The sequence below is a fragment of the Bacteroides sp. B1-V-101 genome (assembly GCF_023656585.1).
In the GTDB taxonomy this organism is placed as follows: domain Bacteria; phylum Bacteroidota; class Bacteroidia; order Bacteroidales; family Bacteroidaceae; genus Bacteroides; species Bacteroides thetaiotaomicron.
The window spans coordinates 57,672-115,342 of the sequence record NZ_JAMOKH010000001.1 but is presented as its reverse complement, the minus strand read 5'-3'; the positions used below and the strand labels follow the sequence as shown (position 1 = coordinate 115,342).

Genomic DNA, 57,671 nt, shown 5'->3' with positions numbered 1-57,671 from the left:
TTTTCCTTTAAAGTAATTTGTATTTCAAAAGCTTCTTTTTCTATTTGCAAATAAAATGCATCCTTTTTATTTAAATTTGGGTCATCTAATACCCCCATCAGTAAATGAATATGCGCATGAACGATACTTTCTTTACATTCTTCTTCTAAATGATGATCCGTAATTGATCTCAACAAAAAACTATTAAATAACTTCTCATACTCCCAAGTATTACGAAAACGATGCAAACAACTATCCGAGTACTGAATATAGTCATAAACATGTCTATCAATAATCCGTATTTTTTCGGATTTTATTGCCAATCTCACATTCATTATATAATCTTCACCTCTGCGAATTGTAGGTGGCAAATCCAATATAGAAGGATCAAACAAACTCTTCCGAAAAATTCTGCCCACAGGAGATAAAGGCACTTTATGTTCCAATAACGCTTTCAGATAATTCACAAAATCAAGACATCGTTCTTCTTGACAATTCCTTTGTAGAATTCTCCCATTTATATCTACTAAATGTATCCGTCCAATAACAATATCAACATCAGAAGTATGCCCATATAAATCACAAAAAGCATTTTGGGGTAAAATATCGTCACCATCAACAAAGCATATCCAATCACCTTTAGCTTCTTCTACTCCTCTCCGTCTTGCTGCTGTAACTCCCGCATTTATTTGATGAATAACTCGTATACATTTCTCCTTACCCGCATATTCATCACAAATAGCTGCGCTGCCATCTGTACTACCATCATCGATGATCAATAATTCAAAATCCGAAAATGATTGACACAAAAGACTTTCTATACATCTCCTCACATATGGAGCAATATTATATACCGGTACAATGACACTAAGACATACATTCATAACTATAATATTAATCTTCTACATAAAAGTTACCGTAACCATCTTTTCATTCTTTCAATAAAAGATAGAATTATTGCCGCCCCCCAATCCATAGAATGAAGCCAACACCAAATTATTATCTTATCATGAATTGGTAACACCGAATGACTAAAAACTAATGAATCAGCTTCTGAGTATAAATTTCGATATACATTACGTTGCTTACCTGAAGAGTACCTCAGTAAACAATATTTTGCCCGCAACTTCAGATATAGCAATTCTAAATTATACCTACCATTTTTGTTTTCTAAAAGGAATGACTCAATTACATTTACAACATCTATTACATTCTGCAAAGACTCTGTTTTCCAACATTTAGTATAAGCATTAATATTAATTTGAGAATAATGATAAAAAGCTTTATGTATAGATACTATATTTTCAGCATAAAATACCAACCGTGGCATTATGGACACATCCTCCCACATATCAACTCCCTCTTTATACCAAAAAGATAAATGTTGATATAACTCCCTTCTTACCAATTTATTCCACATACCATTATGTAAACAACCTTGTAATATTTTTATCAAATATTCTTCTTTTTCCCTGGGTTCTCTTTGAATATGATAAATCCGTTTATTAGAATATTCTGCATAATAATCACAAATGACGATATCCGCATTTTTTTCTAGTGCTTTTTCATACATTTCCTCATACATATCTAATTCCACCCAATCATCACTGTCACAATGTATAATATACTCCCCTTTAGCTATCAGCAAACCACTATTTCTCGCCATAGCTAAACCCCGGTTTTCTTCATGTTCTATTATTTGTATTTGTAAATAACGCCGAGGGTAGTCCTCAATTACTTGCCGTAAAATTTCTACACTTTTATCTGGCGTACAATCATTAACAAATATAAATTCCATATTTTCCAATGACTGCTCAAAAAGTGAACGAGCACATTTTTCAATATATGGTTCTACTCCATAAATTGGTACAATAACACTGACCAAAGGATTTTTATTCATGTCTAAAAATTAACCTTCTAATTTTTTCTTTTCCTCTAAAAATAAATCGAGACAACTTATATTTTTTTCGAGAAGCAAGCCAATATATTAAACAGATATCCCAACGTTGAGCAATCTTCCATATATCTTTGTCAAACTCTGGCCATAAACAATGAAAACGATTGTAATCCCTTACTTCTTCCCTCAAAACCAAATAAAACTTCACACCAAGTACCAGAGATATAAAGTGAAATTTAAATTTATCAAAACTATTATTTTGCACAAAAAAACTTTCAATATTTCGACAAGCATAAATCATGTCATCCATTTGTTTAGTTGTTACATCCCGTATTATTGAAGCAGAATTATACTGTACATAATGATAGAATGGTTGAGATACATATGCAATCTTACCAGCATAAAAACATAATGAAATAATAGCAACTATATCTTCCCACATATTGATACCATCAAAAAATCGCACATGACCTAATGAATATAGTTTTCTATTTATCAATTTATTACACATTGACCCATGCAATTTTCCTTCTAATAATTCAACAATGCACTGTATATTATCATTAGAAAAGTGTTGTCGATGTATAACTAAACGATCTACATAATCATAATAAAAATCGCATCCAACAATATCCGCCTTGTCATCAAAAGCCTTTTTGATCATCTTCTCGTACATTTCCCTCTCCACCCAATCATCACTGTCACAATATATAATATAACTACCACGTGCATTATCTAATCCTGTATTTCTCGCTGTTGCTGACCCCTTATTCTGATCATGCTCCACTATTCTTACTTGCCGTGCACGGTTGGGATATTCTTTTATTATCTCCCGCAAAATAACCATACTAGAATCAGGAGTACAATCATTGACAAATATAAACTCCATTTCTTCCAGAGTCTGCTCAAAAAGTGAGCGAGCACACTGTTGTATGAATTTTTCCGCTCTATAAACAGGAACAATCACACTTACCAAAGGAAGACTTTCCATTTTTCGCATTTTATCACCAGCTCTTTTCGTTAGTATCTTCTCAACATTTATACATCTTATCTTAAGGATGCTTTCAAAAATTCCAAGGCTCTGTCTCTCTCTCTTCGTAAAATTCTATTTACTTGGGTATAATCTATAGAAGTATATATCAGTTGGTCTGTTATATCATCAAAAGTATATACCAACCTGCTTTCCAAACCTAGCATTCTTAGCAAAGATGTAAATCTCCCTAATCCCCTTTCTTTATTAGCAATTACAATAAAAGGCTTATTAAAAATAATAGAAAAAACTGTTCCATGAAAAGAATCTGTCACAACATATTCAGCATCCATAAATCCTCGAAGCCATTTTGTAACAGGAGGAAAAATACAATTACTTATTTTTTTTGGACCAGTTTTCTCAAAAGCAAACTTAGGCATCACAACAATAGGAGTCAAACCTAATTTATAAGATAGCTCCTGAATTATTCTCTGTTTCTCTTCGGATTGGTCTAATACATATGTCATCAATTTACTGTCAAAAGCGGTTACCTGTTCCTTCTCTACCAAATAAACATAATCCTCTTTTCTCAACAATAATGTAGGATCTAATAAACAGACAGCATTCACTCCTAAATATTTGCTACATAATTCCACTCCAGAATCTTCTCGAACAGAAATTGCATCAAAACTTTTAGCCAAAGCAGCACATTGTTCCGTTTGTTCTGCAGTAAATTCCCATTCTGACGTACCAAACGAAGCAGCATAAGCAATTCGTTTAACTTTATCTCCCATTGTAAAATCTAAAAAATAATTAGGTAGATAATAAGAATAACAAGGTCTCCACACTTGATCGCTTCCTACAATATATGCATCAAAAGCATATCTTCTTAAAACTTCTTTTGTATTAGAAGTTACGGGATCAGTAATAGTTATATAATTACGAATAAAAAGTTCAGTATATTGGGAAATCACTTTATTTTGTTCATCTGTTCCATAATATATTCCCCTTATCGGAGCTAATATACGTTTAATAAACAGCTTGAACTTACTTATTAATGACAAAGAATTCTCTTTCCTATTTTCTGTCCAAACTTCATGTCCCATACGCTTCAAGACCACTTGTAGGGCATAAGTTTGAAGTAAACCACCATAATTTGTGCAAAGCGGTTGAGTTAAAATACAGATACGCATATTATATTGTAGTTCAAAAAAGTACTTTCACAATACATTTTTTTAATTAGTTCATTTATTATATTGAATACGACTCCTTATCCAAGAAAAAGCACGATGTATAAAATTAGGATTCATTTTTCCACAGATGCGCTCTATAGAGTCAAAACCTTCATGTTGAAAAGATAACCAAAATATATTTCGGAACTTAGGAATTGTAACACTTTTTTCAAGACAAGAATTAGCAGAAAGCGTATACTCATATGGAGTCTCAAATCCATCAACCATAAGCAAAGAATATATTTTCATACCATATGATGTATTAACACAAACCAAACTTACCCCTTTATCATCATCATATGTATGGTAGTAGTTTTCTACCCCCCAGTAATCACCAATAGTTATATCACTTCCACTTTTAAAATTCCTACAAGGACAATTATAGCAAGATGGTCGTAAATAAAGATTTTTAAGAAAGCCTTTCATAAACACATTATTCTTCAATGATTCTGTTAATAATATTGTTGGCACGTTTTTATTAATATTGGAATATCCCCATATAGTAAAACTAAAGTTTTTCCACCCTAAGCGCTTATCACGAAACTGTATATTTGATATTCGACTCTGATCTTTATTCAATATTTGATCCCGAAGATATTTTCTCCAAACACCTGGACTAGGGACTCCATGACAAACCAAATCTACAGTCAATAAGTTATCATATTTTTTTCTTAAATAATAATTCAATCCGGCAATTTGACAAGGAGTACCAGAAAATAGGACTTCTCTACTTTGTTTCAAAAAAAACTCTACTTTCTTATAACTATCCCCTATTTGACTTTGAACATATTTTGAACCTCTAAAAGCAGCTATGCCTTCCTTTACTTCCACATAGTCATGTATTACCTCCCATTTCTCATTAAAACGCGCACCAAACACCACCCCTCCTCTATCAATTATATACTCAGCCAACAATGAAAATACTCCGCCAGATGAACTTTGACTACGAATATCTTCTTTCTTATTTTTTGCCGCATAAGTCCGTAGTGTTTGATGAGGATTACCTTGATGAAGTACAGGACATACATTTTCACATAAATGACAATTTACACAAATATCTTTATTTATTTCAGGATAAAGAAATCCTTCGTTATCTTCATACATAGAAATACAACATTTGGGACAAATTTGTACACAAGCACTACAACCACAACAATCCTCTTTATTTATTATTTGCAGCATAAATATTTATATTTTAAGCTAGATAAGAACTGTTTTACTAAAAAATAGCCAGGAATCAGACAACACAAATAATCTAATTTTCTTGTTAATGATAAAGTCACCTGATAATCTTTTTCCAGTCTTTTTCTTATGATTCGAGCATCTTCTTTTCGATGATACTTTAGACAAACATTCAAACGTTCTAATAAATACTTCTTACGGATATCATATATATATTTTTCTCTTTCATCTAAAGAAAGAAACAACATATTATTTAAAGTACAAATTAACGTATTCTCATAAGATTGCAATTTATCACATACCCCTTCAAAGGTCTTATACTGTCCCCTTGAATGGGATTCTTCTCGTATTACAACATTATATAAATAGTCTCCAATCGTTATACACCTATATTGATATAATAAAGGAAGCATTAACTGCCAATTCTGCCCTGCATTCTTTTCTGTATATATCTCCCTATTTCTTATACATTTATCTAATATTGACATTTTAACCATATAATCGCCAGGAACAAACCAAAAATGTTTTTTTCCAAACAAGCAATCCTCAAATAAATATTCATTATATATTTCTATTACATTAGGCGTTTTATGATCAAGTGTCAAAGTTTCTTCATTTAAGTATATAGGTAAACATCTAACCATACTGACAGAATCATCACTTTTATCTAATATTGAAACCATTTTAGATATAGCAGAGGAATTAGCATAAAAATCATCACTATCAGGCCACACAAGATATTCACCTTTTATAGACTTCAATGCACGATTCACCGCAACAGATTGCCCTTCATTTTCTTGAAAAATATAGATTAAAGTGTACCCTCTTTTATCAAACTTTGTAATATAATTCTTTACTACTTCTTTAGTATTATCCACAGAACCATCATCTATCACATACATTTCGAGACATGGATAATCTTGTTCAAGAATCGTCTCTAATAATCTATGAATAAATTTACCAGAATTATAACAAGGAGTTATAACACTAACCAACTTACTATTCATTACTACAATAGTCTTAATTTTAATAGTTTTCTTTCCCGATTAGTCATCAAAATGAAATAAGTAGTAACCAAAAGAAGGATAGTCGAAAATAGTCCCACACAAATCAAACGTGTCCATCCAGCATCAAACAGTTTACTAAAAAAATAAGTTGCAAAGAAAGTTAAAGATCCTACACAAACTGTTCTACACAGAACAAGCCAAGCATACTGTTTAAAAGAAAAACGTGGAATATATAAATGTAAAGTCCAAACATTAGACAATAATCCAGCCAAAACAGCAAAGATATTATATATATAGGCTAATTGTGGTTGACTTCCTACATAAAAAGCTATGTATGCAAAAGGAATTACTGACAAATAAAACGTACCATTAATAAGACTAGGTCTCTTTATTTTTCCAGTAGCATGTATTGCACTAACGACTACGGATGATAAATTTGCAAATAAATTAAACAATAGAACATAACGACATAATATACCAGCATATATTGGTACTTCACTCAACCATAAAGTCAAAATGAAATCTGTTTCGATTAAAAGTGGTATCGTAAATAACAATAAAAGTATTGAGGTATACATCGAGGCTTTATATATTAAATTTATCATTCGATTATAATCCCCTACAGCATAACTCTTTATCATTTGGGGACGAACCACCGATAACACACTACCAGCAAAACTCATAACGGCAGTCTGAATCTGACTTGCTATTCCACTTGCAGCATTTAAAACAGCACCAAAAAACATATTCAGTAAAATGTTTACCCCTTGTGTTCTTGCTAGCACACTAGCGTTACCATATAGATCCCACCCAGAGAAAGTAAACATAGAATAGATCAGTTTTTTATCCCCGAATAAGCAAAAACGGCAACTGTCTATTTTCCTTATACAATATGTTCCATATATAACTGAAATCAACAAAGTACTAATTAAAAGGAGTAATCCATAGATAATAAGTTTATCAAATGTTATGTAAATCAACGATATAACAATAACTAATTTCAGCAAAACATTTATTATTTCAATACATGCGTAAACACTCATTCGTTCATAAGCCATAATCATAGCAACATAAGGAACCTGAATAATCGCTATCATACTGGTAAATATAGAAAACTGATAAATTATATTAGCAGCTAGTATTCGGTTCTCTGGAATAACCAATTTATTTTGCAAAAACCATAAACCTAAAGTCTCACTTAACAGCATAAGAAGCAGTGCTATTATCAAGTGTATAGTTAATGCCGACGAAAAAGTATTCTGTAAATGTTTCCAATTATTCGTTCCTATTTCGTAGGCAAAAAAACGTGATACAGCCCCACTCATTGAAGTATTCAAAAATGAGAACATAGATATTACCCCTGCAACTACATTATATATACCAAAATCTTCTACCCCCAAGGTATTTAACACAACTCTTGAAGTATATAAAGATATTACCATTGAAAACAACATGCGGATATACAAATAAAATGTATTTTTAGCAATACGTTTATTTTTATCATTATCCTCTATCATTCTTATATTTTTAATTATCCACTAATTAATTTGACAGAATCCATACTATTTCATTAATTGCAAATACCAACTTGTTATTCAACAAACAAAATAAGACACATAATTCAAATATTCTCAAAAAAACGAGTAAGTCAAATACTAATAATTAACATTCATTTCTTGTCTGTTTTTTCAACCAATCTAAAATATTTCTACCTAACAGTTCCCACCCTACTGTTATGAACAAAGAAAAAAATACAAATAGCAAAACATAAATTTTCACTCCTATACCTGAAGGTTTTAATGGTACGACAGGTGGCTCTACTACTGCAAACACTGGCTTTTCTTCTTGTACTTTTGCTCTGGCTATTTGCAACTGATTGATCACCTGACTATAAACTTGATATGCTAAACTCATATCATTCTGTAAACGTTCCTGCTCAGCACGTATACTTTGAAGAACCAAATTATCATGTGTATCTACATACTTAGCATATTTTTTTTGAGCTGCATAATATTCCTGTTTACGCTCTTCAAACAATTTTTCCAAATAAACACAATCTTCCTTCGCTTTTGAAGTACGATAATCTATAATATGCTCTTGCAAACGATGGACGACAGAATCTGCCACAATCGCAGTTATGCTAGGATTTTGCAAGGAAACACTAACATTAGTTATAGCCGTTTTTTTATCAATTGCAGCCGTTATATTCTTCTTCAACACATCAATCTGCCCCTTTACTTTCTTATTCAGAATAATTATCCCATCCTGAAATTTCTCTGAAGAGGACTTCCTTTCATTAATAAACAAGGATTGCACTCCAGCAATAATTCTACTAGGCGCTCCTATAATATAATTCCACCAAGGAAAAGATTCTGTATTGAGATAATCAGACAATCTTTTTACCTCTCCATTATCTACAACCTCCATATTCAACAATTCAAGCAGAAAAGGAGTAGATGCCACAATATCAGATGATAAAGAAGCATTTAATGCATCAGTACCACTACTAAAACTACTTCCCCCACCCAAAAAAGAGGCAGCCAGCCCACTAAGTCCATTACTTCCCTTATCACTACTCATCTCTGGAGAAAGCATTACAGTGACCGTATATTTTTTAGGAATACTTGCCCATACAATAATGCCAATCAACAAACCTATAATAGCTGCCTTATAAAGCTTTTTACGAATTGCTATAATCCTACTGAAGATATCCAACAAGTCAATCTTCATTTCTTCTGGTTCCCTTTCTACTGATTGTTCAGACATAATTATCTTAATTCTTTATCAAATTAGCAATAGAAGCAATCATCATTCCCAAAGAACTGAAGGAAGTAGCATAACCTAAAATATTAGCTATGTTCCCTTTCTTCTTAGCCTTACTAGGCACAATAATCTCACACCCCGGCTCAATCTGTTTCTTACCACTACCCTTAACCTTCGTCACCTGACCATTCATGTAAACAATGAACTTCTTACTCTTCCTTGCATTATCAGAACAGCCACCGGCCTGATTCAGGTAATAATCCACATCCTTTCCCTTCATATAAGAAACCGTATTCGGAACCATGACAGCACCATTGATAGTTACAGTATTAGTATTCTTAGGTATAAAGACCACATCACCTTCACGTAGGACAAGGTCGGCACTACCCTTAGGATTAGTCAAAGCCTTCTCCAGATCAATACCTACCGTAAAGGTATCCTCAACACCAATACCCAAAGAGTCAATCATGGCTTCACCCAATTGCCTGCTCATCAGGCGAATCACATCACCCATACGTTTCTTCTCACCCGCACTTGCCACACGGGTCAGCTTTGCACCACGAAGATAAGCAAGACTCGTAGGGCCACCTGCTTTATTCACCAGATCGGAAAGACGTTCCTCACGGTTGGTCATGGCATAATTTCCTCCGAAAAGGATTTCACCATCAATGACTACATTCTGTTGTGCCTGATAACCCGGACTGCGACGGACATAAACTTCGTCATAAGGCTGAAGGATAAAACCGGGCTGACCGTCAATGACAAAACCATCCTTTAAAGAGAAGGTATACATCTGACCGATAGTATCATTATCCGCGATACTACGGGGATTCTTGATTCGTCTCGACACATCAATGCGGACAGTGGAGGCGGCTTCTTTCAAGCCACCGGCCTGGATGATCAGATCCTCAAGTGTCATGTTATCAGCATAAGGATAGGAGTCAGGGTGCGCGACCTCACCGTGAACTGTGACATTGCCACGGTCTTCCAGATCGTGAATGCTCGGGATGTAGAGAATGTCATTCTTCATCAGGGCGAGGTTCGGGGAAGTACCGTCCATGATAGACCTGATGTCTATCTGAACAACTTCACTGGTCAAATCCTCACGCTGGCGATAAAGGACGGCACGATTCAGGAAAGCGTCACCAGTCAGGCCCTGGGCTTCATGGACAAGTTCGCGGATCGTATTCAGTTTACCGCTGAGCTGGTAGATGCCGGGACGATAGACAGCGCCACGGATTTCCAGTTTGTTTGTGAAGCGGTTAAGGATGGCTTCGGCTGTTACAACGTCGCCGTTACGCATTGTGTAGATGCTGTAGTCCATATCCTTGACCGTGTTGACCTCATATTCCTCACCATTCTGACGGACAACACGCAATGAACGGGTGTAGGCATCGGCTTCAAAGCCGCCGGCATATTTGATTAAAGTGGCAAGGTTCTCGTCTTTCTTCATTTCGAAACGCATAGGGCGTTTTACCTTGCCGCTGATCTTTACCAAGACATCGTAGGCGGGGACGATAACCACGTCACCTTCCTGAAGGCGGATGTCATCCTGCGTGTTGCCTTTCATGATAAATTCATAAACATCGATGGTGGCGATATTCTTTCCGTTGCGTACCAACTGAACGTTTCGGAGGCTGCCGATATCACTCACGCCGCCTGCACGGTAAAGCGCATGGAAGACGGTAGAGAAGGAAGAAAGGGCGTAGGTACCCGGCTGCACGACCTCTCCCATCACATTGATCTGGATAGTACGGATATTACCCAAAGTCAGACGGATGTCGGAAGTAGGGTCGGTAGTATTGTTCAGACCGTTATAGATCTTATTCAGGGCGCCCTTCAGATACTCGTTGGCGGCGGAGACTGTCATACCGCTAAGGTTGACAGGCCCGATCTTCTGAATATTGATGGTGCCTTCAGGAGAGATCTGCTGGCGGATCGTATTCTGGCTGGCACCCCAGATATCGATGATGACTTCATCACCGGGACCCAGACGGTAATTGGCAGGAGTGGCAAGGTTGACACTAGGCTCGAACGTCAGGTTGCGGGTATTGAAGATGTTGCGCCCGAAAACCTGGTCCTCACGGGCCAAATCTTCCGTAGTCGGATGATCCTCCAGCATGTCGGAAGTATTCTCCTTAGTCTCTTCACGAAGGCGGGACTCGTTGATATCCGTACCCGTGGATTGGGAGGTGTTTACATTGTTCTGCTGCTCATAGAGCTGCTTCACACGCATAGCCTGTTCCTTGGTCACACCTTTACGCGCAAGCTCGGAAGCAAGCTGCTTCTGTTCCTTGCCTTGCCGGATGCCGTCCTTTACATATTCCAGTACCTGTGAGTCACTCATGGACTGGGCCATAAGCGAGCCACTTCCCAGCATAGAACAAAAAAGTAGAATGCTAAAAAGTCGTTGTATTTTCATTGACAAATAAAAAAGTTAGTTGGTTTCACACAGTTCCTGTATACCGTGACAGACCGCAGACAACTGTTGTTTAAGAAGAGAAGGGGGAAGAACATCAAGGAGGGTCAGAGAACGCTGCAAGACAGACCGTTTTCTATCCTCGTCTTCCGGATTGGCGTACATCGACACATTATATCCCTGAAGGATGGCCAAACACAGGGTAGCATCCTGTTCCGGTGTCTCCCCCCGTTGTGAATATAAATCGTTTATCTGTTTGTGGATGGATCGTTGTAAGGCGGAAAGGTCATCCAGATACACGCAGCCTGCACTCCCCCCACCAGGAAGCAGCATGCGTACCAAATTTAATAAACCCTCTATGTTTTCCTGTAAAATAACAGCATCCATATCCCTCGCCTTAAACAGGCGCCATAATAGGCTCTACATAACCGACAGGCATATCCACACAGGCACATCCCAGCATATTCAGGCGAACGGCGATCTTACTCTTGCCATCCACATGAACCAGTTCGCCAACAAGACCCGTCAGGGGGCCTTTAATCACGCGGACCTTTTCGCCACGGGCCAAAGGGGCACTGTTCATGCTGATCGATTCTTCAGAATAATCAAGCATGAAACGGAAACGGGCCATCTGCTCGTCAGGAATTACGGCAGGACTACTCTCGCCGCGCATCACCATGTAACGGCTCACAGTAGAAAAACTCAGGACTTCCATGCGTTCCCTAGGGTCAACGTGTACGAAGACCATCATAGGAAGCAAGACGGAGGTGACCAGCTTGCGACGGTCGCTCCATTGGTGGAACTCCTGTTGAACGGGAACGAAATTCTCGATACCCATCTTGTCCAGATGCTCGGAAACCTTCTTTTCATGGTGCATCCGAACCAAAGCAACATACCAGCGTTTTGAGTGTGCTACGCCTTCCCCTGTCCCATAAATAGGCCCAGCATTGAGTGATTTCTTTTTTCTTAAAATCATGTTTTTTTACCCCATGTTTATCCGTTACTTCTTAGGTAACTCACAAACAAAGGACAAGCGAAACAGGGAACTTTTTTCAACGAAAACATCGGAAGAGGACTGGTATTCAGGAAATAAGGCAGAAGTGAAGGTGTCTTTCATAAATTGGAATAAAAAAAAGACATAACACGGATATTGTCATTTTCCGTCTGTTATGCCGACTTTTGATTCATTTTAAGAAATTAATTTCATTTTTGTTTGCGTATTTTCATAAATATGTCCATCTTTGCGCCATGAATCATTCCGTTACCTAAGAAGTAACACACACCAATAAACACTGTATATCAGGATTCTAAATCACACATACAGGCCAGAACCGCACCTCTTAACGTAAGACAAATTCATCCGGTTTACCTCCGTACGCTCTTTCAGCTCAAAGCCTTTCAGATAAATCTGCGTGGTCTTGATCGACTTATGCCCAAGCGACTCGCTGATCATCTCGATAGGGACACCACGGTACTTGGCGGTGGTAGCCCAAGAATGGCGCAGCGTGTAGGAAGTGACGGGGAAGTTGAGACGCAGCCGCTTTGCCAGGGATTTCAGGCAGTAGTTGAATCTCCGGAGAGCGGACTGGTATTCACGGTAAGCTTTCTCATCCTTCCTTTTCTTATCTCCCTGAAGGATGCCGAAAAGGTAGTCGGGACAGCCGGGACGGGGAGACCGCCGGTTACGGAGCTGCTCGAGCATCTCCTGTGCGCTGTCCAGAACCTCAACGCTCATGGGAGTCTTCGTCTTGACACGATTGTAGCGCAGCACGTTGCTATCAAGAGCGGATTTCTCCAAATGGCTCAGATCGGCGAAAGACATCCCGCAAAACTGGAACATCAGAGCGGCGATAGCCTGGGTACGGCGGAGACGGTCAGAATGGGGGTCTTCATAAAGAAGCCTGCGAAGAGCGACGACGGGAAGCGCCTTTTTCTGACGAACGTCCACTCCCGTATAGACCTCATGAAACAGGCGGTGGACATAAGGAGCGCTACCCGCCTCCACACCACGATTGTAGATACTACGAAGCATACGCATATACGTGGAAATCGTATTGGGCTTCAGACCACATGCGTAAAGATGCTGTTCATAACGGCGAAGGCGGTCACGGGTGACTTGACGGAAAGACACACTATGGACACCACAAAACTTGCTAAAAGAAAGAAGCGCGTTCTGATAGACATGCGCCGTAGAATAGCGGCCCTCCTCGCGCAAACGGCCGATATAAATATCGGCACAACGACTAAATCCATTTTTATTCATTATTTACATCACTAGTTTTATTACAACCTACAAAGTAAGATGAATAAACACGATATCTTAGTTTTATCTTGTTTGACTATATTAAAATTACTAAAAAAGGACTTCTGACATATTTTATGTCAGAAGCCCCTTTAAAATAAATTCTTTGAGAAAATTTAGTTTCTCAAACCCAATTATCCATTCACCTTTTTATAATCTTCCAAAAATTTCTTCAATCCCGAATCAGTCAGCGGATGATTCAACAACCCTTTGATAGCACTCAACGGACAGGTAGCCACATCTGCTCCCATCTCCACACACTCGATGATGTGCTTCGTATTGCGGATAGAAGCCGCCAATACCTGAGTCTTGTAATCATAGGTGCGATACATACGTACAATATCACCGATAAGCCCTACCCCGTTTTCGCAAATATCATCCAGGCGTCCGACAAAAGGCGAAACGTAAGTCGCTCCGGCCTTTGCAGCCAGCAATGCCTGCCCGACGGAAAAGACCAATGTACAATTGGTCCGGATTCCTTTTTCTGTAAAGTACTTGATAGCTTTGATACCATCAGCAATACAAGGCACCTTGACAACAATGTGCGGATTGAGTGCGGCAAGCTCTTCCCCTTCGCGGATCATCCCTTCATAATCCGTTGCTATTACTTCCGCACTTACATCAGCATTGACAATCTTACATATTTTAATGTAATGTTCACGCTGATTCTCCGTACCTTTAATGCCTTCTTTCGCCATCAGCGAAGGATTGGTAGTCACTCCGTCAAGTACTCCGAGGTCATACGCCTCCTGAATCTGCTCCAAATTGGCTGTGTCAATAAAAAACTTCATAATTCTATTTTTTAATGGTTAACTATCTGGTAATCAAAGATAAGAATTATTTCTCATCTTTCCTAGATCAGGCAATGGTTATTGCCGGATCGAGGTAGACATCCTGAATAGCGTTTAATAATTCGACACCCTTATTCATCGGCTTCTGGAAGGCTTTACGTCCGCTGATCAATCCCATACCACCGGCACGCTTATTGACAACTGCTGTAATGACCGCATCACGCAAATCGGAAGCCCCATGAGATTCTCCACCGGAATTGATTAATCCGACACGTCCCATATAACCATTTGCCACCTGATAACGACAGAGATCAATCGGGTGTTCCGATGTGAGTTCCGTGTACATGCGTTCATCTGTCTTTCCGAAACCAATCGCTTTGAAACCACCATTATTGGTAGGAAGTTTCTGCTTCACAATGTCCGCTTTGATGGTAACTCCCAAACGGTCAGCCTGTCCGGTAAGGTCGGCAGCAGCATGATAATCGATAGCTCCCTTCTTGAAATCGCTATTACGCAAATAACACCACAGAATGGTAGCCATACCAAGCTCGTGAGCATATTCGAAAGCCTCGGCAATCTCTACCAACTGGCGGCGACTCTGTTCCGAACCGAAATAAATGGTTGCTCCTACTGCTACGGCTCCCATATTCCAAGCTTCTTTCACCGTGCCGAACAATACCTGATCGTATGTATTCGGATAAGTCAGCAGCTCATTGTGATTCAACTTTACCACGAAAGGTATTTTGTGCGCATATTTACGTGCGACTGATCCTAGAATACCGAATGTGGAAGCTACTGCATTACAGCCTCCTTCGATAGCCAGCTTCACAATATTCTCCGGATCGAAATAAATGGGATTCGGTGCAAAGGATGCGCCGGCTGTATGCTCAATATCCTGATCGACAGGAAGAATGGACACATAACCCGTATTTGCCAAGCGTCCATGCCCTAAAAGGGTTTGCAGGCTATTCAATACTTTTATGTTTCGGTCCGAATCAATCCAGACTTTATCAATGGTATCCGGTGAGGGTATATAAATCAACGACTTATCAATGGTCTTACAGGTATGGTCCAGATAATAACTGGTCTTATCTCCTAATAAATCAACTACTTTACTCATAACTTTATTTTTTTAATGTATAACAATTTATATACAGGCGATGAAGCCTGCTATTTTTTCTTCCCCTGATTGGCTACCGCTTCCATCAGCTTACGAATTTCTTCCGGATTGCCCAGGAAGTAATCGTTGGCAACATTCAGGTTCTCGTCGAACTCGAATACATAAGGAACGGCAGTAGGAAGATTCAGTTTGATGATATCTTCATCAGAAATATGTTTCAAATGCTTGATGATACCTCGCAAACTATTGCCGTGCGCGACAACCAGCAAGGTATGTGCATCTCTTAAAGCCGGAAATATATCCGACTCCCAGTACGGCATAATACGGTCGATGGTATCTTTTAATGATTCGGTACGCGGCAGCTCCGCATCGGGTACTTCGTGATAGCGGAAATCGAAACGCGGATTTCTCAAATCGCTTTCGGAAAGCAGATTGGGAGCAATATCATAACTGCGGCGCCATATCAGCACTTGCTTTTCTCCGTATTTCTCAGCTGTTTCCGCCTTATTGAGTCCTTGCAGGTCGCCATAATGCTTCTCATTCAGACGCCAGCTCTTCTCGACAGGAATCCAGTCCAGATTCATTTTATCAAGCACGCAGTTCAAGGTTTTGACTGCCCTCTTCAGATAAGAAGTATAGGCTTTATCGAAGTTGAAGCCATATTCCCTCAACGTAACGCCCGCCTTTTCCGCTTCGGCAACTCCCTTTTCCGTCAGGTCTACATCCGTCCAACCTGTGAAACGGTTTTCTTTGTTCCAAGCACTTTCTCCATGACGAAGTAATACTATCTTTTTCATTCTTAATGATCTCCTTTCATCTTTTTATATATACAACATTTTGTTACTCTACAAAGTTCACGAAAGAATCAGCAGGTATCAATACCTAAAAGTGATGGTTTATTGAAAAGAATTCAATAAAAATGATTATTTTTACGGACTAAATGAATATTCAACCGCCAGTTAAAACAAGTCAGACATTGGAAACAAGCAAACAGAAAGAATACACATTCCTGCAAAAACTGCTGAATAAAGCGAATATGGGATGGTGGGAAGCGGACTTAAAAACAGAAAGTTATGTATGTTCCGAGTTTATCTCCCGATTACTCGGGATAGACGAAGACGGAGTGATCAGTTTTGAAGATTTCAATAAACGTATTCTAAGGGAGGATCAGCACCATACTACCAGCTACTCTTTCGATAAATTGCAACAGAGCATTGAGGAGGTGTACCTGCTCCATACTCCCCACGGGGAAGTATGGATTCGCAGTAAAATATGCTTTCAGGAAACTGATGAGGAAGGAAACACCAAAATATACGGAATAGCAGAAACTCAAGATGGTCCCCACATGGCTTCCGCCTATCAGGCACTGCAAAACAGTGAACGTATCCTGCACAATATCTATAAAAACCTTCCCGTCGGCATTGAACTGTATAATAAAGACGGTTATCTGCTTGACTTGAATAAAAAGGAACTGGAAATGTTCCATATCACCCATAAAGAAAAAGTTATTGGTATCAATATCTTTGAGAATCCGGCACTACCCGAAGAAATAAAGCTAAAGATCAGAGATAATGAAGAGGTTGAATTCACCTTCCAATATGATTTTTCAAAAATCAAAGGATATTATGAATCGGAAAAAACATCCGGTTTCATTAATCTGACAACAAGAATAACAACACTCTATGATCATGACCGGCAGCCCATCAATTATCTGTTGATAAACGTAGATAAGACGGAAAACACCATCGCCTACAACAAAATTCAGGAATTTAAAAATTTCTTTGAACTGGTAGGAGATTATGCCAAGGTTGGATACGCTCATTTTGATGCGTTAAGCCGCAATGGTTATGCCTTAAGCAGCTGGTATAAAAATGTAGGAGAAGAGGAAGGCACGCCCCTACCGGAAATTATCGGTATCCATTCTCACTTTCATCCGGAGGACCGGGCTGTTATGCTCGACTTTCTGGCGAAAGTGGTCAAAGGCGAAAGTACGAAATTATGCAGGGATGTACGTATCCGCAGAGCCGACGGAAGTTATACGTGGACACGGGTGAATGTGTTGGTCCGCAACTACCGACCGCAGGATAATGTCATCGAAATGCTGTGTATCAACTTTGATATTACCCAACTAAAAGAAACCGAACAAATGCTTATCAAAGCCAAAGAGAAAGCCGAAGAAGCGGATCGTTTAAAATCTGCCTTCCTTGCCAACATGAGCCACGAGATACGTACTCCGCTCAATGCGATCGTCGGTTTCTCAAGTATGCTGGAAGAGGCGGAGGATCAGGAAGAAAAGCATCAGTATATCACGATCATAGAAGATAATAACAAGTTGTTGCTTCAGCTTATTTCCGATATCCTCGACTTATCGAAAATCGAAGCGGAAACTTTCGACATTATTCCTGAAAGGGTGAATGCGAAACAGCTTTGTAACGATCTGTTTCAGGCTATACAAATGAAAACTAGTCCGCAAGTAGAACTCCGCCTGAAAGATAATTTACCCGAACTGACGTTCACCAGTGACAAGAACAGACTTTATCAGGTATTACTGAACTTTGTGACTAACGCATTAAAATTCACTTCCGAAGGAAATATCACCATCGACTACCAAATAGACGGAAACGAAGTGAAATTCTCCGTTCAGGACACGGGAATGGGGATAGAGCCGGAAAAACAGGAAGCTATCTTCACCCGATTTGTAAAGCTCAACAGTTTTATTCCCGGTACGGGACTCGGACTGTCTATCTGCCAAAGTATCGTCACGCAACTGGGAGGGAAAATCGGTGTGGAATCAGAACCAGGAAAAGGGTCCTGCTTTTGGTTCACCCATCCAATTAATTAAAAAAATCTTTTTTAAATTGCTCTGTCATCCTTCATTATATTCAGAATGGCAGAGCCAAACATTATTTTTCAGACAACAGTCCATTTCATCGGTTTCTCTTCAGGAAAATACGGTCTGTAATAGTGCCCGGCAACTCTGATTCGTAGTGAGTCACCATAATCATCGTCTTGTCTTTGCGATGGCAGAAAGCTTCAATAATCTTCTTTACCCGACGACGGTTGTAAGTATCCAGACCATGAAGCGGTTCATCCAGAATCAGCAGCTCCGGGTCCTTCACAAAAGCACGTGCCAGCAATGCCAGCCGTTGTTCTCCACTGGAAAGTTGCAAAAAAGGTTTGTCTTTCAATTCCGCAATACCAAATATATCCATCCACCATTCGCAGATGGCCATTTGTTCCGGCTGGGGACGTTTGTACAGCCCGATGCTGTCATGAAGCCCACTGGCCACGATTTCAATAGCCGGCAGATTTTTGAGATAAGCACGATGCATCTCCGGACTTACATAGCCAATATGCTTTTTAATTTCCCAAATACTCTCCCCTGTACCCCGCTTCCGCCCGAAAAGGCTGATGTCACAAGCATATGATTGTGGATTATCCGCGCAGACAAGGCTTAACAAAGTAGATTTTCCGGCTCCGTTTTCACCGCTCAATGCCCATTTCTCACCACGTCGCACCGTCCAGTCGAGCTCTTTCAGAATAGTGCGGTCATCATACCGGATGCTGACTTTATTCAATTTGACCACTTCATCAGAATCGTAATTATTGCCACCATAGGGCAAATCAACGATACGTTGCTGTAACTCATCAAAAGAAACAGCTACATCCCTAGAACGAAAAGCTTCCAGATAGGCCTCACGTTCCATTTTGGAGTACACCGTCATTTTATCCACAGGAATTACGTGGGTAATAAATGAAGGAATATCATCCAGCATTGACAATACCAGAATAATCTGTACGGACGACATCTTTGTCAAGCGATCGAGTAAAGAGAACAACAACTCGCGGGTAGGTGCATCCAGCCCGATAAACGGATTATCCATAATCAATACGCGGGGAGCTGTCAACAGAGTTTTGGCCAGCTGGAACTTACGCAGTTCTCCGCTGGAGAGAAGAATTATTTTCTTATCGAGCATCGGTTCTATGCGAAAAAGTTCAAATAGTTCTTGTTTCAGTTGTTCATCCTTAATTTCTCCCAGCATTTCACGAACATCGGGCGCTTCGTCCTGATCGTGGGCGTTCCAGCGTTGCTGATAGTAATAATTAGCATCTGCAGCCCCATAAGTGTCACGGAAAGCGATATACTTCACATTATCATAGACGGTCTGGGTGGCAGAAGGAGAAAAGTCATATTGCAGCGTCCCTTCACGCAATGGGTATTTACCGATCAGCGTATCGACAAAAAGACTTTTTCCTCCCCCGTTGGGCCCTACAATTGCAATGTGTTCTCCGGCTGAAATCGTTGCCGTGATGGGTGCAGCTAAACGCACAAGCGGGTTGCGTGCCACGCCCCCCGCCATGTTGAATGTATTCTGAATCATATTCTTCTATTCTGTTCGATTATCAAAAGACTGAATTTACTTATATAAAATCAAAGCTGACTGACCGGGAATAATAACTTCCGGTCCGTTTTGTATGCCTAATCCACGTACATCTATCACTCCGTCTTTACATACCACTGTATATTTACCAACCGGAATAGTAAGCCTGGCAGGAGTAGGACGAGAATTAAATGCGACGATGATATCTTCCCAATGATCTCCATTTGCATGGTCTTTCAGACGGAAAGCAATCAGGTTGCTTCCTTCCACAGGAAGAAATTCCAGATGTTTTCGAACCTGTCCTGCATCTCCCATGCGGAAGGCCGGATGAGATTTACGCAGATCGATCAATCGTTTATAATACATGAAGACATCTCCGTTGGTGGTTTTGCGCCGCCAGTCGATGGCATTCACTGCATCCGGGCTCTTATAACTATTGTCCACGCCTTGCTTATCACGCATGATTTCTTCTCCGGCGTAAATAAACGGAATACCTTGTGAAGTAAAGACCACAGTCTGTGCCAGTTTATCGAGACGTATAAGTTGTTCGGGAGTGATGTCCGGCATGCTTGCCTTCAGTCGGTCTACCAAACACAGCCCGTCGTGACAGGAAACATAACTGATCATTTGCACAGGCTGTTTCGCCCACGGCTTTTGAGTATAATTAACCGAATCGCACTGTACTTGCGGATGCTCGATAGCGCCTGCTATACCGAACTTTATGCTCATCTCCCCTCCCGGAATTCCGGCAAGAAAAGCTCCTTTGCGCTTATCACCTACAGGTCCGCAAAGCCCGTCACGCAGCTCGTCAGAAAAGACAGCAACTCCGGGTATCTGTGCTATATTTCCCTTCATTGCCAAGGAGTCAGCCGGATACTGAGGCGCCTCGGCAGCCCACCCCTCTCCGTAAATGCAAATGGTAGGATCGACCGCATTCACAGCCTTCCGTATCTCGTTCATCGTTTCTATGTCATGAATTCCCATCAAGTCGAACCGGAAGCCGTCAACATGATATTCTTTTATCCAATAAAGGACGGATTCTACCATAAACTTACGCATCATAAGGCGTTCGCTGGCAGTCTCGTTACCACAGCCTGAGCCATTTGCCAAGGTTTTATCTTCTTTCTGGCGATAGAAATAACCGGGAACGGTGCGCTCGAAGTTACTCTCATCGGTATTGAATGTATGATTGTACACCACATCCATTATCACACGGATACCAGCTTTGTGCAGTGCCTGTACCATCTGCTTGAATTCTTTCACACGAGTGGCGGGCTGATAGGGATCAGTGGCATAGGAACCATCGGGTACATTATAGTTTTGCGGATCATATCCCCAGTTGTACGAATTTTCATTCAGTCTGGTTTCATCTACCGAAGCGTAATCAAAAGAAGGAAGCAGATGCACGTGTGTCACGCCCAGTTCGATCAGATGGTCGATACCTGTCAGTAACTTGTCGGAGTTCATCGTTCCATGTTCGGTCAGTGCCAGATATTTTCCTTTATTCTTCACTCCTGAAGTAGAATCGACCGAAAAGTCACGGTGGTGCATCTCATAAATAATCATATCGGCGGGAGACTTCAAAGGAGGTCGGGTGTCACTCTCCCAACCGTCCGGATTGGTGGATTGCCAGTCGATAATGGCGGCCCGCTTCCCGTTTACTCCGACAGCACGGGCGTTTATTCCGGGAGTATCTCCCTGCCACTTGTCATCGATCTTCACATTGAAAGTATAGAACTTGCCAATAAGGTCCTTACTTACCACAGCTGTCCAGGTTCCTTCTTCCCCCGACTGCATCTTTACCGTTTCATAGGCATGTCCGCCCTCGCCTGCCTCATAAAGCATCAGACGTACTTCATCTGCCGTAGGCGACCAAAGAGTAAACTTCGTTGCCTCCGGTGTATACTCCATTTCAATCAGACTTCCTGTACGGACCGGATATAATTCATAAGACATATATTCCTTTTTCGCAGTAGTACAACTCATTACTGTCGTCACCGTAGTCACCCCTAATATCGCTAAATAATTGGTTCCCATTTTCATACTAAACCTCCCCTGCGGTACTCACACTACCTTCGCACTTACTTGTTTATTACTTTTCTCACTCCCAGCCTCTTTCATTGCGGGTTTATTTTACTTTATCGGGATTTTTCGCAATAAAATCTTTCCAACTGCTATATCCTTTTTCCATTGCCGGACGTCCCATTTGCAGAAAATGACAATAGGCTGCCGCCAAACCGTCCGTCGCATCCATAAAGGTAGGCATCTCTTCTTTGGGAAAATGCAGCATACGCTGCAGCATATCCGCTACTTGTTCCTTTGATGCCTGTCCGTTTCCGGTTATAGCCATCTTGATCTTCAAAGGAGCATATTCTGTGATCGGAATATCACGGCTCAATGCCACTGCCATCGCCACTCCCTGAGCACGTCCCAACTTCAACATGGACTGTACGTTCTTGCCGAAAAAAGGAGCTTCGATAGCCAGTTCGTCAGGCAGATAGCTTTCGATGATACTTAATACCCGTTCGTGAATATGCCGCAGCTTCAGATAATGATTGGCAAATTTACGTAAATCGATAATTCCCATCGCGATCATCTCAGGCTTAGTCCCTTTCACGCGCAAGACTCCATATCCCATGATGGTCGTACCGGGGTCTATACCCAAAATAATCTTTTCTTTTACCGGTTGAATCACTCTACTATCTCCATCAATGTCGGAAAACCGACTACTTTATCCTTGAATATTTTCGTAAGTTCGTCATTCAGCCGCACTCCCTGTTCCATGTGCCAGCGATGCAGCAATCCACTACTCTCTACTTCCCATTGCAAAGAATAAGAACTTCCGTCGTCCCGATGACTCAGTATCCGACAGATACGCGGTGCTTTCAACGTCCCGTGTTTCTGTACTTCAGGTATATAGCTTTCCTTTATCCAAATCAAAAAATTATCGTGAACAGCATCGTCCACCTGAAAAGTTGTATTATAAATCAGCATATCATCTGTCCTTTCAATAAATTATTTTCCGCAAACATAGCAATTATTTCAGAATATTCCATTATATTTGCGCCAACAAAAGCAAAACGTTGACAAACGTTATATCAGTGGCATAAAAATGGGGCGTTAGCTCATCTGGCTAGAGCGCGACACTGGCAGTGTCGAGGTGATCGGTTCGAGTCCGATACGCTCCACAAAATGAAAAGAGTAACTTATGATAAGTTACTCTTTTTTTTATTTTAAACCTGTGATTGGCTTTGTAGCCAAGCTTCATTAAGACATTTATATTACCCCGAAATGTTTCAAAGCCTTGTAAAGTCCATTATTGTCCACCGTATCAGTGACAAAGTCGGCAACTGACTGAACTTTTTCGGACGCATTTCCCATCGCCACTCCTATTCCGGCGGCCTTCAGCATGGGGATATCATTACCGCCATCACCGCACGCCATTATTTCAGAAACTTTAACCCTGTAGTAATCGGCAAATAACGAGAGGCCGGTTGCCTTACTTGTCCCTGCAACATTAACATCAGCAAATAAAGGATGCCAGCGTGTTGCGGAAAGACCAGACAGAAGCGGCATTACTTTTTGTTCTGCTTCCTCATCAAAATAAAAACAAAGTTGACAGCATTCTTTTCTTTCAAACATCTCTTCGATGTCGACAACCGGCGGAACCGGATGCTCAACAATTCCGGCAATCTGTTCGACAGTCGGGGTAAGGCGATTGACAAATACACCTTCATTTAATTCGAGAGCGACTGCAAAATCAAATTCCCGTGCAAGCTCCATTGATTTTCTAAAATCCTGTGCAGGTATTGCTACTTTTCTTATCACACTTCCGTCACGCAATACACACTCTGCTCCATTAAGTGCAATAACTCCATCATACGGCACAGCATCAATCTCATGAAGATCACTTGCCGCTCTACCGGTAGCAATCACAATCTTAATTCCACTATCATGTACTTTTTTAAGAGCATCTATAGAGGATTGCGACACCTTATGAGTTTCAAAACTCAACAAAGTTCCATCTACATCAAGCAATAATACCTTTATCATACTATCTATATTTTTGGGCTACAAAGTTACTGAAAAGTTTCTCATGGCCTACAACGATAAGCACGAGATCGTGTTAAAAAAGATATCATATATACAATAAAAAAGGACCTTTATTCAAGGTCCTTTTTTATCACTTCATCCATTTCTTTTATTCGTTTCTCACGATCCTTGATGGGACCGTCTTTCGTATCACCTTTGAATACATTATCTGCACGATCGGTAACTTCAGTGCTCCATTCTTCAAACTCATTCTTAGCCGGACGGCCATTCGGTTCGATATTTTCCTCAGCAATCGAATCGTGTCTGTTAATCATATCATCCATATCTTCTCTTTTTTTATTGGTTACAATGATAATACAATATAAAAAGAGAAAAGTTCCGGGCGTTAATGTTTTTTGGACAACTCGCGTTCGCGTATCTGCAACTGTTCTTTATACAACTGGGGACGGAAAGGGACATAAAGGGTATAATCACTTTCAACCGCCTTGCCTCCCACCAGTGCCGGTGTCCAATTTGGCATTTCCTTCACAATGCGAAGAGCTTCTTCTGCAAACTCCGGATGAGTCGATTTTAATATATGAGGACGAAGAATCACTCCCTCCTTATCTATAGTAAACTCACACAAAGCATATCCCGAGACATTGTCTTTAAGCAATTCCGCAGGATAAATCATTTGTCCGGCTACATATTCCCGTACACAAACATCAGCCAAGCAGGGTAATTCTTCAATTTGCTTTCCCGAATGCGTTTTGAGCTTCGGACCAACAGAATAAATCCCCACATACATCGGCTTTTTGTGAGCGTCCGGCTGTTCTTTGGTACGGTGCTCCAGCTCTTTCAATAAAGCGGTTGCTTCCTCCGCCAATGCTTGTTCCGAAATATTTTCTCCCTGAGAAAACATGTAAGTCGACTGACAAACCAACACAAGCCGCTCCATCAAAGTACCTTTCATGGGTGACCACTTCCGTCCCATCATCTCTTTTCCTTTCGCATCTGTCGATGAGAAGTAATAAACAACTCCATCCAGTCCGGCTGTCGAACCGTCCAAATCCTGTATCTGGCTGGTTACCAGACGGGCGATAGCTCCCAAAGACTGGTATAAGGACTGACTGATCTCCACTGATTTAGTTTCCACTTTCACCGTTCCTTTCTCTGCCTGCCAATAGGTACGCGACAAAGTATTCGCAATCAACAGACAACGTCCGTTCTTCTTCTCTACCGACATTGCATATTCCGGTGAAAAAGAAGGAATGGCTACAAAACGCGCGTAAGGACGCTGTTGAAAACCTGTATTAAGCAAAGAAAAGACATTTCGATAATACTCACCCAACTCACCCGTATAGGTAGTAAAAGGCTTCACCGGCTCCAGATAGTCGATCTGAGCTGACAGGCGAAACGATAAAGTCAATAGCAGAAGAGAAATAACAATCTTTTTCATAAGTGTTCCCCGATTTTCGGTACATTCGGCAACAAAGATACAAATTATTTCGATGGTTCGTGATAAAATTATATCTTTGCACGGTTTTTACTAAGAAACTGAATAACAATACATCAAAAATATGATAGCTAAGATTGAACAACTTCTGAAAGAGGTGGAAGCTTTGCACGCCTCCAATGCCGAAGAACTCGAAGCTCTCCGCATCAAATACCTGAGTAAGAAGGGAGCCATTAACGATTTGATGGCGGATTTCCGTAACGTAGCTGCCGAACAGAAAAAAGAAGTCGGCATGAGACTGAATGAACTGAAAACTAAAGCGCAGGACAAAATCAATGCGTTGAAGGAACAGTTCGAGAGCCAGGATAATAGTTGCGACGGTCTTGACCTGACCCGCTCGGCTTATCCGATTGAACTCGGTACACGTCATCCGATTACAATTGTAAAGAACGAAGTCATTGATATCTTCGCACGTCTGGGATTCAGCATCGCCGAAGGTCCGGAAATCGAAGACGACTGGCATGTATTCTCGGCACTGAACTTTGCCGAAGATCATCCGGCACGCGATATGCAGGACACATTTTTCATCGAAGCTCATCCGGATGTAGTACTCCGTACTCATACTTCTTCCGTACAGACCCGTGTGATGGAAACTTCCAAACCTCCTATCCGCATCATCTGTCCGGGACGTGTATACCGTAACGAAGCTATCAGCTACCGTGCACACTGTTTCTTCCATCAGGTAGAAGCGTTGTATGTAGACAAAAACGTATCATTCACCGACTTGAAACAGGTATTGCTGCTCTTCGCCAAAGAAATGTTCGGCACAGACACCAAAATCCGTCTGCGTCCGTCTTATTTCCCATTTACAGAACCAAGTGCTGAAATGGATATCAGCTGTAACATTTGCGGTGGTAAAGGTTGTCCGTTCTGCAAGCATACCGGTTGGGTGGAAATCCTCGGTTGCGGTATGGTAGACCCGAACGTACTCGAATCAAACGGCATCGACAGCAAAGTATACAGCGGTTATGCTCTCGGAATGGGTATCGAACGCATCACGAACCTGAAATATCAGGTAAAAGACCTCCGTATGTTCTCCGAAAATGATACACGCTTCTTAAAAGAATTCGAAGCGGCATATTAAATAGAGCACAGAATTTACCAGTATGCCAATGTGCCAATAAAACCATCTGATGGTAATTGGGACATTGGCATTTAATCAATATACCGATTACACTGAAACGGGATGGCTTATCACCGTTCCGATCAGCAAATTGAACGTTCACTTATTATGGCAAAGGATAGACTCATTACTCCCGGTTATTGTTTCATCTTGGCAGCCAACTTCCTGCTCTACTTCGGTTTCTGGTTGCTGATTCCTGTTTTGCCGTTCTATTTATCCGAGTTCTTTCAGGCAGGAAATTCCACTATCGGCATCGTGCTTTCCTGTTATACGGTAGCTGCACTCTGCATCCGCCCGTTTTCCGGCTATCTGCTGGATACGTTTGCCCGTAAGCCGCTTTATCTTTTCGCTTATTTCATCTTTATGCTGATGTTTGCGGGATATCTTATCGCCGGCTCGCTTACCCTATTTATTATATTCCGAATTATTCATGGAGTCTCTTTCGGCATGGTCACGGTAGGTGGAAATACAGTAGTCATTGACATTATGCCCTCTTCCCGCAGAGGTGAAGGGCTGGGCTATTATGGACTGACCAATAATATCGCCATGTCCATCGGACCGATGTTCGGACTGTTTTTACATGACGGAGGGGTTTCTTTCGCTACAATATTCTGCTATGCGCTCGGTTCCTGTATGCTGGGATTCCTGTCCGCAAGCCTGGTGAAGACACCTTATAAACCACCGGTAAAGCGTGAACCGATTTCACTCGACCGTTTCATTTTATTAAAAGGAATGCCTGCGGGACTTAGCCTGTTGCTACTTTCCATCCCCTACGGAATGACCACCAATTATGTAGCTATGTATGCCCGCGAAATAGGAATCCATACACAAACAGGTTTCTTTTTTACCTTTATGGCGATCGGTATGGCCATTTCCCGTATATTCTCAGGAAAGCTGGTGGACCGGGGAAAGATAACCCAAGTAATTGCCGCCGGACTCAATCTGGTTATAATAAGTTTCTTCCTGCTCGCATCCTGTGTATATCTGATTCAATGGAATGATGCTGCCTGCACCATTCTCTTTTTCGGAATTGCCCTGCTGATGGGAATCGGATTCGGAATTATGTTTCCGGCATTCAATACTCTGTTCGTAAACCTTGCCCCCAACAACCAACGGGGAACAGCTACTTCCACCTACCTGACCTCATGGGATGTAGGAATTGGTATCGGTATGCTGACCGGAGGATATATAGCCGAAATCTGTTCGTTTGACAAAGCATATCTTTTCGGTGCCTGCCTGACAGTAGTTTCCGCTGTCTATTTCAAATTAAAAGTAACGCCTCACTACCATAAAAACAAGTTAAGATGAGAAAGAAAGAACGTTATGAAAAAGTAATCGCATGGTTTCAGGCAAATGTTCCTGTAGCCGAAACAGAATTACATTACAATAATCCGTATGAATTACTGATCGCTGTAATCCTTTCTGCACAATGTACGGATAAACGAGTAAATATGATCACTCCGCCTCTCTACAAGGACTTCCCGACTCCGGAAGCTCTTGCTGCCAGTACGCCTGAAGTTATTTTCGAATACATCCGGAGCGTATCTTATCCGAATAACAAAGCCAAACATCTGGTAGGAATGGCTAAAATGCTGGTTAATGACTTCAACAGCAAAGTGCCCGACAACATGGATGACCTGATCAAACTTCCCGGTGTAGGAAGAAAGACCGCCAATGTGATTCAGTCCGTCGTTTTCAACAAAGCAGCGATGGCGGTTGATACCCACGTTTTCCGTGTCAGTCACCGCATCGGACTGGTGCCGGACAGCTGTACGACTCCATTCAGCGTAGAGAAAGAACTGGTGAAGAACATTCCGGAAAAATTAATACCCATAGCCCATCACTGGCTTATTCTGCATGGTCGTTATGTTTGTCAGGCACGTACGCCGAAATGTGACACCTGCGGTTTGCAAATGATGTGCAAATATTTCTGTAACACTTATAAAGTTACAAAAGAGGCACCAAAAGCCAAGAATAAATAACGATTTAATAGCAAGGAACCGAAATAAATAGTAACTTTGCGGTCGATCAAAAAAGAGAATATTAAAAACACTTTTAAATAAAAATAGAGTATTATGCAGACAATTGACAAATTCAATTTTGCCGGTAAAAAGGCATTTGTTCGCGTGGACTTCAATGTACCCCTGGACGAAAACTTCAACATTACAGATGACACTCGTATGCGTGCAGCTCTTCCTACTTTGAAGAAGATTTTGGCTGACGGCGGTAGCATCATCATCGGTTCTCACCTGGGCCGTCCGAAAGGCGTTGCCGACAAATTCTCTTTGAAACATATCATCAAACATCTGTCTGAACTGCTGGGCGTTGAAGTTCAGTTTGCTAACGACTGCATGGGCGAAGAAGCCGCTGTAAAAGCTGCTGCTCTGCAACCGGGAGAAGTTCTGTTGCTCGAAAACCTTCGCTTCTATGCTGAGGAAGAAGGCAAACCAAGAGGTTTGGCTGAAGATGCCACAGACGAAGAAAAGGCTGCTGCAAAGAAGGCTGTCAAAGAAAGCCAGAAAGAATTCACCAAGAAATTGGCTTCTTACGCTGACTGCTACGTAAACGACGCATTCGGTACAGCTCACCGTGCACACGCTTCTACAGCTCTGATCGCTAAATACTTCGACACTGACAACAAGATGTTCGGTTACCTGATGGAGAAAGAAGTAAAAGCTGTTGATAAAGTATTGAACGACATCCAACGTCCGTTCACTGCTATCATGGGTGGTTCTAAAGTTTCTTCTAAAATCGAAATCATCGAAAACCTGTTGAATAAGGTAGACAACCTGATCATCGCAGGTGGTATGACTTATACATTCACCAAAGCAATGGGTGGTAAAATCGGTATCTCTATCTGTGAGGACGACAAACTTGACCTGGCTTTGGATCTGATCAAGAAAGCAAAAGAAAAAGGTGTAAACCTTGTACTGGCTGTTGACGCTAAGATCGCTGACGCTTTCTCTAACGACGCTAACACTCAGTTCTGCGCTGTTGATGAAATTCCTGACGGATGGGAAGGTCTTGACATCGGTCCTAAGACTGAAGAAATCTTCGCTAACGTAATCAAAGAATCCAAAACTATTCTTTGGAACGGTCCTACAGGTGTATTCGAATTTGAAAACTTCACTCACGGTTCACGTACAGTAGGTGAAGCTATCGTTGAAGCAACCAAGAACGGTGCATTCTCACTTGTGGGTGGCGGTGACTCTGTAGCTTGTGTTAACAAGTTCGGTCTGGCTAGCGGCGTATCTTATGTTTCTACAGGTGGTGGCGCATTGCTCGAAGCAATCGAAGGAAAAGTTCTTCCGGGTATCGCTGCCATTAATGAATAATGAATTTATAACAATGTAATTTTAGATACGAGGGCAGTTCTTTGTGAAAAGAGTTGCCCTTATTTATATCTGACCCATCAACTAAGGCATGAAGAGAGCAGCACTCATATTCTGTATCCTCCTTTTCTTCCTTTATTCTTGCCAAAGAAAAAAAGGAAAAAGTGTCTTTATACCTTCAACAGAATTACAACCACTCACACTGGGAATGCTCCCGACTCTAGACGGACTGCCTTTTCACATAGCTAAAGCACGAGGAATCTACGATTCGCTGGGATTGGATTTAACCATCCTTTCTTTCAATTCCGCCTATGACCGCGACGCAGCGTTCCAGTTCAAATCACTGGATGGCATGATCACCGACTATCCCAGTGCAGTAACTCTACAGGCTATCCACCATACCGACTTAGGAATCATTTTGAAACATGACGGTTATTTCTGTTTTATAGTCTCCAAAGAAAGCGGTATCAACCAACTTCAGGAACTCAAAGAAAAAAATATAGCTGTTTCACATAATACGATTATCGAGTATGCAACCGGACAGCTACTGAACAAAGCGGGAATCAGTCAGGCAGAAGTGAACAAACCGGAAATCGCCCAGCTCCCTCTTCGCCTGCAAATGCTGCAATACGATCAGATTGACGCATCCTTCCTCCCCGACCCTGCCGCATCCATCGCAATGAATGCCCGTCACCGGTCTCTGATCAGCACACAGGAATTGGGAATTGATTTCACTGTCACCGCTTTCTCCCGAGAAGCCATCAACGAAAAAAGAAGAGAAATCGAATTATTAATCACCGGATATAATCTGGGAATAGACTATATAAAAATGCACTCGCAAAAAGAATGGAAACAGGTATTGATAGAGATCGGCGTTCCGGAAAACCTGACCGGCCTCATTGCACTCCCTGTTTACAGAAAAGCGGAGCGCCCCTCAGCCGATGCCCTGGATAAAGCAGTAACATGGCTGAAAACAAATAACCGGATATCTCAGACATATTCCGGATACAAAAATCTGATAGATACAACTTTTACAAAAACAAATTCAACAACAATCAAATAACAACTAATCACATGCGAAAAACACTCTTTCGACTCTCAATGATCGCGTTCACCCTGCTTAGTATGCAGAATACGCTCACCGCACAGGAGAAAACGCCGTTGAATCAAGTAGTCAATACACTGAAAGAACGAATCAGTCTTGCCGGTTATGCACAACTGGGCTATACATACGACGATGCCGCCAATCCCGACAATACATTCGACATCAAACGGATCATCTTCATGGCACACGGTAAAATCACCGACAGATGGACATGCGATTTCATGTATGATTTCTACAACGGTGGTATGCTGCTCGAAGTATATACAGACTACCGGATCCTCTCCGGACTTACAGCACGTATCGGAGAATTTAAAGTTCCTTACACCATTGAAAACGAACTGTCTCCCACAACGGTAGAGCTGATCAACTGCTATTCTCAGTCAGTCTGTTATCTGGCAGGAGTCAGCGGCAGTGACAAATGTTATGGAATGACTTCCGGACGAGACATCGGTATGATGATTCATGGAAAACTATTTCATGATCTCCTGCAATACAAGTTTGCCGTCATGAACGGACAGGGATTAAACACCAAAGACAAAAACAGTCAGAAAGATGTAGTCGGCAACCTGATGGTGTATCCTAACAAATGGCTGTCTGTAGGAGGATCTTTCATTCGGGGAACCGGACACGCCATAGGTGACTCCCAATATTCGGGAATCAAAACAGGAGAAAATTACGCCAAGAAACGCTGGAGCCTGGGAGGTGTTGTTGCCACTTCCGCATTCAACTTCCGTACGGAATATCTTGCAGGAAAAGACAGAAACGTAAAAAGCGAAGGATTCTATGCGACAGGCAGCGTACGTTTATTACAAAATTTCGACTTTATCGCCTCTTTCGATTATTTCAATCCGAACAAAGCGGCAGATTTCAAACAAAATAATTACATTGCCGGACTGCAATACTGGTTTTATCCCAGATGCCGTGTGCAGGCACAATACACTTTTTGTGATAAAAAAGGAGACGGACAAAAGGATTCTAATCTGATACAAGCACAGGTGCAAGTCAGATTCTAACTTTTTGGCATCCTTTTTGTTCTATTACCTATAAATAATTGAACCATTATGAATGAAAAAACGATTAATGAACAATACGCCTATATACGCACTCTGCTTGAAGAAAAAAGACTTAAAGAAGCTCTGATGCAGTTGGAATCCCTGCTCTGGCAATGTCCGGACTGGGATTTACGTACCCGCTTGGAGCAACTGCAAACCTCCTACAAGTATATGCTGGAGTATATGCGCCAAGGTGCAAACGACCCAGAACGCTGGAATGTATACAGAAAACTCATAGCTGATACCTGGGAAATAGCCGACCGTTCGCGCCTGCTTATGCTGGACAATGCTTCATCAAGATATTATCATGAGGTACGCCGCACTCCCCGACCGGAAAGTCTGTCAGCATATACACTCAAAAAATTGATGCACATGCTGGAGTCATTCAATGACGACTTGGCAGTCAGCGGACTGTTGTCTGACGAAAAGATGGACGAGGTACTGAAACGGCATGAAGAAACACTTAAATATATGTTTCTGCAAACATGGACCAACAGTGCATGGACTCCCGAAGAGGAAGAGGATGCACAATCCATGCTTACCTCCGAACTTCTTCCGGTGAACGACCTGTGCCTGTTTATCAGTGCTGTCACATTAAGTCTGATGGAATGCTTTGACCTGCGTAAAATCATGTGGCTGCTGGACGCTTACCGCCATCCGGATGTCAATGCCGGTCAACGTGCACTGGTAGGTGTCATTTTCATTTTCCATATCTACAAGAACCGTCTTTCACTCTACAATGATCTGGTCAAGAGAGTCGACCTCATGGATGAGATTTCTCCATTCAAAGAGGATGTGGCACGTATCTATCACCAAATGTTACTATGCCAGGAAACGGAAAAGATAGACAAGAAAATGAGAGAGGAAATCATTCCCGAAATGTTGAAGAATGTTTCGTCCATGCGGAACATGAGATTCGGCTTTGAGGAGAATGAGGATGAGAACGATGACAAGAATCCGGATTGGGCGGACGCTTTCGAACAATCGGGACTGGGAGACAAGTTGCGCGAAATGAATGAACTGCAACTGGAAGGAGCCGACGTATACATGAGTACATTTGCGGCACTGAAAAGTTATCCGTTCTTCCGGGAAGTGCAGAATTGGTTTTACCCGTTCAGCAAGCAGCAATCCGATGTCATCAAGCAACTGAAACAGGAAGGTAACGAGAAAAATACATTGCTGGATTTAATTCTTCAATCGGGATTTTTCAGCAACAGTGACAAGTATTCACTCTTCTTTACGATCCGGCAGTTGCCAAAGGCGCAGCAAGACATGATGCTAAGCCAGCTCGGTGAACAACAAGTGGCAGAACTGACCGAGAAGTCGAGTGCGGAAACAATGAAGAAATTCAATGAGCGACCGGGAACCGTCAGCAATCAATATCTGCATGACCTGTACCGTTTCTTCAAGCTCAGTGTACGCCGCCATGAGTTTAGGGACATCTTTAAGGAAAAACTCGATTTACACCACATTCCTGCACTTAGTAACGTATTATATAGTGAAGATATCCTGTTCCCGATCGCAGATTTCTATTTAAAGAAAGAACGCTGGAATGAGGCAATAGAAGTGTACGAGGAAATGGAAACGATCGGAGCACTTCAGGGAAGAGGTGCAGAATATTATCAGAAACTGGGATATGCTCTGCAAAAAAACAAGAAGTATGCAGAAGCGATCGATGCTTATCTGAAAGCGGATACACTGAAACCGGATAACATCTGGAACAACCGCCATCTGGCTATCTGTTACCGGTTAAACCGAAATTATCAGGCTGCATTGAGCTATTATAAAAAGGTGGAAGAAGCTACACCGGAAGATACCAATGTTATTTTCCATATCGGCAGTTGCCTGGCCGAACTCGGACAATACGAAGAAGCTGCCAACTACTTTTTCAAACTGGATTTCATCGAAAGTAATTGCATAAAAGCATGGCGCGGCATCGGGTGGTGTTCATTCATCAGCCGGAAATACGAACAAGCCATGAAATATTACGAAAAAATCATTGAACAGAAGCCACTGGCTATCGACTATATGAATGCCGGACACGTCGCATGGACAATGGGAGACATTCAGAAAGCGGCCGCCCTGTACGGCAAGTCAATCACAGCCAACGGAAACCGTGAACGCTTTCTGGAGATGTTTCGGAAAGACAAGGAAGCTCTTCTCAAACAAGGTATTCAAGAAGAGGACATCCCGTTAATGCTGGATTTATTATAACTTCTTCAGCTCCCCGTACAGTTTCTGTATGGGGAGTCCCATTATATTATAAAAGCTGCCCGAAATAGACTTTACCCCTATATATCCGATCCATTCCTGCACTCCATACGCTCCCGCTTTATCCATAGGCTGATATTTGTCCACATAATACCGGATTTCCTCTTCGGACAAAACATCAAATTCCACATCGGATGCAGCAGTAAAGCTCTTTTGCCATTCAGTAGTCGTAAGACAAACACCGGTGAACACCTGATGTGACTTACCGGACAAAGAACGGAGCATTTCAACCGCCCCTTCCCGACCTTCCGGTTTTCCAAGCACTTTACCATCGAGCCAGACAATCGTATCTGCCGTAATCAACAGTTCCCCCGGTTGCATAATACTCCGGTAAGCATCCGCCTTTTCGCAGGAGATATATTCCGGAATCGCAGCACCAGCCAGATCGGCTGGATATGATTCGTCCACATCCGGCAATGTCCTGACCACATAATCCACTCCCAAGCCTGACATCAGTTCTTTCCGGCGGGGAGAATTGGAGGCTAATATAATCTGATATTTATCTAAATTTCCAAGCATAGTTTTATTTATCATTTAGTGATTTACAACTCACCAGCCGAAAGCATCTTCCGCCATCCACTTGCCATGAGCTTTCAATACTTGTTCCACCACATCACGTCCACAGCCACGACCGCCATCGACATAAGATATATACTTTGCAACCGACTTAACTTCCGGAACTGCATCTTTGGGACAACAAGGCAACCCGCACTCACGCATCACTTCTATATCAGGCACATCATCGCCCATATACAGAATTTCGTCATCAGACAGACCGTATTTATCACGGAAATCACGGTAATCATGAATTTTCACCGCAGAACCCATATACAGATCCTTCACACCCAATGCTGCAAACCGGATACGTACCGCTTCTGTCCGTCCACCGGTAATGATAGCAATATGAAGTCCTTTCTTTACCGCCAGCTGAATGGCATAACCGTCTTTGATATTCACTGTACGCATCGGTTCTCCGGAAGGATGCAACGGGACTGTTGTCGAACTCAATACTCCGTCAACATCAAAAGCCAGTGCTTTGATGCGGGATAGATCATAATTGATGGTGCTCATGGATACTTTTACTCATTAATTTATAAATTTCCTGCAATGCCTGACTGTCTGCCAGCATAGAAAGATGCTTATTCATCACATTCTCGTCATAGCGTACAGCCGGTCCGGTCTGCGCATCACGAGGAGCGAGTTCATGCACTTTGCGTGCCGTTTCGTCAATCAGGGGAAGCATAACATCAAATGGCAAATGATATTTTTCCAGCAATTCGGCGGCAAGAGCATACATATGGTTGGTAAAGTTACAGGTAAAGACAGCTGCCAGATGAAGACTCCTGCGTTGCTCCGAATCGGCTTCGTACACCTTATCAGAGAGTGTACCGGCAACCGCTTTCAGCAGCTCGGCATCTTCCGGTCTTTTTGCTTCAATAAAGAAAGGTACTTCCCGAAAATCAACTTCACGTTGTTTGCTGAACGTCTGCATCGGATAAAATACTCCGTAACGTTCCGCATGACCTTCCCAAATATTCATCGGGATGCTGCCTGCCGTATGTACCAGCAGCGCATGCTGCTTTCCATCAGTGATCTGAGGCAACAGTTCGACGAAAGCGGCATCTTTCAATGAAATAATATATAATCTCGCTTCATTCGATACGCCTTTTAAATCAGTGATATATTCCGCTTCCACTTCATTGGCTAACGTACGAGCCGATTCTTCCGTTCGGCTGTACACCTGCATGATACGGAATCCTTTCCGGTAAAGCGCTTTCGCCAGATTAGTTGCCAGATTTCCGGCACCGAGAAACACAACGGGCGTATCTTCAATACTTCTTTTCATTGTTTCTTTAACGTTTTGAAACCCAAAATAAAATAATTCCGATGATCAACAGTGCCAATGGCAACAGATAACCGGACAAGGAACCGAGCAATGACATTACCAGACCGATATTCATTACCAGCCACAGTCCCAACAGCACAAAGCCGACCGACTTGTCACGCTTGAAAATAAGAAAACTGATAGAGGCATACAACAACAAATTGTCCTTATTCATCACCCAAGGCAAACCTATAGAAGCAAAGGGGAGCAGTTTATTTATCAGGAAAAGAGTTCCGATGACAATAAAAGCGACGGCAGTAGCCTTATAAGTATCTTTATTATTATTTGCTTTGACAGCTCCCATCGTTATTTTCCTCCGAACTTATTAATATGAATTTTCTCCCACTGGAGGTGTTCTTCGTTGAAAGGCTTACGTTCCATTCCCTTATGTCCAATGGCAATCACGGAAAGAATCTGCAGTTGCAAAGGAATATCCAAAATTCCATGAACAAACTCGTCAGACGGCATTCCGGTTGCAGTGAAACGTTCGCGAACCTGTACCCAACAGCTTCCCAGCCCCAAATCTTCCGCCTGCAACTGTATCATGATGGAAGCAATAGAAGCATCTTCAATCCAGACATCGCTCGCCAATGGATCTGCCATCACGACAATCGCCAAAGCAGCGTCTGCAATGAAAGAAGAAGCCTGTTCTTTGCAGTGAGACAGTTCTTTCAACTTTTCTTTATCATCGACTACCACAAACTGCCAGCTATTACTACGTTTGGAACTGGGAGACATTAAGGCAGCTTTCATCAGTGCCACAACCTCATCCTGTGTTAACTCCTCATCCGTAAATTTGCGCATACTGCGGCGATTCTTTATCAGTTCACTGAAATTTTCCATATTATTTCCGTTTTCATTTGATTTATGTATGCAAAGATAGCGCAAACCGATCGTAATAAGAAATGAAATTGTATCTTTGCACTGAGAAATATATTCATTATGAAAAAACGAATTACACAAGACGATTACATCAAAGCGAATCGTAAAGCCAGCCGTGAGGCAGAAATCAAAGAGCACGGACACCCCGTTTGTTACAAACGAGTGCATGAGTCAAAGAAAGTATATAACCGTAGAAAGATAAAGGCAGCCGATAAAAAGCTGCCTTATTTTTTTCATTTGGGATAGTGTCGGTATCCCAATGACATAGTGACACCATGAGACAGTGATAGTGACACTATCCTGTTGCGATAGTGACACCATGTTTTATGCAGTTCCTGATAGGCAGAAAGGGCGATTTCCTATACAATTCGCGTCAGTTCTCCAGTAGTGGAGTCTATGATAAACCCGTGCACTTTCACGTCCGACGGAATCAAAGGATGATGAACTATAAAATCGACCGTTCCCCTTACCGACTTCTCCGTATCTTCAAAGCCATCTAGCCAAGAATGAAAATCGACTCCACAAAAACTCATCATATGAATATAATCGGCATTAATACCCCGTGCCTTCATCTTCTCAAGCATTTCTTCACTGTGCATATGGCAGGCTCCACAATCAGAATGGGCAATCACCATTATTTCCTCCACACCTAACTCGAAGATAGCGACAAGCAGACTGCGAATCACACTACCGAAAGGATGGGAAATGACGCCTCCTGCATTCTTGATCATTTTAACGTCTCCGTTCTTAATGCCTAGTGCGGCCGGGAGTAAAGCTGTCAGACGTGTATCCATACAGGATAAGATAGCAATCTTTTTATCGGGATACTTATTCGTTATATATTCTTTATATCCCTCGTTCTTAACGAACTCTCTGTTATAAGCAAGCATTTCTTCTATCATAGCGCTATTTTGTTTGGACACACAAAAATAAAGAAAATAATAAAAAGCTGTATCAGGAAACAATGAAAATATACCGGAAATCCTTTTTAAACTTTTACGCAGGATACAGGTATGGAAACAAAGAGCCGGACAAGAGAAATCTCCTGCCCGGCTCCTATTAATTATGCTTGATTATTAATTAACTGATTAATAACCGGCGTTTTGTCCGAATTCTGCCGGATTATTGATCGCATCCAGATATTTCGTAGGAATAGGACGCAAATAGAATTCTTTCTTAAAGTGCTCGGCAGCACGCTTATTATAAGCAGCCAAACGAGTCTCAAAAGCAGCATTACGTTTCAGCAAATACCAGCGGCCACATTCGCCACAAAGTTCACGGGCATATTCATCGAAAATATAATTCAGATCCACTTGCGACTCACTGACCGTACCGGCACCGGCACGCGTACGGAGTACATTAATATATTTGGCAGCATCTCCCTTGTTCAAGCGTACCGATGCTTCAGCAGCAATCAGGTAAACTTCCGCCATACGCATGATCATCACATCCACAGTTTTTCTCTGAACGTCTCTGCCGACAAACTTATTACCCGGCATATTGAATTTAGAAAGAGCCGGATAAATAGATAGCCACAAAGCACTGGCAGCACTAGGCTTGTCATAGGTAGCCCTGGCTGTTCCATTCTCATCGTAAAGATCGAAAACATTAAGAACCAACCCCGGATATTGAGCTTTTTCCTCTTCTGTCAGCGTCTTCAAAGAACAATAAACGGCATATTGATGAGCTTCTGCCGGATCTAAAGGCATGGCAGGATGAAGAATATTACCATCTGTTTTATCCTGAGTAGTCTTCGCTGTTCCATCTGCATTCCAGATAGCCAGCTGGCAGTAATTAGCATCGGCTGTACTATTGGATTCCAAGTTAAAATGAGGATAAACTTTCTTACCTATATTAGATGCGGGAATACCAAATTTAGCAGCAAGTGTGCTTGTGATTTCTTTGGCACACGCTGAACCTCCATATTCATAAGTCGCCCCCCATGCCGGTATAGAATAAGACGAGTAAGCTGAGATAAATGAATAACGAAAACGAGAGTCGTTCATATCAGCAGCAAAACAGTCCATCAGATATTTGGATGGCAGGAAGATATTACTATTCGGACGACCGTATACGAAGTTTGAAGTCTTGTCTACCAAACCCAGGTCCGTATATGTTCCCAACGAAGGTAAGAAGTGACGGAACATTTCACTTTGTGAGTAGTTACCATTGGTGTAAGCGTCCGAATTTCTTTCGGCACCCGCAGCTATGAACAGAGCTTCTTCATTGTTACGATTATTATTTTCGTTGAATACATCGGCAAAAGCGGGATGCATATACCACTCATAAATCGCTTTATTATTAATCATGGTTGTCGCCGTATCATAGGCTTTTTCCAGAAAGCTGACACCATCGGTATCTTTCAGATCATAACCGGCACCATTAATATATGCACGTGCCAATAATCCCATCGCCGATTTCTTTGTAACGCGGCTATAGTAATCACTGAAACTTACGGGCAGATTCTCTACGGCAAACTTCAGGTCTTCGATAATGGCAGCATAAATTTCGGGAACGGTAGAACGGTGAGCATCAAAAGAAATATTCTCGCTATCGGCAGCCTTCAACTGCAAATCGACATTTCCAAACTGCTCTACCAGATTCATATAATAGTAAGCACGCAGACATTTGGCCTGTGCCACACATTCATTAATTTCAGTCTCATCCCCTGTCACATTCTCAGCTCCGTCAATCACAATATTACAGCTGTTGATACACAGATAAGAATATTGCCACACTTTATAATAATAGCTATCATCGGTTTTCATACCGTTATAACTATGATAACGCTGATAGCTGGAGCCCGATTTAGGTTCTTCCCAAATATCAGTACCCGCTTCCGTACAAACCAGATAGTCACTACTCTGATAGATGTTGTTGATCAAGGCTGTATAGCACGAGTTGGTGAATGCCTTATAAGTTTCCAATGTATAAGAACCATCGGAGAACTGACCCGAGTTGTTGGGGTTCACTTCATCAAGACTGCAAGAGCCCCAAGAAAAAACACCGGCAACAAGTAGAACTAAACTATATATCTTTTTCATATTGCTATTTTTTAGAAAGTTAAATTAAGACCAAATATGCAATCACGAGACAATGGGAAGTTGATGCTTCCGTTCATTTCCGGATCGTAATTCTTCACATATTTGTTTGGCGAATAAGTAAACAGGTTGGTCATTGTCGCATAAACTCTCAGATTACTGATACCAAAACGTTTTGTAAGTTTACCGGGTAACGTATAACCCAATGTTACGTTTTTAAGTTTAAAGAATGATCCATCCACATAATACATCGAATCATATCCTTCATAAGCACTTCTATCCTTGGATTTATCGATAGCATAGAACAAGACATCCTGATCTGCTTCGATCGTCTTGTCATAGTAAGTAAAATAAGTAGGAACATTGTAATCCGGGTTAGGCGAATATTTACCTATCACACTACCATAGTTCATCATTTGCCCCCAACGTGCATAAAGGAAGACAGACAAATCAAAATCTTTGTATCTGAAATTATTCTTAAAGCCCAATGTCCAGTCCGGAGTATTACGACCTATTACCTGACGATCATAATCCGCACGTACACCATAAGGATTTTCTGCCGTAATATCAACGCGCTCTCCTTCAGGACTCATATAATAATAACCATTTCCGTCCTTCTTCACACTAGGTAAATCCAGCTTAATATCGCCCGGTTCGCATCCGAACAAAGCAGCAGTTTCCTTTTCGCTATATTGCCAGATACCCAACACTTTATATCTATAGAAAGAACCGACTCCTTCGCCGACTTTGAACACCATATCACCCTTTTTTGCATTGAACATCATATCCTGCCCTTCGATCAAAGATTTAATTTTTTCTTTGTTGGCGGTAAATGTCACTGTTGAGCTCCAAGTAAAATCTTTCTTCACAATATTACGGGTATTAAGAGCAAGTTCAATACCGCGATTTTCTGTTTCAGCAGCATTCTTGTTCATTTTATAAGTAGTGCTACCTGTGTAATTACCCATAATAGATGTCGGCAATGCCTGAGAAAGAATTACATCCGTTGTTTTTGTCCGATACAAATCCACCGTCAGATCAATACGATTATTGAGGAAGCTGGCGTCAATACCAATATTCAAGTCATGAGTCTTTTCCCATGTCAGATTACGGTTAGTGATATACTCCGTAAACTTGGCTGACGGAACAGTCATTCCTCCCAAAGAGGTTGTCACATTTTCCAAAGATGCCATAGAACTGTATTCAGCAATACCGGCAGTAGTTCCGGCAACACCATAGCCTACACGCAGTTTCAAGTTATCCAACCAGCTTTTTGTACCAGCCATAAATGCTTCATCCGAGATTCTCCAGCCTACAGAAACTGCCGGGAATAAATTCCATCTATTGTCTTTCGACAAACGGGAATCCGCTTCATAACGACTGGAAGCAGAGAACAGGTATTTACCTTTGTATGAGTAGTTGACACGACCGATAAAGCCCATCCCTTTCGACATCAGATATTTGCTGTTCAGTTTCTTATTATCAGCATTCTGCAATGCATACCACAACATATCATTGGTCGCCGGGTTTTCACCATAGACATAATATTCTTCACTCTGATTGTAATTCCAGGAAGTAACCCCTGTAACCGTCAGGTCATGATCCTTATTAAATGTATTGTGATAAGTTACTATGTTTTCCCATTTGTAATTATATCCTGTCTTATTGGTAGCTTCGCCATATGCCACCGTACTGCCTTTCAACACATTATAAGAGCCTTCTCCCATAAATTTACCGGCACGAGATTGAGAATAACTGCCTCCAAGCTGTGACTTGACAGACAATCCTTTTACCGGTTTCCATTCCAGATAAGCGTCAACATAAGCCCTTCCTGCTTTAGTATTATTCTTATATACTCCATCTTGTTCGTCTGCTAACGGATTCGGGTCTGATGATGAACCTGGAATCGGGAATTCCGTGATAGAGCCGTCTTCATTATAAGGAGTACCTAACGGGGTGGCAAACAATGCTCTTTCCAAAACGGCATTACGTGAATTCTTGTTGGAGAAAGATGCCTGAACATTAATACCGGCATTCATCCATTTATTGATTTCCTGATCTATACGGACACGGGTAGAGTACACTTTATAGTCATCATTCTCATACATACTCTTCTCATCAGTATAGTTCAACGAGAAATAAGCTTTCGTCTTCTCAGTACCTCCGGCAACGGAAATACTATAGTTCTGCTTCAAGCCTGAATGTAATACTTCATCTCCCCAATTTACCCATTGGTTGTTTTTGATGGCGTCGTATCTTTCACCGAAAATTTCCTCCTCATTAGTAGTACCGACAGGCTTATAAGAATCTTTTATATAATTAATGTATGAGTCACCCGTACGCATCTTAGGAACTCGGGCACCCATAGTCGTTCCGGCATAAGCATTAAAATTGATGACCGGTTTTCCACTCTTGGATCCTTTCGTAGTCACGATAATAACACCATTCGCACCACTTGAACCGTAGATAGCCGTAGAAGATGCATCTTTCAGTACTTCGATAGATTCAATATCATTGGGATTCAAGGTAGCAATATCACCCGGCATACCATCGATAATATAAGTCGGCTTAAATGCATCGGAAGAAATATTACCATCCTCATCCAACTGCAAAGAGCGGGTACCACGCAACTGAACTGTCGGTGACGAACCTGCCTGACCTGAAGAATTAGTGATATCCAGACCTGCAATTTTACCTTGCAGCGCATCCATCGGATTCACGCCCGGATTCATGGTGATATCCTCTGATTTCACAGAAGCAACCGCACCTGTCAAATCACGTTTCTTTACCGTACCGTAACCGATGACCACTACCTCATCCAAAGCCTGTGTATCCGGAACCATCTTTATATTCAGCGGGGCATTTCCGCTCACAATGATAGCCTGTTCTTTATATCCGATATAAGAAACAACCAGTTCTTTACTTCCGCCCGGAAGATTAATGGAGAACTTACCGTCAAAATCAGTTATCGTACCTGTACTTGTACCTTTCACCACAATAGAGACACCGATCAACGGTTCTCCATTTTCATCTAAAACAGTTCCTTTCACTGTCTTTGTCTGCATGACGGCTTGCACAGTAATATCATTCACACCATTTTCTGCATAAACAGATATGGCAGAAGGGGCACACAATAAAGTCAGCCCTAAAATCATGGAAACGCGTCTATGCTGTGTCTTCCACGCTTCAACAAATGCATTCTCTCTCATTCGTTTTAATTTAAAGTTAATATTAATTTTCCTTTGTTTAGTAAAATACAATTAGCATAATCTTTTACATAGACGTTTCCATTTTACTTCTGTACTCACAAAGGACGACAATAATACAAAAATTCGCTTTTTCAAGCCTTTTTTTCCTCAAATATATGCAAAGGATAAAAAGACAAATTTTAGGCTAAGCCAACAAATTCTCTTTTTTATTGTTGAATGAAGAATAAAAAGTGTAAATTTGTATTTGGATGCCACTTAAACTAACAACATATTATCGCGGAAAAGACATTCCTGATTTACCGGGAACCAATACTTTTCATTCCAAGGAGTTGTTTCAGATCTATGAATCGACTCCGGGATATACCCCGCTACTGATAGTGGCAACAGAAGAAGGCAGACCTGTAGCACGTCTGCTTGCCGCCATACGCAAGACCAAAAAGTGGCTTCCCTCCTCTCTTGTCAAACAATGTGTGGTATATGGTGCAGGTGAATTTCTGGACACTTCTCTACCGGCAAGTAAAGAGAAGGAGGAAGAAATTTTCGGTGAAATGCTGGAGCATCTCACACAAGAAGCATCACGCACCTGCATTCTTATTGAATTCCGCAATCTGGATAATTCCATGTTCGGTTACCGTTTCTTCCGAAAGAACGACTTTTTTCCGGTCAACTGGCTGCGTGTCCGTAACTCTCTGCATAGTACGCAGAAAGCGGAAGACCGTTTCAGCCCGTCACGTATCCGTCAGATCCGGAAAGGACTCAAAAACGGAGCCAAAGTAGTAGAAGCCCATACGGTGGAAGAGATTAAGGAATTCTCGCGGATGCTGCACAAAGTTTATTCTTCACGAATACGGAGATATTTCCCTGCCAATGACTTTTTCCGCCACATGAACAGCATGCTTATCAGAGGAAAACAGGCAAAAATATTCATCGTAAAATACAAGGAAAAGATTATCGGCGGCTCCGTCTGCATCTATTCCGGCGAAAATGCTTTTATCTGGTTTTCAGGAGGAATGCGAAAGACGTATGCACTGCAGTCACCCGGCATACTGGCAGTATGGAAAGCACTTGAAGATGCCCATGAACGGGGATTCCGTCACATGGAGTTCATGGATGTAGGACTTCCCTTCCGCAAACATGGTTATCGTGATTTCGTACTCCGTTTCGGAGGCAAACAAAGCAGTACCCGCCGTTGGTTCCGTATCAGCTGGCCATGGCTGAATAATCTTCTGGTCAAGTTTTATGTCTAAATGTAATCTCAAGATTACAAAACCCGTCTTTGTCACCCATCCGGAGCATTTTTTATGCTTTATTCCCCAATAATTAAATGCAGAAATATTTCTTTATTAGACAAGAAATGTCTTTCTTTGTGCTGTTTTATGCCATATAAGCACATAATTAAACCATATAAAAAAATATAGTTATGAAGATTTCACACATTGAGCATCTGGGCATTGCTGTAAAAAGCATCGAAGAAGCCCTTCCTTACTACGAAAACGTATTGGGTCTGAAATGTTACAACATCGAAACAGTAGAAGATCAAAAAGTAAGAACCGCTTTTTTAAAGGTAGGTGAAACAAAAATCGAATTGTTGGAGCCGACTTGCCCCGAAAGCACCATTGCTAAATTTATTGAAAACAAAGGTGCAGGTGTTCATCACGTAGCATTTGCCGTAGAAGATGGCGTAGCTAATGCTTTGGCAGAAGCAGAAAGCAAAGAAATCCGTCTGATTGACAAGGCTCCCCGCAAAGGTGCCGAAGGTCTGAACATCGCTTTCCTTCACCCGAAATCAACACTGGGTGTGCTGACAGAACTCTGCGAACACTAATCATAAACTCTAAAAAAACAACAAGAACTCATGAGTAATCAACTTGAAAAAATTAAAGAGCTTATTGAACGCCGTGCCGTTGCACGCATCGGAGGCGGCGAAAAAGCAATTGCGAAGCAACATGAAAAAGGGAAATACACAGCGCGTGAGCGTATAGCCATGCTGTTGGATGAAGGTAGCTTCGAAGAAATGGACATGTTCGTTGAGCACAGATGCACGAACTTCGGCATGGAGAAAAAGCACTATCCGGGTGATGGTGTAGTAACCGGTTGCGGTACTATCGAAGGTCGTCTCGTATATCTTTTTGCACAGGACTTTACCGTTACTGCAGGTTCACTGTCGGAAACAATGTCACTGAAGATCTGTAAGATTATGGATCAGGCAATGAAGATGGGTGCTCCTTGTATCGGTATCAATGACTCGGGCGGTGCACGTATCCAGGAAGGTATTAACGCTTTGGCAGGTTACGCAGAAATCTTCCAGCGCAATATCCTCGCTTCGGGTGTCATTCCGCAGATTTCCGGTATCTTCGGTCCTTGTGCCGGCGGTGCTGTTTATTCTCCGGCACTGACAGACTTCACACTGATGATGGAAGGTACTTCTTATATGTTCCTTACAGGTCCGAAAGTAGTGAAAACTGTAACCGGTGAAGACGTAAGCCAGGAAAACCTCGGCGGAGCAAGCGTTCACTCTACCAAATCGGGTGTTACTCATTTCACTGCCAAAACAGAAGAAGAAGGTCTGGCATTGATCCGCACACTTCTGAGCTATATTCCTCAAAACAACCTCGAAGAAGCTCCATACGTGGATTGCACAGATCCGATCGACCGTCTGGAAGATTCTCTGAACGATATTATCCCCGACAGCCCCAACAAACCGTATGATATGTACGAGGTTATCAGCGCTATCGTGGACAACGGTGAATTCCTGGAAATCCAGAAAGACTATGCCAAGAATATCATTATCGGTTTTGCCCGTTTCAACGGTCAGTCTGTAGGTATTGTAGCCAATCAGCCTAAATTCCTTGCCGGTGTACTCGACAGCAACGCATCTCGCAAAGGCGCACGTTTCGTTCGTTTCTGCGATGCTTTCAATATCCCTATCGTGTCGTTGGTAGACGTACCGGGATTCCTTCCGGGAACAGGCCAGGAATACAATGGCGTTATCCTTCATGGTGCCAAACTGCTGTATGCTTACGGTGAAGCTACTGTACCTAAAGTAACAATCACATTGCGTAAATCTTACGGTGGTTCTCACATCGTGATGAGTTGTAAACAACTTCGTGGTGACATGAACTATGCTTGGCCAACAGCTGAAATCGCTGTAATGGGTGGTGCAGGTGCAGTAGAAGTATTGTACGCGCGTGAAGCCAAAGACCAGGAAAATCCGGCTCAGTTCCTTGCCGAAAAAGAAGCAGAATATACAAAACTGTTTGCCAATCCTTATAATGCAGCTAAGTATGGTTACATCGATGATGTCATCGAACCCCGTAACACACGTTTCCGCGTGATCCGTGCTTTGCAGCAGTTGCAGACTAAGAAACTGTCTAACCCGGCGAAGAAACATGGTAATATTCCGTTGTAATCCAACTTTTCACATTAAAACAAGAACGATTATGAACAAAACCAAAATCGGAATATTCCTTTCTCTGCTGTTGCTGATTGGATTGACTTCCTGCGGAGAGCAAAAGTCGAACAATAAGCTATTGCTGAATGAAGTCCTGATAGACAATCAAAACAACTTTCAGGATGACTACGGCTTGCACAGTGCATGGATTGAAATATTCAACAAATCATACGGTAGCGCAGACTTAGCAGCTTGTTTATTGAAAGTAAGCAGCCAGCCGGGCGATACAGTAACCTATTTTATCCCAAAAGGTGACATACTTACATTAGTAAAGCCACGCCAACATGCGTTATTTTGGGCAGATGGCGAACCTAATCGTGGAACCTTCCATACCAGCTTCAAACTGAATCCCGAAACAGCCAATTGGGTCGGTCTTTTTGATTCAGGCAGAAAGCTACTTGATCAAGTTGTCATACCAGCAGGAACTTTAGGTCCCAACCAGTCTTATGCACGCATAAGCGACGGAGCAGCAGACTGGGAAGTAAAAGGCGGAAGCAAAGACAAATACGTAACCCCGAGCACGAACAACAAAACCCTTGACAGTAATGCCAAGATGGAAAAGTTCGAAGAACATGACTCAGTCGGTATCGGTATGTCTATTTCAGCCATGAGCGTAGTATTCTGCGGATTGATTCTTCTCTTCATTGCCTTCAAGGTGGTAGGTAAAGTTGCTGTCAACCTGAGCAAACGCAATGCGATGAAGGCTAAAGGCATCGATAAAGTCGAAGCGAAAGAGCTTTCACAGGCTCCGGGTGAAGTTTATGCTGCTATTTCAATGGCATTACACGAAATGCAGGATGAGGTACACGACGTAGAAGAAACGGTGCTGACCATCACTCGTGTGAAGCGCAGTTATTCACCGTGGAGTTCGAAGATTTACACCTTGCGTGAAAATCCTAACAGAAAGTAAATCATTCCCTAAAAAGATAAAACGATGAAAGAATATAAATATAAAATCAACGGTAACTCATACAAAGTAACCATCGGAGATATTGAAGATAATATCGCTCATGTAGAAGTGAACGGTACGCATTACAAAGTAGAAATGGAGAAACAACCGAAAGCTACTCCCAAACCGGCAGTAGTACGCCCTATGCCTAACTCACCGGCTGCTCCTACCACACCGGTAGTAAAACCGGCTGCTCCTTCTACCGGCAAATCAGGCGTTAAGTCCCCACTGCCAGGCGTTATCCTTGACATCAAAGTAAATGTAGGTGATACAGTGAAAAGAGGACAGACTATCATTATATTGGAAGCCATGAAGATGGAAAACAATATCAATGCAGACAAAGACGGTAAAGTGACTGCCATCAATGTCAACAAGGGAGATTCTGTTCTTGAAGGTAATGACCTCGTAATTATTGAATAATATGGGAGATTTTATTAACTTTTTAGGAAATAACCTTGCCGATTTCTGGACCTACACGGGATTTGCCAACGCGACAGGTGGACATATTGCTATGATCATTATCGGTTTAGGCTTTATTTACTTAGCTGTAGCCAAAGAGTTCGAGCCGATGTTGTTAATTCCTATCGGATTCGGTATTCTGATCGGTAATATACCTTTCAATATGGACGCCGGACTAAAAGTCGGTATATATGAAGAAGGTTCTGTATTGAACATATTGTATCAGGGAGTAACGTCCGGCTGGTATCCACCGCTCATCTTCTTAGGTATCGGTGCCATGACAGACTTCTCGGCGCTAATCTCCAATCCGAAGCTGATGCTGATCGGTGCGGCTGCCCAGTTTGGTATCTTCGGTGCATACATGATCGCATTGGAAATGGGATTTGACCCGATGCAGGCCGGTGCTATCGGTATCATCGGTGGAGCAGATGGTCCGACGGCTATCTTCCTTTCGTCCAAGCTGGCACCTAACTTAATGGGAGCCATTGCGGTATCCGCCTACTCCTATATGGCGTTAGTTCCGGTGATACAGCCGCCTATCATGCGTCTGCTCACCACCAAACACGAACGCGTTATCCGTATGAAACCGCCACGTGCCGTTTCTCATACAGAGAAAGTGATTTTCCCGATTATCGGTCTGTTGCTGACCTGCTTCCTGGTTCCTTCCGGTCTGCCTCTGCTGGGTATGCTGTTCTTCGGTAACCTGTTGAAAGAAAGTGGTGTAACCCGTCGTCTGGCTAACACAGCCAGCGGTCCGCTGATTGACGTTATCACTATCCTGTTAGGTTTGACAGTAGGTGCCTCTACTCAGGCTTCCGAGTTCCTGACACTCGACTCCATCAAGATCTTTGCCCTCGGTGCACTGTCATTTATCATTGCTACCGCATCAGGTGTGATCTTCGTTAAGATCTTCAACCTCTTCCTCAAGAAGGGCAATAAGATCAATCCGTTGATCGGTAATGCAGGTGTATCTGCCGTTCCCGACTCTGCACGTATCTCACAAGTTGTCGGTCTGGAATATGATCCAACCAACTACTTGCTGATGCACGCTATGGGTCCGAACGTAGCAGGTGTAATCGGTTCAGCTGTTGCTGCCGGTATCCTGTTAGGATTCTTAATGTAGGGACAAGGTGCCCCTGTCAGGCTTCCATTCGGAATGCCGGGACAAAATATTAGGTGCGGATATTGCTGTTTTAGATGCAATATCCGCACTTATCATTATGTTATCTTCTCTTATCATTCCGTTAATCTATTCCAAAAAGGCTACGAATAATTCGTAAATACGATATTTTTTAGCATCTTGCGTCTTTGTTACGACACACTAAAATAAATATTTATGAAACGGATTATTCTCCTCGCCTTCCTTTGTACCACCACCCTGGTGATGGCGCAGCGCATCAATCATGTTCAGGAAGCAATAGCAAACTACGATTACGAGGCAGCTCTCACTCTCATTGCCAAAGAAAAGCCGACAATTCCCCTACTCTTGCAAAAAGGTAAAGCACAACGGGGACTTGGGATGAATACAGAAGCACTTTCCACTTATCAGGAAATCATAACCAATGACACTGCCAATACCCGTGCATATATCGAAGCAGCCGAATGCTGCCGTTCATTGGCCAAATACCAACAGGCACTGAAATATTATGAACAGGCACTTGATCTGAATCCGGAAAACAAATATGTGCGTATTCAATACATCGGACTACTGCTCTCTTTACAGAAGTTTCAGGATGCTTTAGGAGAAAGTAGTCTGATGACAGAGAAAGACAGTTCCGCCATCGCCTTGCATCTGCAGGCCCAAAGTTTCGAAGGTATGGGAGAGCTTCTCCCCGCCACGGGGTGCTACTATAATATACAGGAGAAATACCCCGACGACTATCTTGCCGCCGCCAAGCTCGCCGCACTGAACATAGCCGGTTCTTATTTCAACGAAGCAATTGAAGCCACGGAGAAATATCGGCAGATTGACACCACCAACATCGCTGTCAACCGCCAGAATGCACTGGCATATTGTCTGAATAAGGATTATCCTACCGCTATCCAGCGTTATGAATACCTGGTGAGCCAGGGCGACAGTTCTTTTCATACCTGTTATTATCTGGGTATCAGCTATTATGCGGAAGAGAAATATTACGAAGCACATGACTTTCTGGAAGCCGCCCGAAAACATGATCCTGAAAACGTAAACCTGCTTTATTATCTCGGCCGTGCCTGCGCCAAGACTTCATGGAAGAAGTTAGGCGTAGAGTATCTCGAAAAAGCGCTTGATCTGACTATTCCCAAAGACAGTAATATGGTACGGCTCTATATTGGCATGACCGACTGCTACAAAATGGCACAGATGCCTAAAGAGCAGATTGAATCGATCAGAGAACGCTACCGGAAATACGATAAACAAAATCATAAGCTGCTCTATGATATGGCTTTCATTTATTTCTATTCGCTGAAAGACAAGAAAAACACCGAACGCTGTCTGGAAGCATTCTTAAAAACACGCCCGAAAGAAGATAAGGAAGAAGAAGCGAAACTAAACGAACGAGGCGAACTCGTTTTAGGCACTAAGAATTATTATAATGCTGCAGCTAACTGGCTGAAAGACATTCAAAGTAAGCAAAAGATAGAAGATTTCTTCTTGGGAGGAAATGTGCCCGCTCAGAAACCGGAATAAGCAGATAAAGGATATTACGTAAAAAAGGCTGCAACCGTCAAACGATTGCAGCCTTTCTATATAATAGGATAATCTGTGATTATTCAGCCAATTTGTTGTCTGAACCCAGCACATTAAGGATTTTGTGCTTGTACAGTTTTTCCATGTTGTCACGAGCCGGACCAAGATACTTACGTGGGTCGAATTCAGCTGGTTTTTCAGCGAAAGTCTTACGGATAGCAGCAGTCATAGCCAGACGAGAGTCTGAGTCGATGTTGATTTTGCAAACAGCAGACTTGGCAGCTTTACGCAATTCTTCTTCAGGAATACCGATAGCAGCTTTCAGAGCACCACCAAACTTGTTGATTGTTTCAACTTCTTCTTCAGGAACTGAAGATGATCCGTGAAGTACGATAGGGAATCCCGGAAGTTTTTCCATTACAGCATCCAATACTTCGAAAGCCAATGGAGGAGGAACCATACGACCGGTAGCCGGATCGATGTGGCACTGTTCCGGAGTAAACTTGTAAGCACCGTGAGAAGTACCGATAGAGATAGCCAATGAGTCACAACCTGTACGAGTAGCGAAATCGATTACTTCTTCAGGGTCAGTGTATGTGTGGTGGTCAGAAGAAACTTCATCTTCTACACCTGCCAATACACCAAGTTCACCTTCAACTGTTACGTCGAACTGATGAGCGTATTCAACCACCTTCTTAGTCAAAGCAACGTTTTCTTCGTAAGGAAGATGAGAACCGTCGATCATAACTGAAGAGAAACCTGAATCGATGCAAGATTTGCAAGTTTCAAAAGTATCTCCGTGGTCAAGGTGAAGAACGATTTCAGGATGTGCGCAACCTAATTCTTTTGCGTACTCTACAGCACCCTGAGCCATGTAACGCAACAAAGTAGCGTTAGCATACTGACGAGCACCTTTAGAAACCTGAAGAATCACCGGAGATTTTGTTTCTACTGCAGCCTTGATGATAGCCTGCATCTGTTCCATATTGTTGAAGTTGAATGCTGGGATAGCGTATCCACCCTTAATAGCCTTAGCAAACATGTCTCTTGTGTTTACCAATCCTAAGTCTTTGTAATTAACCATTTTGTTTAAAGTTTATTGTTAGTGAATTAAAATTCTACGCAAAAGTAAGCATTATCCACCGAATAACGAGCATCGGAAAGAAAAATATAATAGAAAAAGGTTTAAATCGATCAGCAAATATTCATCCGTAAGCGGGTCTGACATTAGATTGTAATGTCCACCTAGCAAATAAACGGCTGAAAGGTTCTATCCCAAAACAGGTATTATACCATAAAAAGCACAAGACATTCTTTTCGTGCCAATCATATAATTCATAGAAATAGCATAATTCACAGAAGTTTTTTCAGCAAAGTTTTTTCTATTCCGGAGAAATGTGCTATCTTTGCGCTCTGAAAATGACCATTACACTATTTCTTACCAAAATAGTAACAGAATATAAATTAAAAAAACAGATACTGAAATGAAAAAAGGCCTTCATCCAGAATCATACCGTCCGGTAGTATTCAAAGATATGTCAAATGGTGATATGTTTTTGTCTAAATCAACTGTAGCAACTAAAGAAACCATCGAATTCGAAGGTGAAACTTATCCGTTGCTGAAGATTGAAATCTCTAACACTTCTCACCCGTTCTATACAGGTAAATCTACATTGGTAGATACTGCAGGTCGCGTTGATAAGTTCATGAGCCGTTACGGTGACCGTAAGAAGAAATAATTCAATCTTTCGTTAAGATGAAAAAAGAGGAGATTTCCGGTTGGAAATTTCCTCTTTTTCGTTTCATAGATAAACTAAAGGACCGCACCATTCTTCACAGAGTAGTGCGGTCCGTATATTAACTGGCTAAGGGGAACTATTACCAGGTAATATAAAAATGGTATAGTTAAGGGAATATACCATACCATTATATTGTCTGATCTCCTGAAAAATGATGGTTTATTAAATAGTACTATTCAGGAGAAATACTTCCTATTATATATAATAATATTCAGCAGGCAAAAAAGACGGTCCTGCTGACCCGTTGCACTACATATTACAGTCCACGAGGGATGAGATACAGTGGGCGCATTAACGCTCCACACGGGGGACAGAACCGTATATCTAAGGAAGCCACGAGCATATTCCCACATGCTCGTAGCTTAAATTCGAGAATTAAATTCTCATATCGCATTCCGCGACTGTAATACTAGTGCGGTGCAAAAGTGGGAATAATCTCTGATAAAATCAACAGAAAAGGCATTTTTTATCTATAAACAATCATTTTCCTTTAATGTTGATACTAATTTCACATTTCTAATATACCCGTCTCTACTGAACATAGTCAAGTATCAAATTGTTTACTTCCCAAACAATGAACGACTTATGAAAAATATCTATGTGATTGCACTCGCAGCCATCCTATTTCAAGGCTGCGGGCAAAAAAAAGAGATGACGGCACCCGCCACCCGACCTGTTAAGACAACTATTGTCGAATCAAGGTCAGTAATCAGAAAAGACTTCTCCGGCATTGTAGAAGCAGTGGAGTATGTCAAACTGGCATTCCGCGTCAGCGGACAGATCATCAGCCTGCCTGTTATCGAAGGAGAGAAAGTGAAAAAAGGGCAACTGATTGCAGCTATCGATCCCAGAGATATCGCATTGCAGTATGCTGCCACCAAGTCTGCCTACGAAACGGCTTCCGCACAAGTGGAACGCAACAAGCGCCTGCTCTCCCGGCAAGCGATCTCCGTGCAGGAGTATGAAATCAGCCTTTCCAATTATCAGAAAGCAAAATCGGAGTACGAACTGTCCAGCAACAACATGCGTGACACCAAACTGACGGCCCCTTTCGACGGTTCTATCGAGAAGCGGTTGGTGGAGAACTACCAGCGTGTCAATTCAGGAGAAGGGATCGTACAACTGGTCAACACACAGAACCTGCGTATCAAGTTCACCATACCGGATGCATATCTTTATCTCCTCCGTGCCAAAGATCCCCGTTTCCTTGTAGAGTTTGATACCTTCAAGGGCCATGTGTTCAAGGCGAGACTGGAGGAATATCTGGACATATCCACCGAAGGAACGGGTATTCCGGTCAGCATCACTATCGACGACCCTTCATTCGACCGGGACTTATATGCCGTGAAGCCCGGCTTCACTTGCAGCATCCGTTTCACAGCCGATGTAGGCCCATTGGTGCAGGATAGCTGGACAATCATCCCGCTCAGTGCTGTTTTCGGCGAAAGTGACGGAAACAACATGTATGTCTGGGTAGTAGAGGACAACAAAGTGCACAAACGCAAAATCGTCGTCAATGCCCCCACAGGAGAGGCGCAAGTACTCGTGTCCGAAGGACTGAAACCCGGAGAACAAATCGTCATAGCAGGAGTATACCAGTTGGTAGAAGGAGAAAGTATTAAATCAATAGACAAATGAATTTAGCAAAATATTCACTGGATAACACGAAGATCATCTATTTCTTCCTTGCCGTACTGCTGATTGGAGGTATTACCTCCTTCGGAAAGCTGGGTAAGAAAGAAGATGCCCCCTTCGTTATCAAATCAGCGGTCATCATGACACGCTATCCGGGAGCCGAACCGGCAGAAGTAGAACGGCTGATCACAGAGCCTATCTCCCGTGAGATACAAAGTATGAGCGGCGTGTACAAGATAAAATCAGAGTCCATGTACGGGCTCTCCAAAATCACGTTCGAACTGCAACCTTCACTTTCCGCCAGTTCCATCCCTCAGAAATGGGACGAACTGCGACGCAAAGTGCTCAATATTCAACCGCAGCTGCCCAGCGGTGCTTCCACCCCGACCGTCTCCGATGATTTCGGCGACGTATTCGGCATTTATTATGGACTGACGGCAGATGACGGCTTCACCTATGAGGAAATGCGCAACTGGGCGGAACGGATCAAGACGCAGGTTGTCACAGCAGACGGCGTGATGAAAGTAGCGCTGTTTGGCGTACAGACGGAAGTAGTCAACATCTTCGTTTCTACCAACAAACTGGTGGGAATGGGGATCGATCCCAAACAGCTGGCCAACCTGCTGCAATCGCAGAACCAGATTATCAACACCGGAGAAATCCGTGCAGGCGTACAGCAGTTACGGGTGACAGCCAACGGAATGTATGCCAACATAGACGATATCCGCAACCAGGTAATCACCACCAAAGCCGGACAGGTGAAACTGGGCGACATAGCCGTGATCGAGAAAGGTTATCTCGACCCTCCATCCAACATCATGCATGTGAACGGGAAACGGGCTATCGGCATCGGTGTTTCCACCGACCCGCAAAGAGATGTAGTGCAGACGGGTGAGAACGTAAAAGTAAAACTGAACGAGCTCCTCCCCCTCATGCCTGTGGGACTGGAACTGCAAAGCCTCTACCTCGAAAACGAGATCGCCAACGAAGCCAACAACGGATTTATCATCAACCTGATCGAATCCATCCTGATCGTGATTGTCATTATCATGCTGGTGATGGGGCTCCGTGCCGGTCTGCTCATCGGCTCTTCGCTGATTTTCTCTATCGGAGGTACACTGCTCATCATGTCTTTCTTCGGCGTCGGACTCAACAGAACGTCTCTGGCAGGATTTATCATCGCCATGGGTATGCTGGTGGACAACGCCATCGTAGTGACGGACAACGCCCAAATAGCCATTGCCCGAGGTGTAAACCGACGGAAAGCCCTGATAGACGGAGCAACCGGACCACAATGGGGCTTGCTCGGAGCAACTTTCATTGCCATCTGCTCCTTCCTGCCGCTTTACCTTGCTCCCTCTGCTGTAGCGGAAATCGTAAAACCGCTGTTTGTGGTACTTGCCATTTCACTAGGACTGAGCTGGGTACTTGCCCTGACGCAGACTACCGTATTCGGAAATTTCATTCTGAAAGCCAAAACAGGCGACAGCACGAAAGATCCATACGACAAGCCGTTCTATCATAAGTTCGCTTCCGTTCTCGGAGTATTGATCCGCAAGAAAGCAGTGACACTGGTATCCATGGTGATCCTCTTCATCATCTCGCTCATTATTATGGGAACGATGCCGCAGAACTTCTTCCCGTCGCTCGATAAGCCTTATTTCCGGGCGGATGTATTCTATCCGGACGGATACAGCATCAATGACGTAGTGAAAGAGATGAAATCGGTAGAAGAGCACCTGGCGAAGCAGCCGGAAGTAAAAAAGGTATCCATCACATTCGGCAGCACCCCGCTAAGGTATTACCTTGCCTCCACTTCCGTAGGTCCGAAACCGAATTTTGCCAATGTACTCGTCGAACTGACAGACAGTAAATATACGAAAGAATACGAAGAAGATTTTGACGGATATATGAAAGCCAATTATCCGAGTGCAATCACACGGACCAGCTTGTTCAAACTGTCCCCCGCAGTGGATGCGGCTATCGAAATCGGCTTTATCGGTCCGAATGTGGATACGCTTGTATCACTTACCAATCAGGCAATAGCCATTATGCACCAGAATCCGGATTTAATTAATATCCGCAATTCGTGGGGAAACAAGATACCCGTCTGGAAACCGGTTTACAGCCCGGAACGGGCACAACCGCTGGGTGTATCCCGACAGGGAATGGCACAGAGCATTCAGATCGGTACCACAGGAATGACTTTGGGAGAATACCGGCAGGGAGATCAGGTACTTCCTATCCTATTGAAAAATAACCAGCTGGATTCATTCCGGATCAATGATCTGCGCACACTGCCCGTATTCGGGACAGGCAACGAGACGACCAGCCTGGAACAGGTAGTATCTGAATTTGACTTCCAGTACCGGTTCTCGAACGTGAAAGACTATAACCGGCAGATGGTGATGATGGCACAATGCGACCCGCGTCGCGGAACCAATGCGATTTCCGCTTTCAACCAGGTATGGTCGCAAGTACAGCAAGAGATAAAAATACCGGAAGGATATACCATGAAGTATTTCGGCGAACAGGAAAGTCAGGTGGAATCGAATGAAGCGCTGGCCAAAAACTTACCGCTGACATTCTTCCTGATGTTTGTGACGCTGCTCTTCTTGTTCAAGACGTATCGCAAGCCGACCGTCATCCTGTTAATGCTGCCGCTGATCTTCATCGGTATCGTGTTGGGACTGCTCGTACTCGGCAAGTCGTTCGACTTCTTCTCCATATTGGGTCTGCTAGGTCTGATTGGTATGAACATCAAGAACGCTATCGTACTGGTAGACCAAATCGATTTGGAAACAGCAGCAGGCAAAAAACCGCTGGACGCAGTCATCAGTGCCACGACCAGTCGCATCATTCCGGTAGCGATGGCCTCCGGAACAACGATTCTGGGTATGTTGCCGCTACTGTTCGACGCCATGTTCGGCGGAATGGCCGCCACCATCATGGGCGGACTGTTAGTAGCCTCGGCATTGACACTATTCGTCCTTCCTGTAGCCTATTGCGCCATCCACCGGATCAAAGGAGAACAATAACCATCAACTGACAATTGTCAATTGTCAACTGTCAATTGTCAACTAAAAAGATTATCCATGAAAGAAATGAAAACCCAACTCATACTATTTTCACTGTTGCTCCTTGGCTCCACAGCCTGGGCGCAACAGCCCTGCCTGAGTCAGGACGCCTACCGCGAAAAAGTGGAGGCTTACAGC

The 57,671-nt window shown here is 42.4% G+C and carries 51 protein-coding genes and 1 tRNA gene (2 of these 52 cut by a window edge); 21 read left to right on the top strand and 31 right to left on the bottom strand.

The window, feature by feature from the left end; translation table 11 throughout:
* From NBH01_RS00495 to gpmA, 15 genes are all read right to left on the bottom strand, one after another.
* Positions 1–863, bottom strand: partial view of a glycosyltransferase family 2 protein gene (locus NBH01_RS00495; RefSeq protein ID WP_074859883.1) — the 5' portion only. The gene continues 112 nt to the left of window position 1, outside the view; 863 of the gene's 975 nt are visible here — the first part of the coding sequence; it begins with the start codon at positions 861–863; the stop codon falls past the left edge of the window.
* A gap of 29 nt (positions 864–892) precedes the next feature.
* Positions 893–1,879 carry a glycosyltransferase family 2 protein gene (locus NBH01_RS00490; protein ID WP_074859881.1) on the bottom strand — a complete coding sequence of 329 codons (987 nt, stop codon included), beginning with the start codon at positions 1,877–1,879 and terminating at the stop codon, positions 893–895.
* Complete coding sequence (locus NBH01_RS00485; RefSeq protein WP_502801499.1) at positions 1,872–2,903, bottom strand: glycosyltransferase family 2 protein; 1,032 nt, start codon at positions 2,901–2,903, stop codon at positions 1,872–1,874. Before NBH01_RS00485 ends, NBH01_RS00490 begins: the two co-directional genes overlap by 8 nt.
* A gap of 20 nt (positions 2,904–2,923) precedes the next feature.
* Positions 2,924–4,039, bottom strand: coding sequence for a polysaccharide pyruvyl transferase family protein (locus tag NBH01_RS00480; RefSeq protein ID WP_074859875.1), 1,116 nt, complete (start codon positions 4,037–4,039; stop codon positions 2,924–2,926).
* 51 nt (positions 4,040–4,090) lie between these two features.
* Entirely contained in the window at positions 4,091–5,260 is a 1,170-nt protein-coding gene (locus tag NBH01_RS00475; RefSeq protein WP_074859872.1) for a Coenzyme F420 hydrogenase/dehydrogenase, beta subunit C-terminal domain, read from the bottom strand.
* Positions 5,248–6,267 carry a glycosyltransferase family 2 protein gene (locus tag NBH01_RS00470; protein ID WP_074859869.1) on the bottom strand — a complete coding sequence of 340 codons (1,020 nt, stop codon included), beginning with the start codon at positions 6,265–6,267 and terminating at the stop codon, positions 5,248–5,250. Before NBH01_RS00470 ends, NBH01_RS00475 begins: the two co-directional genes overlap by 13 nt.
* A 2-nt stretch (positions 6,268–6,269) precedes the next feature.
* Positions 6,270–7,784, bottom strand: coding sequence for a lipopolysaccharide biosynthesis protein (locus NBH01_RS00465; protein WP_250699929.1), 1,515 nt, complete (start codon positions 7,782–7,784; stop codon positions 6,270–6,272).
* Between the two features lie 145 nt (positions 7,785–7,929).
* Positions 7,930–9,033: a Wzz/FepE/Etk N-terminal domain-containing protein gene (locus tag NBH01_RS00460; protein WP_074859918.1), complete on the bottom strand. Its 1,104-nt coding sequence runs from the start codon at positions 9,031–9,033 to the stop codon at positions 7,930–7,932.
* A gap of 7 nt (positions 9,034–9,040) precedes the next feature.
* Positions 9,041–11,452, bottom strand: a complete 2,412-nt coding sequence (locus tag NBH01_RS00455; protein WP_250699928.1) for an SLBB domain-containing protein — start codon at positions 11,450–11,452, stop codon at positions 9,041–9,043.
* Positions 11,453–11,467: 15 nt separating this feature from the next.
* On the bottom strand, positions 11,468–11,836 hold the full coding sequence (locus NBH01_RS00450; RefSeq protein ID WP_250699927.1) for a UpxZ family transcription anti-terminator antagonist: 369 nt from the start codon (positions 11,834–11,836) through the stop codon (positions 11,468–11,470).
* A gap of 10 nt (positions 11,837–11,846) precedes the next feature.
* The gene (locus tag NBH01_RS00445; protein ID WP_074859750.1) at positions 11,847–12,425 is read right to left on the bottom strand and encodes a UpxY family transcription antiterminator; all 579 of its coding nucleotides are present in this window, start codon (positions 12,423–12,425) and stop codon (positions 11,847–11,849) included.
* Between the two features lie 336 nt (positions 12,426–12,761).
* Entirely contained in the window at positions 12,762–13,712 is a 951-nt protein-coding gene (locus tag NBH01_RS00440; RefSeq protein WP_008763389.1) for a tyrosine-type DNA invertase cluster 3b, read from the bottom strand.
* Between the two features lie 173 nt (positions 13,713–13,885).
* Positions 13,886–14,542 (bottom strand): fructose-6-phosphate aldolase, encoded by a 657-nt coding sequence (fsa, locus tag NBH01_RS00435; RefSeq protein ID WP_022471505.1) that lies wholly within the window; start codon positions 14,540–14,542, stop codon positions 13,886–13,888.
* Positions 14,543–14,609: 67 nt separating this feature from the next.
* On the bottom strand, positions 14,610–15,662 hold the full coding sequence (locus NBH01_RS00430; protein WP_008763387.1) for a class I fructose-bisphosphate aldolase: 1,053 nt from the start codon (positions 15,660–15,662) through the stop codon (positions 14,610–14,612).
* 50 nt (positions 15,663–15,712) lie between these two features.
* On the bottom strand, positions 15,713–16,459 hold the full coding sequence (gene gpmA / locus NBH01_RS00425; protein ID WP_072066647.1) for a 2,3-diphosphoglycerate-dependent phosphoglycerate mutase: 747 nt from the start codon (positions 16,457–16,459) through the stop codon (positions 15,713–15,715).
* A 239-nt stretch (positions 16,460–16,698) separates the two neighbouring features.
* Between gpmA and NBH01_RS00420 the strand changes: the two genes are divergently transcribed.
* Positions 16,699–18,504, top strand: coding sequence for a PAS domain-containing sensor histidine kinase (locus NBH01_RS00420; RefSeq protein ID WP_090616306.1), 1,806 nt, complete (start codon positions 16,699–16,701; stop codon positions 18,502–18,504).
* Between the two features lie 85 nt (positions 18,505–18,589).
* Here the strand turns inward: NBH01_RS00420 and NBH01_RS00415 are convergent, their stop codons facing one another.
* The 4 genes from NBH01_RS00415 to NBH01_RS00400 form a co-directional block, all read right to left on the bottom strand.
* Complete coding sequence (locus NBH01_RS00415; protein WP_008763385.1) at positions 18,590–20,044, bottom strand: ATP-binding cassette domain-containing protein; 1,455 nt, start codon at positions 20,042–20,044, stop codon at positions 18,590–18,592.
* Positions 20,045–20,080: 36 nt separating this feature from the next.
* A complete protein-coding gene (pulA, locus tag NBH01_RS00410; protein WP_016267013.1) occupies positions 20,081–22,087 on the bottom strand; it encodes a type I pullulanase in 2,007 nt (668 codons plus the stop codon).
* 85 nt (positions 22,088–22,172) lie between these two features.
* Positions 22,173–22,739, bottom strand: coding sequence for a crossover junction endodeoxyribonuclease RuvC (ruvC, locus tag NBH01_RS00405; RefSeq protein WP_008763383.1), 567 nt, complete (start codon positions 22,737–22,739; stop codon positions 22,173–22,175).
* Complete coding sequence (locus NBH01_RS00400) at positions 22,736–23,038, bottom strand: DUF4286 family protein (RefSeq protein WP_008767861.1); 303 nt, start codon at positions 23,036–23,038, stop codon at positions 22,736–22,738. Before NBH01_RS00400 ends, ruvC begins: the two co-directional genes overlap by 4 nt.
* A gap of 120 nt (positions 23,039–23,158) precedes the next feature.
* On the opposite strand from NBH01_RS00400, the gene NBH01_RS00395 reads away from it, so the two are divergent.
* Positions 23,159–23,232: transfer RNA gene (locus NBH01_RS00395), tRNA-Ala, on the top strand.
* 88 nt (positions 23,233–23,320) lie between these two features.
* Here the strand turns inward: NBH01_RS00395 and NBH01_RS00390 are convergent.
* The 3 genes from NBH01_RS00390 to NBH01_RS00380 form a co-directional block, all read right to left on the bottom strand.
* Complete coding sequence (locus tag NBH01_RS00390) at positions 23,321–24,097, bottom strand: Cof-type HAD-IIB family hydrolase (protein WP_072066645.1); 777 nt, start codon at positions 24,095–24,097, stop codon at positions 23,321–23,323.
* A 110-nt stretch (positions 24,098–24,207) separates the two neighbouring features.
* On the bottom strand, positions 24,208–24,420 hold the full coding sequence (locus NBH01_RS00385; RefSeq protein ID WP_008767859.1) for a hypothetical protein: 213 nt from the start codon (positions 24,418–24,420) through the stop codon (positions 24,208–24,210).
* Positions 24,421–24,482: 62 nt separating this feature from the next.
* Positions 24,483–25,535, bottom strand: coding sequence for an energy transducer TonB (locus tag NBH01_RS00380; protein WP_011107933.1), 1,053 nt, complete (start codon positions 25,533–25,535; stop codon positions 24,483–24,485).
* A gap of 121 nt (positions 25,536–25,656) precedes the next feature.
* Between NBH01_RS00380 and pheS the strand changes: the two genes are divergently transcribed.
* The 7 genes from pheS (at position 25,657) to NBH01_RS00345 (ending at position 34,418) form a co-directional block, all read left to right on the top strand.
* Positions 25,657–26,676 carry a phenylalanine--tRNA ligase subunit alpha gene (pheS, locus tag NBH01_RS00375; protein ID WP_008763378.1) on the top strand — a complete coding sequence of 340 codons (1,020 nt, stop codon included), beginning with the start codon at positions 25,657–25,659 and terminating at the stop codon, positions 26,674–26,676.
* Between the two features lie 147 nt (positions 26,677–26,823).
* Positions 26,824–28,023, top strand: a complete 1,200-nt coding sequence (locus tag NBH01_RS00370; protein WP_008763377.1) for an MFS transporter — start codon at positions 26,824–26,826, stop codon at positions 28,021–28,023.
* Positions 28,020–28,697, top strand: coding sequence for an endonuclease III (gene nth, locus NBH01_RS00365; protein WP_008767855.1), 678 nt, complete (start codon positions 28,020–28,022; stop codon positions 28,695–28,697). The genes NBH01_RS00370 and nth overlap by 4 nt, the downstream gene beginning before the upstream one ends.
* Before the next feature lie 93 nt (positions 28,698–28,790).
* Complete coding sequence (locus NBH01_RS00360; protein ID WP_008763375.1) at positions 28,791–30,050, top strand: phosphoglycerate kinase; 1,260 nt, start codon at positions 28,791–28,793, stop codon at positions 30,048–30,050.
* Positions 30,051–30,138: 88 nt separating this feature from the next.
* Positions 30,139–31,110, top strand: coding sequence for an ABC transporter substrate-binding protein (locus NBH01_RS00355; RefSeq protein ID WP_234134137.1), 972 nt, complete (start codon positions 30,139–30,141; stop codon positions 31,108–31,110).
* A 62-nt stretch (positions 31,111–31,172) separates the two neighbouring features.
* On the top strand, positions 31,173–32,165 hold the full coding sequence (locus tag NBH01_RS00350) for a putative porin (RefSeq protein ID WP_373145484.1): 993 nt from the start codon (positions 31,173–31,175) through the stop codon (positions 32,163–32,165).
* 48 nt (positions 32,166–32,213) lie between these two features.
* Positions 32,214–34,418 carry a tetratricopeptide repeat protein gene (locus NBH01_RS00345; RefSeq protein WP_234134136.1) on the top strand — a complete coding sequence of 735 codons (2,205 nt, stop codon included), beginning with the start codon at positions 32,214–32,216 and terminating at the stop codon, positions 34,416–34,418.
* Here the strand turns inward: NBH01_RS00345 and NBH01_RS00340 are convergent.
* Genes NBH01_RS00340 through NBH01_RS00320 form a run of 5 tightly spaced genes read right to left on the bottom strand, consistent with a single transcriptional unit; the run spans position 34,413 to position 37,203 of the window.
* Positions 34,413–34,994: a Maf-like protein gene (locus NBH01_RS00340; protein ID WP_074859773.1), complete on the bottom strand. Its 582-nt coding sequence runs from the start codon at positions 34,992–34,994 to the stop codon at positions 34,413–34,415. The two genes, NBH01_RS00345 and NBH01_RS00340, sit on opposite strands and share 6 nt — an antisense overlap.
* Before the next feature lie 30 nt (positions 34,995–35,024).
* Complete coding sequence (locus NBH01_RS00335; RefSeq protein ID WP_055229608.1) at positions 35,025–35,546, bottom strand: KdsC family phosphatase; 522 nt, start codon at positions 35,544–35,546, stop codon at positions 35,025–35,027.
* Positions 35,527–36,321, bottom strand: a complete 795-nt coding sequence (locus NBH01_RS00330; protein WP_008763371.1) for a Rossmann-like and DUF2520 domain-containing protein — start codon at positions 36,319–36,321, stop codon at positions 35,527–35,529. Before NBH01_RS00330 ends, NBH01_RS00335 begins: the two co-directional genes overlap by 20 nt.
* A 7-nt stretch (positions 36,322–36,328) precedes the next feature.
* A complete protein-coding gene (locus NBH01_RS00325) occupies positions 36,329–36,664 on the bottom strand; it encodes a hypothetical protein (protein ID WP_008763370.1) in 336 nt (111 codons plus the stop codon).
* A 2-nt stretch (positions 36,665–36,666) separates the two neighbouring features.
* A complete protein-coding gene (locus NBH01_RS00320) occupies positions 36,667–37,203 on the bottom strand; it encodes a nitroreductase family protein (protein WP_008767848.1) in 537 nt (178 codons plus the stop codon).
* Between the two features lie 99 nt (positions 37,204–37,302).
* Here NBH01_RS00320 and NBH01_RS00315 point away from each other — a divergent pair, with 99 nt between their 5' ends.
* A complete protein-coding gene (locus tag NBH01_RS00315) occupies positions 37,303–37,488 on the top strand; it encodes a hypothetical protein (RefSeq protein WP_008763368.1) in 186 nt (61 codons plus the stop codon).
* Positions 37,489–37,601: 113 nt separating this feature from the next.
* Here NBH01_RS00315 and NBH01_RS00310 read toward each other — a convergent pair whose 3' ends face one another.
* The 3 genes from NBH01_RS00310 to NBH01_RS00300 form a co-directional block, all read right to left on the bottom strand.
* The gene (locus NBH01_RS00310; protein WP_008763367.1) at positions 37,602–38,144 is read right to left on the bottom strand and encodes a beta-class carbonic anhydrase; all 543 of its coding nucleotides are present in this window, start codon (positions 38,142–38,144) and stop codon (positions 37,602–37,604) included.
* 186 nt (positions 38,145–38,330) lie between these two features.
* Positions 38,331–40,286, bottom strand: a complete 1,956-nt coding sequence (locus tag NBH01_RS00305; RefSeq protein WP_234134135.1) for a RagB/SusD family nutrient uptake outer membrane protein — start codon at positions 40,284–40,286, stop codon at positions 38,331–38,333.
* 11 nt (positions 40,287–40,297) lie between these two features.
* On the bottom strand, positions 40,298–43,492 hold the full coding sequence (locus NBH01_RS00300) for a SusC/RagA family TonB-linked outer membrane protein (protein ID WP_234134134.1): 3,195 nt from the start codon (positions 43,490–43,492) through the stop codon (positions 40,298–40,300).
* Positions 43,493–43,740: 248 nt separating this feature from the next.
* Here NBH01_RS00300 and NBH01_RS00295 point away from each other — a divergent pair, with 248 nt between their 5' ends.
* The 7 genes from NBH01_RS00295 (at position 43,741) to NBH01_RS00265 (ending at position 51,022) form a co-directional block, all read left to right on the top strand.
* Positions 43,741–44,739 carry a GNAT family N-acetyltransferase gene (locus tag NBH01_RS00295; protein WP_008763365.1) on the top strand — a complete coding sequence of 333 codons (999 nt, stop codon included), beginning with the start codon at positions 43,741–43,743 and terminating at the stop codon, positions 44,737–44,739.
* Between the two features lie 173 nt (positions 44,740–44,912).
* Positions 44,913–45,317: a methylmalonyl-CoA epimerase gene (gene mce, locus NBH01_RS00290; protein ID WP_002561104.1), complete on the top strand. Its 405-nt coding sequence runs from the start codon at positions 44,913–44,915 to the stop codon at positions 45,315–45,317.
* 30 nt (positions 45,318–45,347) lie between these two features.
* On the top strand, positions 45,348–46,901 hold the full coding sequence (locus NBH01_RS00285) for an acyl-CoA carboxylase subunit beta (RefSeq protein WP_008763364.1): 1,554 nt from the start codon (positions 45,348–45,350) through the stop codon (positions 46,899–46,901).
* A 31-nt stretch (positions 46,902–46,932) separates the two neighbouring features.
* Complete coding sequence (locus NBH01_RS00280) at positions 46,933–47,853, top strand: OadG family transporter subunit (RefSeq protein WP_008767844.1); 921 nt, start codon at positions 46,933–46,935, stop codon at positions 47,851–47,853.
* 24 nt (positions 47,854–47,877) lie between these two features.
* Positions 47,878–48,312 (top strand): biotin/lipoyl-containing protein, encoded by a 435-nt coding sequence (locus tag NBH01_RS00275; protein ID WP_048695632.1) that lies wholly within the window; start codon positions 47,878–47,880, stop codon positions 48,310–48,312.
* 1 nt (position 48,313) lies between these two features.
* Positions 48,314–49,474, top strand: a complete 1,161-nt coding sequence (locus NBH01_RS00270) for a sodium ion-translocating decarboxylase subunit beta (RefSeq protein ID WP_011107939.1) — start codon at positions 48,314–48,316, stop codon at positions 49,472–49,474.
* Between the two features lie 213 nt (positions 49,475–49,687).
* On the top strand, positions 49,688–51,022 hold the full coding sequence (locus NBH01_RS00265; RefSeq protein ID WP_008767841.1) for a tetratricopeptide repeat protein: 1,335 nt from the start codon (positions 49,688–49,690) through the stop codon (positions 51,020–51,022).
* A 79-nt stretch (positions 51,023–51,101) separates the two neighbouring features.
* Here NBH01_RS00265 and NBH01_RS00260 read toward each other — a convergent pair whose 3' ends face one another.
* Positions 51,102–52,106 (bottom strand): class II fructose-bisphosphate aldolase, encoded by a 1,005-nt coding sequence (locus NBH01_RS00260; protein WP_008763359.1) that lies wholly within the window; start codon positions 52,104–52,106, stop codon positions 51,102–51,104.
* 400 nt (positions 52,107–52,506) lie between these two features.
* Between NBH01_RS00260 and NBH01_RS00255 the strand changes: the two genes are divergently transcribed.
* The 4 genes from NBH01_RS00255 to NBH01_RS00240 form a co-directional block, all read left to right on the top strand.
* The gene (locus NBH01_RS00255) at positions 52,507–52,761 is read left to right on the top strand and encodes a type B 50S ribosomal protein L31 (protein WP_005678397.1); all 255 of its coding nucleotides are present in this window, start codon (positions 52,507–52,509) and stop codon (positions 52,759–52,761) included.
* A gap of 645 nt (positions 52,762–53,406) precedes the next feature.
* A complete protein-coding gene (locus tag NBH01_RS00250) occupies positions 53,407–54,459 on the top strand; it encodes an efflux RND transporter periplasmic adaptor subunit (protein ID WP_008767840.1) in 1,053 nt (350 codons plus the stop codon).
* Entirely contained in the window at positions 54,456–57,494 is a 3,039-nt protein-coding gene (locus tag NBH01_RS00245) for an efflux RND transporter permease subunit (RefSeq protein WP_008763357.1), read from the top strand. Before NBH01_RS00250 ends, NBH01_RS00245 begins: the two co-directional genes overlap by 4 nt.
* Positions 57,495–57,560: 66 nt before the next feature.
* Positions 57,561–57,671, top strand: partial view of a TolC family protein gene (locus NBH01_RS00240; RefSeq protein WP_032813712.1) — the 5' end (the start) only. The gene runs 1,161 nt beyond the window's last position; 111 of the gene's 1,272 nt are visible here — the first part of the coding sequence; its start codon is at positions 57,561–57,563; the stop codon falls past the right edge of the window.

Coding starts and splice junctions, on each gene's coding strand:
- NBH01_RS00350 (WP_373145484.1), top strand. CDS start 31,173: ATGCAGAATACGCTCACCGCACAGGAGAAAACGCCGTTGAATCAAGTA.
- NBH01_RS00380 (WP_011107933.1), bottom strand. CDS start 25,535: ATGAAAAAGATTGTTATTTCTCTTCTGCTATTGACTTTATCGTTTCGC.
- NBH01_RS00460 (WP_074859918.1), bottom strand. CDS start 9,033: ATGTCTGAACAATCAGTAGAAAGGGAACCAGAAGAAATGAAGATTGAC.
- NBH01_RS00325 (WP_008763370.1), bottom strand. CDS start 36,664: ATGGGAGCTGTCAAAGCAAATAATAATAAAGATACTTATAAGGCTACT.
- NBH01_RS00265 (WP_008767841.1), top strand. CDS start 49,688: ATGAAACGGATTATTCTCCTCGCCTTCCTTTGTACCACCACCCTGGTG.
- NBH01_RS00430 (WP_008763387.1), bottom strand. CDS start 15,662: ATGAGTAAAGTAGTTGATTTATTAGGAGATAAGACCAGTTATTATCTG.
- NBH01_RS00275 (WP_048695632.1), top strand. CDS start 47,878: ATGAAAGAATATAAATATAAAATCAACGGTAACTCATACAAAGTAACC.
- pheS (WP_008763378.1), top strand. CDS start 25,657: ATGATAGCTAAGATTGAACAACTTCTGAAAGAGGTGGAAGCTTTGCAC.
- NBH01_RS00475 (WP_074859872.1), bottom strand. CDS start 5,260: ATGCTGCAAATAATAAATAAAGAGGATTGTTGTGGTTGTAGTGCTTGT.
- NBH01_RS00245 (WP_008763357.1), top strand. CDS start 54,456: ATGAATTTAGCAAAATATTCACTGGATAACACGAAGATCATCTATTTC.
- pulA (WP_016267013.1), bottom strand. CDS start 22,087: ATGAAAATGGGAACCAATTATTTAGCGATATTAGGGGTGACTACGGTG.
- NBH01_RS00300 (WP_234134134.1), bottom strand. CDS start 43,492: ATGAGAGAGAATGCATTTGTTGAAGCGTGGAAGACACAGCATAGACGC.
- NBH01_RS00440 (WP_008763389.1), bottom strand. CDS start 13,712: ATGAATAAAAATGGATTTAGTCGTTGTGCCGATATTTATATCGGCCGT.
- NBH01_RS00345 (WP_234134136.1), top strand. CDS start 32,214: ATGAATGAAAAAACGATTAATGAACAATACGCCTATATACGCACTCTG.
- NBH01_RS00250 (WP_008767840.1), top strand. CDS start 53,407: ATGAAAAATATCTATGTGATTGCACTCGCAGCCATCCTATTTCAAGGC.
- NBH01_RS00420 (WP_090616306.1), top strand. CDS start 16,699: ATGGGATGGTGGGAAGCGGACTTAAAAACAGAAAGTTATGTATGTTCC.
- NBH01_RS00390 (WP_072066645.1), bottom strand. CDS start 24,097: ATGATAAAGGTATTATTGCTTGATGTAGATGGAACTTTGTTGAGTTTT.
- NBH01_RS00455 (WP_250699928.1), bottom strand. CDS start 11,452: ATGAAAATACAACGACTTTTTAGCATTCTACTTTTTTGTTCTATGCTG.
- NBH01_RS00335 (WP_055229608.1), bottom strand. CDS start 35,546: ATGAGCACCATCAATTATGATCTATCCCGCATCAAAGCACTGGCTTTT.
- NBH01_RS00400 (WP_008767861.1), bottom strand. CDS start 23,038: ATGCTGATTTATAATACAACTTTTCAGGTGGACGATGCTGTTCACGAT.
- NBH01_RS00305 (WP_234134135.1), bottom strand. CDS start 40,286: ATGAAAAAGATATATAGTTTAGTTCTACTTGTTGCCGGTGTTTTTTCT.
- fsa (WP_022471505.1), bottom strand. CDS start 14,542: ATGAAGTTTTTTATTGACACAGCCAATTTGGAGCAGATTCAGGAGGCG.
- NBH01_RS00465 (WP_250699929.1), bottom strand. CDS start 7,784: ATGATAGAGGATAATGATAAAAATAAACGTATTGCTAAAAATACATTT.
- NBH01_RS00340 (WP_074859773.1), bottom strand. CDS start 34,994: ATGCTTGGAAATTTAGATAAATATCAGATTATATTAGCCTCCAATTCT.
- NBH01_RS00285 (WP_008763364.1), top strand. CDS start 45,348: ATGAGTAATCAACTTGAAAAAATTAAAGAGCTTATTGAACGCCGTGCC.
- NBH01_RS00355 (WP_234134137.1), top strand. CDS start 30,139: ATGAAGAGAGCAGCACTCATATTCTGTATCCTCCTTTTCTTCCTTTAT.
- NBH01_RS00255 (WP_005678397.1), top strand. CDS start 52,507: ATGAAAAAAGGCCTTCATCCAGAATCATACCGTCCGGTAGTATTCAAA.
- NBH01_RS00310 (WP_008763367.1), bottom strand. CDS start 38,144: ATGATAGAAGAAATGCTTGCTTATAACAGAGAGTTCGTTAAGAACGAG.
- NBH01_RS00370 (WP_008763377.1), top strand. CDS start 26,824: ATGGCAAAGGATAGACTCATTACTCCCGGTTATTGTTTCATCTTGGCA.
- NBH01_RS00385 (WP_008767859.1), bottom strand. CDS start 24,420: ATGGATGATATGATTAACAGACACGATTCGATTGCTGAGGAAAATATC.
- NBH01_RS00415 (WP_008763385.1), bottom strand. CDS start 20,044: ATGATTCAGAATACATTCAACATGGCGGGGGGCGTGGCACGCAACCCG.
- nth (WP_008767855.1), top strand. CDS start 28,020: ATGAGAAAGAAAGAACGTTATGAAAAAGTAATCGCATGGTTTCAGGCA.
- NBH01_RS00295 (WP_008763365.1), top strand. CDS start 43,741: ATGCCACTTAAACTAACAACATATTATCGCGGAAAAGACATTCCTGAT.
- NBH01_RS00280 (WP_008767844.1), top strand. CDS start 46,933: ATGAACAAAACCAAAATCGGAATATTCCTTTCTCTGCTGTTGCTGATT.
- NBH01_RS00260 (WP_008763359.1), bottom strand. CDS start 52,106: ATGGTTAATTACAAAGACTTAGGATTGGTAAACACAAGAGACATGTTT.
- NBH01_RS00270 (WP_011107939.1), top strand. CDS start 48,314: ATGGGAGATTTTATTAACTTTTTAGGAAATAACCTTGCCGATTTCTGG.
- NBH01_RS00480 (WP_074859875.1), bottom strand. CDS start 4,039: ATGCGTATCTGTATTTTAACTCAACCGCTTTGCACAAATTATGGTGGT.
- NBH01_RS00320 (WP_008767848.1), bottom strand. CDS start 37,203: ATGGAAAATTTCAGTGAACTGATAAAGAATCGCCGCAGTATGCGCAAA.
- NBH01_RS00315 (WP_008763368.1), top strand. CDS start 37,303: ATGAAAAAACGAATTACACAAGACGATTACATCAAAGCGAATCGTAAA.
- NBH01_RS00330 (WP_008763371.1), bottom strand. CDS start 36,321: ATGAAAAGAAGTATTGAAGATACGCCCGTTGTGTTTCTCGGTGCCGGA.
- NBH01_RS00450 (WP_250699927.1), bottom strand. CDS start 11,836: ATGGATGCTGTTATTTTACAGGAAAACATAGAGGGTTTATTAAATTTG.
- NBH01_RS00445 (WP_074859750.1), bottom strand. CDS start 12,425: ATGATTTTAAGAAAAAAGAAATCACTCAATGCTGGGCCTATTTATGGG.
- mce (WP_002561104.1), top strand. CDS start 44,913: ATGAAGATTTCACACATTGAGCATCTGGGCATTGCTGTAAAAAGCATC.
- gpmA (WP_072066647.1), bottom strand. CDS start 16,459: ATGAAAAAGATAGTATTACTTCGTCATGGAGAAAGTGCTTGGAACAAA.
- NBH01_RS00470 (WP_074859869.1), bottom strand. CDS start 6,267: ATGAATAGTAAGTTGGTTAGTGTTATAACTCCTTGTTATAATTCTGGT.
- NBH01_RS00360 (WP_008763375.1), top strand. CDS start 28,791: ATGCAGACAATTGACAAATTCAATTTTGCCGGTAAAAAGGCATTTGTT.
- NBH01_RS00490 (WP_074859881.1), bottom strand. CDS start 1,879: ATGAATAAAAATCCTTTGGTCAGTGTTATTGTACCAATTTATGGAGTA.